At 68.7% G+C, this 55815-nt stretch carries 54 protein-coding genes (2 of these 54 cut by a window edge); 12 read left to right on the top strand and 42 right to left on the bottom strand.

Annotated features, from left to right (window positions below; translation table 11 throughout):
* From gyrA to mtnA, 3 genes are all read right to left on the bottom strand, one after another.
* Window positions 1–1046 carry the 5' end (the start) of a DNA gyrase subunit A gene (gene gyrA, locus BM272_RS03630; protein ID WP_093427359.1) on the bottom strand. Its footprint begins 1522 nt before the window's first position, so the window shows 1046 of its 2568 coding nt (coding positions 1–1046); its start codon is at window positions 1044–1046; the stop codon falls past the left edge of the window.
* Window positions 1047–1441: 395 nt separating this feature from the next.
* Window positions 1442–1771: a DUF1244 domain-containing protein gene (locus BM272_RS03635; protein WP_317622783.1), complete on the bottom strand. Its 330-nt coding sequence runs from the start codon at window positions 1769–1771 to the stop codon at window positions 1442–1444.
* Window positions 1768–2820: an S-methyl-5-thioribose-1-phosphate isomerase gene (gene mtnA, locus BM272_RS03640; RefSeq protein WP_093427360.1), complete on the bottom strand. Its 1053-nt coding sequence runs from the start codon at window positions 2818–2820 to the stop codon at window positions 1768–1770. Before mtnA ends, BM272_RS03635 begins: the two co-directional genes overlap by 4 nt.
* Before the next feature lie 148 nt (window positions 2821–2968).
* Here mtnA and BM272_RS03645 point away from each other — a divergent pair, with 148 nt between their 5' ends.
* The 3 genes from BM272_RS03645 to gph are packed head-to-tail and all read left to right on the top strand — an operon-like array spanning window position 2969 to window position 5689.
* The gene (locus BM272_RS03645; protein WP_093427361.1) at window positions 2969–4288 is read left to right on the top strand and encodes a TRZ/ATZ family hydrolase; all 1320 of its coding nucleotides are present in this window, start codon (window positions 2969–2971) and stop codon (window positions 4286–4288) included.
* Between the two features lie 22 nt (window positions 4289–4310).
* Window positions 4311–5015, top strand: a complete 705-nt coding sequence (gene ubiG, locus BM272_RS03650; protein WP_093427362.1) for a bifunctional 2-polyprenyl-6-hydroxyphenol methylase/3-demethylubiquinol 3-O-methyltransferase UbiG — start codon at window positions 4311–4313, stop codon at window positions 5013–5015.
* Entirely contained in the window at window positions 5015–5689 is a 675-nt protein-coding gene (gene gph, locus BM272_RS03655; RefSeq protein WP_093427363.1) for a phosphoglycolate phosphatase, read from the top strand. The genes ubiG and gph overlap by 1 nt, the downstream gene beginning before the upstream one ends.
* 4 nt (window positions 5690–5693) lie before the next feature.
* On the opposite strand, the gene BM272_RS03660 is transcribed toward gph, so the two are convergent.
* Together BM272_RS03660 and uvrB are read right to left on the bottom strand one after the other, a co-directional pair.
* The gene (locus tag BM272_RS03660; RefSeq protein WP_093427364.1) at window positions 5694–6305 is read right to left on the bottom strand and encodes a cation efflux transmembrane domain-containing protein; all 612 of its coding nucleotides are present in this window, start codon (window positions 6303–6305) and stop codon (window positions 5694–5696) included.
* Entirely contained in the window at window positions 6305–8326 is a 2022-nt protein-coding gene (gene uvrB, locus BM272_RS03665) for an excinuclease ABC subunit UvrB (protein WP_093427365.1), read from the bottom strand. The genes BM272_RS03660 and uvrB overlap by 1 nt, the downstream gene beginning before the upstream one ends.
* Before the next feature lie 465 nt (window positions 8327–8791).
* On the opposite strand from uvrB, the gene BM272_RS03670 reads away from it, so the two are divergent.
* Window positions 8792–9979, top strand: a complete 1188-nt coding sequence (locus BM272_RS03670) for a pyridoxal phosphate-dependent aminotransferase (RefSeq protein ID WP_093427366.1) — start codon at window positions 8792–8794, stop codon at window positions 9977–9979.
* Window positions 9980–10023: 44 nt separating this feature from the next.
* A complete protein-coding gene (locus BM272_RS03675) occupies window positions 10024–10554 on the top strand; it encodes a GspH/FimT family pseudopilin (RefSeq protein ID WP_093427463.1) in 531 nt (176 codons plus the stop codon).
* Between the two features lie 17 nt (window positions 10555–10571).
* On the opposite strand, the gene BM272_RS03680 is transcribed toward BM272_RS03675, so the two are convergent.
* Entirely contained in the window at window positions 10572–10949 is a 378-nt protein-coding gene (locus BM272_RS03680; RefSeq protein ID WP_093427367.1) for a homoserine dehydrogenase, read from the bottom strand.
* Window positions 10950–11131: 182 nt separating this feature from the next.
* Between BM272_RS03680 and BM272_RS03685 the strand changes: the two genes are divergently transcribed.
* From BM272_RS03685 to BM272_RS03695, 3 genes are all read left to right on the top strand, one after another.
* Window positions 11132–12751, top strand: a complete 1620-nt coding sequence (locus BM272_RS03685) for a methyl-accepting chemotaxis protein (RefSeq protein ID WP_093427368.1) — start codon at window positions 11132–11134, stop codon at window positions 12749–12751.
* Between the two features lie 27 nt (window positions 12752–12778).
* Entirely contained in the window at window positions 12779–13558 is a 780-nt protein-coding gene (zupT, locus tag BM272_RS03690) for a zinc transporter ZupT (protein WP_093427369.1), read from the top strand.
* A gap of 94 nt (window positions 13559–13652) precedes the next feature.
* A complete protein-coding gene (locus BM272_RS03695) occupies window positions 13653–15011 on the top strand; it encodes a UDP-glucose dehydrogenase family protein (protein WP_093427370.1) in 1359 nt (452 codons plus the stop codon).
* A gap of 30 nt (window positions 15012–15041) precedes the next feature.
* On the opposite strand, the gene pseI is transcribed toward BM272_RS03695, so the two are convergent.
* Entirely contained in the window at window positions 15042–16079 is a 1038-nt protein-coding gene (pseI, locus tag BM272_RS03700) for a pseudaminic acid synthase (protein ID WP_093427371.1), read from the bottom strand.
* 199 nt (window positions 16080–16278) lie between these two features.
* On the opposite strand from pseI, the gene BM272_RS03705 reads away from it, so the two are divergent.
* Window positions 16279–17286: an NAD-dependent epimerase gene (locus BM272_RS03705; RefSeq protein WP_093427372.1), complete on the top strand. Its 1008-nt coding sequence runs from the start codon at window positions 16279–16281 to the stop codon at window positions 17284–17286.
* Window positions 17287–17437: 151 nt separating this feature from the next.
* Here BM272_RS03705 and cysQ read toward each other — a convergent pair whose 3' ends face one another.
* Genes cysQ through aroC form a run of 3 tightly spaced genes read right to left on the bottom strand, consistent with a single transcriptional unit; the run spans window position 17438 to window position 20541 of the window.
* Complete coding sequence (gene cysQ, locus BM272_RS03710) at window positions 17438–18247, bottom strand: 3'(2'),5'-bisphosphate nucleotidase CysQ (protein WP_093427373.1); 810 nt, start codon at window positions 18245–18247, stop codon at window positions 17438–17440.
* 28 nt (window positions 18248–18275) lie between these two features.
* Entirely contained in the window at window positions 18276–19448 is a 1173-nt protein-coding gene (locus tag BM272_RS03715; RefSeq protein WP_205407737.1) for an MFS transporter, read from the bottom strand.
* Between the two features lie 13 nt (window positions 19449–19461).
* On the bottom strand, window positions 19462–20541 hold the full coding sequence (gene aroC, locus BM272_RS03720; protein ID WP_093427374.1) for a chorismate synthase: 1080 nt from the start codon (window positions 20539–20541) through the stop codon (window positions 19462–19464).
* A gap of 136 nt (window positions 20542–20677) precedes the next feature.
* Between aroC and BM272_RS03725 the strand changes: the two genes are divergently transcribed.
* Window positions 20678–23044, top strand: coding sequence for an EAL domain-containing protein (locus BM272_RS03725; RefSeq protein WP_159433012.1), 2367 nt, complete (start codon window positions 20678–20680; stop codon window positions 23042–23044).
* A 13-nt stretch (window positions 23045–23057) separates the two neighbouring features.
* Here the strand turns inward: BM272_RS03725 and BM272_RS03730 are convergent, their stop codons facing one another.
* A complete protein-coding gene (locus BM272_RS03730) occupies window positions 23058–23909 on the bottom strand; it encodes a pentapeptide repeat-containing protein (RefSeq protein ID WP_093427376.1) in 852 nt (283 codons plus the stop codon).
* 119 nt (window positions 23910–24028) lie between these two features.
* On the opposite strand from BM272_RS03730, the gene fliK reads away from it, so the two are divergent.
* Both fliK and BM272_RS03740 read left to right on the top strand, forming a co-directional pair.
* Complete coding sequence (gene fliK / locus BM272_RS03735) at window positions 24029–25348, top strand: flagellar hook-length control protein FliK (RefSeq protein WP_093427377.1); 1320 nt, start codon at window positions 24029–24031, stop codon at window positions 25346–25348.
* The gene (locus tag BM272_RS03740; RefSeq protein ID WP_093427378.1) at window positions 25348–25665 is read left to right on the top strand and encodes an EscU/YscU/HrcU family type III secretion system export apparatus switch protein; all 318 of its coding nucleotides are present in this window, start codon (window positions 25348–25350) and stop codon (window positions 25663–25665) included. The genes fliK and BM272_RS03740 overlap by 1 nt, the downstream gene beginning before the upstream one ends.
* 7 nt (window positions 25666–25672) lie before the next feature.
* Here the strand turns inward: BM272_RS03740 and BM272_RS03745 are convergent, their stop codons facing one another.
* From BM272_RS03745 to BM272_RS03895, 31 genes are all read right to left on the bottom strand, one after another.
* Window positions 25673–26071: a DUF2802 domain-containing protein gene (locus BM272_RS03745; RefSeq protein WP_093427379.1), complete on the bottom strand. Its 399-nt coding sequence runs from the start codon at window positions 26069–26071 to the stop codon at window positions 25673–25675.
* A 4-nt stretch (window positions 26072–26075) separates the two neighbouring features.
* Window positions 26076–26567 carry a chemotaxis protein CheW gene (locus tag BM272_RS03750; protein ID WP_093427380.1) on the bottom strand — a complete coding sequence of 164 codons (492 nt, stop codon included), beginning with the start codon at window positions 26565–26567 and terminating at the stop codon, window positions 26076–26078.
* An 81-nt stretch (window positions 26568–26648) separates the two neighbouring features.
* Window positions 26649–27392: a chemotaxis protein CheW gene (locus BM272_RS03755; RefSeq protein ID WP_093427381.1), complete on the bottom strand. Its 744-nt coding sequence runs from the start codon at window positions 27390–27392 to the stop codon at window positions 26649–26651.
* Window positions 27389–28183, bottom strand: a complete 795-nt coding sequence (locus BM272_RS03760; protein WP_093427382.1) for a ParA family protein — start codon at window positions 28181–28183, stop codon at window positions 27389–27391. Before BM272_RS03760 ends, BM272_RS03755 begins: the two co-directional genes overlap by 4 nt.
* Window positions 28183–29103 (bottom strand): flagellar motor protein MotD, encoded by a 921-nt coding sequence (gene motD / locus BM272_RS03765; RefSeq protein WP_093427383.1) that lies wholly within the window; start codon window positions 29101–29103, stop codon window positions 28183–28185. The genes BM272_RS03760 and motD overlap by 1 nt, the downstream gene beginning before the upstream one ends.
* Window positions 29104–29115: 12 nt before the next feature.
* Window positions 29116–29859: a flagellar motor protein gene (locus tag BM272_RS03770; protein WP_093427384.1), complete on the bottom strand. Its 744-nt coding sequence runs from the start codon at window positions 29857–29859 to the stop codon at window positions 29116–29118.
* Window positions 29859–30947 carry a protein-glutamate methylesterase/protein-glutamine glutaminase gene (locus tag BM272_RS03775; RefSeq protein ID WP_093427385.1) on the bottom strand — a complete coding sequence of 363 codons (1089 nt, stop codon included), beginning with the start codon at window positions 30945–30947 and terminating at the stop codon, window positions 29859–29861. Before BM272_RS03775 ends, BM272_RS03770 begins: the two co-directional genes overlap by 1 nt.
* 67 nt (window positions 30948–31014) lie before the next feature.
* Window positions 31015–33294 (bottom strand): chemotaxis protein CheA, encoded by a 2280-nt coding sequence (locus tag BM272_RS03780; RefSeq protein ID WP_093427386.1) that lies wholly within the window; start codon window positions 33292–33294, stop codon window positions 31015–31017.
* 12 nt (window positions 33295–33306) lie between these two features.
* A complete protein-coding gene (locus tag BM272_RS03785) occupies window positions 33307–34080 on the bottom strand; it encodes a protein phosphatase CheZ (protein ID WP_240307992.1) in 774 nt (257 codons plus the stop codon).
* 17 nt (window positions 34081–34097) lie between these two features.
* Window positions 34098–34487, bottom strand: a complete 390-nt coding sequence (cheY, locus tag BM272_RS03790; protein ID WP_093427387.1) for a chemotaxis response regulator CheY — start codon at window positions 34485–34487, stop codon at window positions 34098–34100.
* A 168-nt stretch (window positions 34488–34655) separates the two neighbouring features.
* On the bottom strand, window positions 34656–35552 hold the full coding sequence (locus tag BM272_RS03795; RefSeq protein ID WP_093427388.1) for a MinD/ParA family protein: 897 nt from the start codon (window positions 35550–35552) through the stop codon (window positions 34656–34658).
* Window positions 35552–37018: a flagellar biosynthesis GTPase FlhF gene (gene flhF / locus BM272_RS03800; RefSeq protein ID WP_093427389.1), complete on the bottom strand. Its 1467-nt coding sequence runs from the start codon at window positions 37016–37018 to the stop codon at window positions 35552–35554. Before flhF ends, BM272_RS03795 begins: the two co-directional genes overlap by 1 nt.
* Window positions 37019–37034: 16 nt before the next feature.
* On the bottom strand, window positions 37035–39149 hold the full coding sequence (gene flhA, locus BM272_RS03805; RefSeq protein WP_093427390.1) for a flagellar biosynthesis protein FlhA: 2115 nt from the start codon (window positions 39147–39149) through the stop codon (window positions 37035–37037).
* A 47-nt stretch (window positions 39150–39196) separates the two neighbouring features.
* Entirely contained in the window at window positions 39197–40324 is a 1128-nt protein-coding gene (gene flhB / locus BM272_RS03810; RefSeq protein ID WP_093427391.1) for a flagellar biosynthesis protein FlhB, read from the bottom strand.
* A 6-nt stretch (window positions 40325–40330) separates the two neighbouring features.
* Window positions 40331–41113, bottom strand: a complete 783-nt coding sequence (gene fliR / locus BM272_RS03815) for a flagellar biosynthetic protein FliR (RefSeq protein ID WP_093427392.1) — start codon at window positions 41111–41113, stop codon at window positions 40331–40333.
* Window positions 41114–41123: 10 nt separating this feature from the next.
* Complete coding sequence (gene fliQ / locus BM272_RS03820; protein WP_093427393.1) at window positions 41124–41393, bottom strand: flagellar biosynthesis protein FliQ; 270 nt, start codon at window positions 41391–41393, stop codon at window positions 41124–41126.
* Entirely contained in the window at window positions 41390–42157 is a 768-nt protein-coding gene (fliP, locus tag BM272_RS03825; protein ID WP_093427394.1) for a flagellar type III secretion system pore protein FliP, read from the bottom strand. The genes fliQ and fliP overlap by 4 nt, the downstream gene beginning before the upstream one ends.
* Window positions 42157–42576: a flagellar biosynthetic protein FliO gene (gene fliO / locus BM272_RS03830; RefSeq protein ID WP_093427395.1), complete on the bottom strand. Its 420-nt coding sequence runs from the start codon at window positions 42574–42576 to the stop codon at window positions 42157–42159. The genes fliP and fliO overlap by 1 nt, the downstream gene beginning before the upstream one ends.
* Window positions 42576–43163, bottom strand: coding sequence for a flagellar motor switch protein FliN (gene fliN / locus BM272_RS03835; RefSeq protein WP_093427396.1), 588 nt, complete (start codon window positions 43161–43163; stop codon window positions 42576–42578). The genes fliO and fliN overlap by 1 nt, the downstream gene beginning before the upstream one ends.
* A 30-nt stretch (window positions 43164–43193) precedes the next feature.
* A complete protein-coding gene (gene fliM / locus BM272_RS03840) occupies window positions 43194–44189 on the bottom strand; it encodes a flagellar motor switch protein FliM (RefSeq protein WP_093427397.1) in 996 nt (331 codons plus the stop codon).
* 8 nt (window positions 44190–44197) lie between these two features.
* Window positions 44198–44713: a flagellar basal body-associated FliL family protein gene (locus BM272_RS03845; protein WP_093427398.1), complete on the bottom strand. Its 516-nt coding sequence runs from the start codon at window positions 44711–44713 to the stop codon at window positions 44198–44200.
* A gap of 104 nt (window positions 44714–44817) precedes the next feature.
* Window positions 44818–46212 carry a flagellar hook-length control protein FliK gene (locus BM272_RS03850; protein WP_240308009.1) on the bottom strand — a complete coding sequence of 465 codons (1395 nt, stop codon included), beginning with the start codon at window positions 46210–46212 and terminating at the stop codon, window positions 44818–44820.
* Between the two features lie 183 nt (window positions 46213–46395).
* Window positions 46396–46842, bottom strand: a complete 447-nt coding sequence (gene fliJ, locus BM272_RS03855; protein ID WP_093427400.1) for a flagellar export protein FliJ — start codon at window positions 46840–46842, stop codon at window positions 46396–46398.
* 9 nt (window positions 46843–46851) lie between these two features.
* The gene (gene fliI, locus BM272_RS03860) at window positions 46852–48219 is read right to left on the bottom strand and encodes a flagellar protein export ATPase FliI (RefSeq protein WP_093427401.1); all 1368 of its coding nucleotides are present in this window, start codon (window positions 48217–48219) and stop codon (window positions 46852–46854) included.
* Entirely contained in the window at window positions 48194–48997 is an 804-nt protein-coding gene (locus tag BM272_RS03865) for a flagellar assembly protein FliH (RefSeq protein ID WP_143613144.1), read from the bottom strand. The genes fliI and BM272_RS03865 overlap by 26 nt, the downstream gene beginning before the upstream one ends.
* Window positions 48990–50048 carry a flagellar motor switch protein FliG gene (gene fliG / locus BM272_RS03870; protein WP_093427403.1) on the bottom strand — a complete coding sequence of 353 codons (1059 nt, stop codon included), beginning with the start codon at window positions 50046–50048 and terminating at the stop codon, window positions 48990–48992. Before fliG ends, BM272_RS03865 begins: the two co-directional genes overlap by 8 nt.
* Window positions 50049–50066: 18 nt before the next feature.
* Entirely contained in the window at window positions 50067–51689 is a 1623-nt protein-coding gene (gene fliF / locus BM272_RS03875; RefSeq protein ID WP_093427404.1) for a flagellar basal-body MS-ring/collar protein FliF, read from the bottom strand.
* Between the two features lie 23 nt (window positions 51690–51712).
* Window positions 51713–52084 carry a flagellar hook-basal body complex protein FliE gene (fliE, locus tag BM272_RS03880; RefSeq protein WP_093427405.1) on the bottom strand — a complete coding sequence of 124 codons (372 nt, stop codon included), beginning with the start codon at window positions 52082–52084 and terminating at the stop codon, window positions 51713–51715.
* A 61-nt stretch (window positions 52085–52145) separates the two neighbouring features.
* Entirely contained in the window at window positions 52146–53513 is a 1368-nt protein-coding gene (locus BM272_RS03885; RefSeq protein WP_093427406.1) for a sigma-54-dependent transcriptional regulator, read from the bottom strand.
* Window positions 53510–54739, bottom strand: a complete 1230-nt coding sequence (locus BM272_RS03890) for a sensor histidine kinase (RefSeq protein WP_093427407.1) — start codon at window positions 54737–54739, stop codon at window positions 53510–53512. The genes BM272_RS03885 and BM272_RS03890 overlap by 4 nt, the downstream gene beginning before the upstream one ends.
* Window positions 54736–55815, bottom strand: the 3' portion of a protein-coding gene (locus BM272_RS03895; protein WP_093427408.1) for a sigma-54 interaction domain-containing protein. Its footprint extends 234 nt past the window's final position; the window shows 1080 of its 1314 coding nt (coding positions 235–1314); the start codon falls outside the window, past its right edge — the gene reads right to left on this strand; its stop codon occupies window positions 54736–54738. The genes BM272_RS03890 and BM272_RS03895 overlap by 4 nt, the downstream gene beginning before the upstream one ends.

A 55815-nucleotide genomic window follows, 5' to 3' on the forward strand; every position in this document is an offset into this window, starting at 1 on the left:
ACCTGCTTGAGGTTGAGGACCCGGGGCTCGCCCTCCACCAGCGCCACCATGTTGATGCCGAAGACCGACTGCATGGCGGTGTGCTGGTAGAGGTTGTTGAGGACGACGTCGCCGGAGGCGTCGCGCTTGATCTCGATGACCACGCGCAGGCCTTCCTTGTCCGACTCGTCGCGCAGCTCGCTGATCCCCTCCAGGCGGCGCTCCTTGACCATCTCGGCCATCTTCTCGATGAGCCGGGCCTTGTTCACCTGGTAGGGGAGCTCGCTGACGATGATCCGCTCGCGGCCCTGGTTGTCGGTCTCCACCTCGGCGGCCGCGCGGATGTGCATGCGGCCGCGGCCGGTCTCGTAGGCCTCGCGGATCCCGCGGGTGCCGTTGATGACACCGGCGGTGGGCAGGTCCGGGCCGGGGACGTACTCCATGAGGTCGGCGACGGTGGCCTCGGGGTCGTCGATGAGCGCCAGGGCGGCGTTGGTGATCTCGCCCAGGTTGTGGGGCGGGATGTTGGTCGCCATGCCCACGGCGATGCCGGCGGCGCCGTTGACCAGCAGGTTGGGCACCCGCGTGGGGAGCAGGGCCGGCTCGTGCTCCGACTCGTCGTAGTTGGGGATGAAGTCGACGGTTTCCTTGTCGATGTCCGCCAGCAGCTCGTGGGCGATGCGCGCCATGCGCACCTCGGTGTACCGCATGGCCGCGGCGTTGTCGCCGTCGATGGAGCCGAAGTTGCCCTGGCCGTCCACCAGCGGGTAGCGCAGGGAGAAGGGCTGCGCCATGCGGACGATGGTGTCGTAGACGGCGGAGTCGCCATGGGGGTGGTATTTACCAATGACGTCGCCGACGACACGGGCGGACTTCTTGTAGGGCTTGTTCCAGTCGTTGCCCAGCTCGTGCATGGCGTAGAGCACGCGCCGGTGGACCGGCTTGAGGCCGTCGCGAACATCCGGCAGGGCCCGTCCTACGATGACGCTCATGGCGTATTCCATGTAGGACGATTTCATCTCCTCCTCGATGTTGATCGGGAGGATCTCGCGGGCGAACTCTTCCATCTGGCCTCGCTCTACGGTCCGTTACCGCTGGTTCGGGTGGGTCATACCAATTCGCGTGATTCTACCATGCGGGCGCGGCGTTCGGCACATCGCATCGGGGGCTGCAACGGGTATGCACCCCCGAGTACGGGGCTCCGACATGGGCGGCAGCGGTGGGCGGGGAACGCCTGCGCGGGGACGCGAGGACCGTCCATGGCGCTCCACGTCGGCCGTTGTCCGGGGGCGCCACCATCCCTCGGGGCGAAGGGGGCTGCGCGGGGACGCGAGAACCATCCCTGGCGCTCCACGGCGGCCGTCCATGGCCGCCGAGGCCCCGCGCAGCCCCCTTCGCCCCGAGGGATGGTGCCTGAGCGGCAGCATCCATTGCCGTGCCACCTTCCACCCTGCCCGAACCCTTAGTTATGCCCGCTGATCTTCGCGTGCCAGGGCTTGGTCTCCTCGAAGCGCTCCTGCTGCTCCGGGGAGGCCTCGGCCTGGTACTTCTCCTTCCATTCGCTGTAGGGCATACCGTAGATGGCCTCGCGGGCGGTCTCGTAGTCCATCTCGACCCCGCGCGCCTCGGCCTCCGCCTGGTACCACTTGGCCAGGCAGTTGCGGCAGAAGCCGGCGAGGTTCATCAGGTCGATGTTCTGGACGTCGGTCCGCTCCTGGAGGTGGCGCACCAGCCCGCGGAAGGCGGCAGCCTCCATCTCGGTGCGGGTCTGGTCGTCGATGCTGTCGGTCATGGGGACTTCTCCTCGCTTGCGGGGGCCGCCAGGATCCGGGCGATCCCCTCGTTGTCGGGTCGTTCCACGGCCCCAGCCTCGGTGACCAGGACGTCCACCAGGGAGGCCGGGGTGATGTCGAAGACGGGGTTCCAGGCGCCGGCCCCCTCGGCCGCGATGCGATGGCCGCCGCAGGCCAGCAGCTCCTCGGGGTCGCGGCCCTCCACCGGGATATCGGCGCCGGAGGGGGTGGCGGCGTCCAGGGTGGAGCGTGGGGCCACCACCATGAGACCGACGCCGTGGTGGCGAGCGGCCACGGCCAGGGAGTAGGTCCCGATCTTGTTGGCCACATCACCGTTGGCGGCCACCCGGTCGGCGCCGACGATGACCCAGTTCACCGCCCCCGAGGCCATGAGGAAGGCGGCGGCGCCGTCGGCGATGAGTTCCACCGGGATGCCGTCGGCCACCAGCTCCCAGGCGGTAAGTCGCGCCCCCTGGAGCCAGGGCCGGGTCTCGCCGGCGTGGATGGAGCGCAGGCGACCAGCGGCGTGGGCGGTGCGGATGACGCCCAGGGCGGTGCCGAAGCCGCCGGTGGCCAGGGACCCGGTGTTGCAGTGGGTGAGGACACCACTGCCCGGCTGGATGTATTCGGCGCCGATGGCGCCCATGCGGCGGTTGGCGGCCACGTCCTCGGCGTGGATGGCCTCGGCCTCGGCGGCCAGGCGCTCCGGGTCGGGCTGCTCCTCCCCGGCCACCCGGCGCATGCGCGCCGTGGCCCAGGCCAGGTTCACCGCCGTGGGGCGGGCCGCCTCCAGGTGGGCGAGGTGGGCCTCCCAGCCGGTCCGATCGGAAGCCTCCCGGGCGGCGAGGACTGCGCCCCAGGCGGCGGTGATGCCGATGGCCGGCGCTCCGCGGACCACCATGGCGGCGATGGCGTCGGCCACGGCGGCGCTGTCGGCGCAGGTCAGCGTGGTCTCCCGCGCCGGCAACTCGCGCTGGTCCAGCAGCTCCAGGGCCTCGCCGCTCCAGCGGATGGCGCGGACGGTATCGTGGTCGTCGGTCGCGGCCATGGTGGCCTCCCGTGGGAATGGCCCGCCAGTATACCGCCGGGGTCCCGGGGCCGGCCAATGACCTCACCTACATGCCCTGCCCGCCCTCTCCGCCCGGGCGACGGGCTGGTATACTCCGACCAGCGACGAACGGCAGCGAGGAGGCGGCATGCAGCGAGTGGATACCCTCATCCACGCCGGTTGGGTGATCCCGGTGGAGCCCCGGGAGTCGGTCCTGGAGGGCCACTCGGTGGTCGTCCACAACGGGCGTATCGAGGCGGTCCTGCCGCGGGACCAGGCCGAGGCGGCCTACACCGCTGATGCCGTCCACGAGCTGGGGGGCCACGCCGTAATCCCGGGCCTGGTGAATGCCCACACCCACGCCGCCATGAGCCTCATGCGCGGCCTGGCCGACGACCTGCCGCTGATGACCTGGCTCAAGGAGCACATCTGGCCGGCGGAGGGGGCCAACGTCAGCCACGCCTTCGTGGACGACGGCACCCGGCTGGCGGCGGCGGAGATGCTGCGCTCCGGGACCACCTGCTTCAACGACATGTACCTCTTCCCCGACGCCGCCGGCGCTGCCGCCGAGGCGGCGGGGATCCGGGCCAACCTGGGGATGATCGTCTTCGGCTTCCCCACGCCCTGGGCGAACACGGCGGACGAGTATTTCGAGCGCGGCATCGCCGTCCACGACCGCTTCCGCGACCATCCCCTCATCACCACGGCCTTCAGCCCCCACGCGCCCTACACCGTCCCCGACGAGTCGCTGTCGCGCATCGCCACCCTGGCCGAGGAGCTGGACGTACCCGTGCACATCCACGTCCACGAGACGGCCCACGAGGTGGACGAGGCGGTGGAGCAGGACGGCCGCCGGCCGCTGGAACGGCTGGACTCCCTGGGACTGGTGGGGCCGCGCCTCCAGGCGGTCCACGCCACCCAGCTCACGGACGACGAGATCGGTCGGCTGGCGGAGAACGGCGCCTCGGTGGTCCACTGCCCCCAGTCCAACCTCAAGCTGGCCAGCGGCTTCTGCCCCGTGGCGGCGCTGGCCGGGGCCGGGGTGAATCTCGCCCTGGGCACCGACGGTGCGGCCAGCAACAACGACCTGGACATGCTCGCCGAGATGCAGAGCGCCGCCCTGCTGGGCAAGGCGGTGGCCGGCGAACCCGCCGCCCTGCCGGCGGAGGCGGCGCTGGAGATGGCGACCCTGGGCGGCGCCCGCGCCCTGGGCCTGGAGGCGGATATCGGCTCGGTGGTGGCGGGCAAGGCGGCGGACCTGGTCGCCATCGACCTGAATCGCGTGGCCACCCGGCCGCTCTACCACCCGGTCTCCCAGATCGTCTATGCCGCCGGCCGGGACCAGGTCACCGATGTCTGGGTGGCCGGCCGGCACACGGTGAGCAACGGCCACCTGACCACCCTGGACGAGACCGAACTGCTGGAACGCGCCGACGGCTGGCGCGACAAGCTGGCCGCCAACGCCTGAACCGGACGACCCCGGAGGAATCATGGACACGACCAACGCCGACCCCACCGAACTCGCCAAGTTCGACGAGATGGCCAGCCGCTGGTGGGACCCCAACGGGGAGTGCGGCCCCCTCCACGCCATCAATCCCCTGCGGCTGGAGTACATCGACGAGCGCGCCGATCTCGCCGGCAAGCGCGCCGTGGACGTGGGCTGCGGCGGCGGCCTGCTGGCCGAGGCCATGGCCCTGCGCGGGGCGAAGGTGGTCGGCATGGACATGGGCGAGGCGGCCATCAAGGTCGCCCGCCTCCACCGCCACGAATCCGGCGTGGAGGTGGACTACCGCCACACCGCCGCCGAGGACCTGGCCGCGGAGGAGCCGGAGGGGTTCGACGTGGTCGCCTGCATGGAGATGCTGGAACACGTCCCCCACCCGGAGTCGGTGATCGCGGCCTGCGCCCGGATGGTGAAGCCCGGGGGGCGGGTCTTCTTCTCCACCATCAACCGCAACCCCAAGAGCTACCTCTTCGCCATCCTCGGCGCGGAGTACCTGCTGAAGATGCTGCCGCGGGGCACCCACGACTACCAGCGCTTCATCACCCCGGCGGAGCTGGACGGCTGGGCGCGGGGCGCCGGCCTGGTGGCGGAGGACTTCACCGGCCTCAGCTACAATCCGCTGAGCAAGCAGTACAGCCTGGGGCGGGACATCGACGTCAACTACATGGCTACCTACCGCCGGGAGGAGTAATGGCCGGCCTCCGCCCCGCCGCCCTCTTCCTGGATCTGGACGGGACTCTGGTGGACACCGCCCCGGACCTGGCCGCGGCCCTGAACCGGGTCCGCCAGGAGGAGGGACTCCCCGCCGTGGACGAGGCGGAGGTGCGACCGGTGGTCTCCCACGGGGGCGGTGCGGTGGTCACCGCCGGGCTGGGCGTGCCGCCGGAGGATCCGGCCCACGCCGTCCTGCTGCAGCGGCTGCTGGACCACTACCGCGCCGACCTGGCCACCCACAGCCGGCTCTTCCCCGGCCTGGCCGAGGTCCTGGAGGCCTGGGAGTCCAGCGGCCGCCCCTGGGGCGTGGTGACCAACAAGCCGGCCCGCTTCACCGAACCGCTACTGGAGGCGCTGGGTCTCTCCGGACGGATGGCAGCGGTGGTCAGCGGCGATACCCTGCCCCGGGCCAAGCCCCACCCGGACCCCCTGCTCCACGCCTGCACCGCCGCCGGCTGCGAGCCGATGGCAGCGATCTACGTGGGGGATGCCGAGCGCGACATCGCCGCCGGGATGGCCGCCGGCCTGCGCACCGCCGTGGCCGGCTGGGGCTATCTGGACGCCGCCGACCGCCCCGACGACTGGGGCGCCGAGATCCGACTGGCCACCCCCGCCGACCTGGGCCGCTGGCTGGCCAAGCCGGCCGCCTGAGCCCTCAGGCGGCGGCCAGCTCCCGCCGCGCCTGACCGATGACCCGCAGGGCGGAGCGCAGGAGGAAGGCGCCCAGGGCGAGCCCCACCACCAGGTCCGGCCACCCCCGGCCGGTGAGCCAGACCCCGCCGGCGGCGGCGAAGACCGAGAGGTTGACCACGATGTCGTTGCGCGAGCACTCCCACACGGAGGACATGTTCACGTCCTCGTGGCGGTGGCGGCTGAGCAGATAGAGGCAGAGGCCGTTGGCGGCCAGGGCCAGGAGGCTGAAGAGGCCCATGACCTCGAACAGCGGCGTAGCCGGGACCGCCAGGCGGTAACCGACCTGCCCCAGTACCACCAGCGCGCCCACCAGGATCAGTACCCCCTTGACCAGCGCCACCCGCGCCTTGGCGGTGGTCCCCCGGGCCACCGCCCACAGGCTCAGGGCATAGGTCAGGGCATCACCCAGGTTGTCCAGGCTGTCGGCCAGCAGGGCGGTGGAGCCGGCATAGAGGGCGGCGGCCAGCACGGCCGCGAACATGACGGCGTTGATGAGCAGCACCGCCACCAGGGTCCGGCGCTGGCGCTGGGCCCCGGCGTCCAGGCTGCAGCCGTCGTCGCAGCAACCCGCCATCAGCCCGCCTCCGCGATGCCCAGGCTGTTCTCCCGGATCTCCCGAATCTGGTCGCGCAGCTTCGCCGCCTCCTCGAATTCCATGTTCTGCGCCTTCTGCATCATCTCCTCCTCCAGCTCGGCCAGCTTCTTCTTGAGCTGGGCGGGGCTCAGGGACTGATACTCGGCGACCTCCTCGGCCACCCGCGCATAGCGCTTGGCATCCGCATTCTGGGCGCCGGGGTAACCGGTCTCCATGACATCGGCTACCCGTTTCTCGATGGTCCGCGGGGTGATCCCGTGGGCCTCGTTGTGGGCGATCTGCTTCTCCCGGCGGCGCTCGGTCTCGTCCATGGCCCGCTGCATGGAGCCGGTGATCTTGTCGGCGTAGAGGATGGCCTTGCCGTGGGCATTCCGGGCCGCCCGGCCGATGGTCTGGATGAGGGAGCGCTCGGCGCGCAGGAAGCCCTCCTTGTCGGCATCCAGGATGGCCACCAGGGAGACCTCCGGTATATCCAGCCCCTCGCGCAGGAGGTTGATGCCCACCAGGACGTCGAACTCTCCCAGGCGCAGGTCGCGGATGATCTCCATGCGCTCCACGGTGTCGATGTCGGAGTGCATGTAGCGGACCCTGACCCCGTGCTCGGACAGGTAGTCGGTGAGGTCCTCGGCCATCTTCTTGGTCAGCGTGGTCACCAGCACTCGCTCCCCCGCCTCGCTGCGGATGCGCGCCTCGGAGAGCAGGTCGTCCACCTGCGGCCCCACCGGCCGCACCTCGACCTCCGGGTCCACCAGCCCCGTGGGCCGGACCACCTGCTCCACCGTCTGGCCGCTGTGCTCGCCCTCGTAGGGGCCGGGCGTGGCGGAGACGAAGATGCTCTGGGGCGAGAGCCGCTCGAACTCGTCGAACTTCAGGGGGCGGTTATCCAGGGCCGACGGCAGGCGAAAGCCGTACTCCACCAGGGTCTCCTTGCGCGCCCGGTCGCCCTTGTACATCCCCCCGATCTGGGGAATGGTCACGTGGGACTCGTCCAGGATCATGAGGGCATCCGGCGGCAGGTAGTCCAGCAGGGTCGGCGGCGGCTCGCCGGGACCGCGCCCGGAGAGGTAGCGGGAGTAGTTCTCGATCCCGGAGCAGTAGCCCAGCTCCAGCATCATCTCGATATCGAACTTGGTCCGCTGCTCCAGGCGCTGGGCCTCCACCAGCTTGTTGGCGGAGTAGAGCTCTTCCAGCCGGTTGGCCAGCTCCTCCTTGATGTGCTCGATGGCGTCCAGGAGCTGCTCCCGGGGCGTGACGTAGTGGGTCTTGGGATAGATGGTCAGCCGCGGCACCTTGCGCAGGACCTCCCCGGTGAGGGGATCGAACCAGGCGAGGCTGTCCACCTCCTCGTCGAAGAGCTCGATGCGCGCCGCCTCGCCATCGGCATCCGCCGGGTAGATGTCGATGACGTCGCCGCGGACGCGATAGGTCGCCCGCCGCAGCTCGGTATCGTTGCGGCTGTACTGCAGCTCCGCCAGGCGGCGCAGGATGCCGTCGCGGTCGACGATGTCGCCGCGCTCCATGTGCAGGAGCATCTGCATGTAGGACTGCGGGTCGCCCAGGCCGTAGATGGCGGAGACAGTGGCCACGATAACCGTGTCCCGGCGCTCGAACAGCGCCTTGGTGGCCGAAAGCCGCATCTGCTCGATATGGTCGTTGATGGAGGCATCCTTCTCGATGAAGGTATCCGTGGAGGGGACGTAGGCCTCCGGCTGGTAGTAGTCGTAGTAGGAGACGAAGTACTCCACCGCGTTCTTCGGAAAGAACTCCTTGAACTCGCCGTAGAGCTGGGCGGCCAGGGTCTTGTTGGGCGCCATGATGATGGTCGGCCGCTGGGTCCGGGCGATGACGTTGGCCATGGTGTAGGTCTTGCCCGAGCCGGTGACCCCCAGCAGGGTCTGGTACATCTCGCCGGCCTCGATGCCGTTGGTCAGCGCCTCGATGGCCTCCGGCTGATCGCCGGCGGGGTCGTACTCGGTGGCTAGCTGGAAGTCGCGCTGCATGGGTATTCGCTCGCCCGTTGGTGGTACTGGATGGGTTCGCCCTGTCACGGGCCGCCAGGATTTAGTCCCGGCAGGGGCTGCGGGGAGACGGCGTGAATACCTCCCTGTAGCCTCCACGGCGACATCCCTGTCGCCGAGGCTCCCCGCAACCCCTGCCGGGACCAGATCCTGGCTTCGAGTCATACCAAAGAGACCGGTTGCTCCGAAGAACGAAGCCGATGTACTGCGACGGCTGCGGGAGGGGAAATACCACGGGAACCTCGGCGGCATGGATGCCGCCGTGGAGGCTACAGGGACGTATGTACGCCGTTTCCCGTGGTATCTCCCTCCCGCAGCCGCCCCCAGCCAATCAGCAGCATGCGGTCGAGCCCCCTCGCATACAACCCCGGGGGATTCTGCCATCGGCCCGATTCCAGTATATTACGGAACGCTGACAGCACACTCCCGGACGAGACGAGGACAAGGGTGGACATCGAGCTTGCGGAACGGGCGCGACGGGTCAAGCCGTCGCCCACACTGGCGGTTACCGCGCGCGCCAAGGCGCTGCGCGCGGCGGGTCAGGACATCATCGGCCTCGGCGCCGGTGAGCCCGACTTCGATACGCCGGAGACCATCAAGGAGGCGGCCATCGCCGCCATTCGGGCCGGGGATACCAAGTATACCGCCGTGGATGGCACACCAGCACTCAAGGAGGCCGTGGCCGCCAAGTTCCGGCGCGACAACAACCTCGACTACGACCTCGACCAGATCCTGGTCTCGGCCGGCGGCAAGCAGAGCTTCTTCAACCTCTGCCAGGCCCTGCTGAATCCCGGCGACGAGGTGGTCATCCCGGCCCCCTACTGGGTCTCCTACCCCGACATCGTCCGCCTGGCGGAGGGCGAGGCGCGCTTCGTGGAGACCTCCCTGGATGCGGGCTTCAAGATGACCCCCGACCAGCTGGAGGCGGCCATCACCGACCGTACTCGCCTGGTCATCATCAACAGCCCCTCCAACCCCACCGGCGTGGCCTACTCCCGGGAGGAGCTGGCCGCCCTGGGCGCGGTTCTGGAGCGCCACCCCGGGGTGCTGGTGGCTACCGACGACATCTACGAGCACATCCGCTGGGAGGCCGGGGCCTTCATTAATATCGTCAACGCCGCCCCCGCCCTCAAGGATCGGGCGGTGGTTCTCAACGGCGTCTCCAAGGCCTATTCCATGACCGGCTGGCGCATCGGCTACGCCGCCGGCCCGGCGGATCTCATCGCCGCCATGAAGACCATCCAGTCCCAGAGCACCTCCAACCCCGCCTCCATCTCCCAGGCGGCGGCGGTGGAGGCGCTCACCGGCGACCAGTCCTGCATCGAGACCATGGTCACCGCCTTCAAGCAGCGCCACGACTTCGTGGTGGACGCCCTGGGCCAGCTACCCGGTGTCCGGCCACTCCCCGGCCAGGGCGCCTTCTACTGCTTCCCGGACATGAGCGAGGCCATCCAGCGGCTGGGCCTGGCTGACGATGTCGCCTTCGCCGAACACCTGCTCACCGAGGCGGGGGTCGCCCTGGTGCCCGGCTCCGCCTTCGGTGCCCCGGGCTGCATGCGGCTCTCCTTCGCCACCAGCCTGAGCAACCTGGAACAGGCCATGGAGCGGCTCGCCGGCGTGCTGGGGAAGGGCTAGGCTCCGGAACGGACAGACCCGTACAGACAGAGGGAGAGGGGATCATGGAAGAGCCCCGGCAGCGCAGTCACCCCGTGCACGGCTTCACCCTGGTGGAACTCATGGTGGTGCTGGCCGTCTTCACCATTCTGGCCAGTGCCGGCATACCGGCCCTCCAGTCCATGGTGGCGGACCACCGCCACGCGGCCTACGTGAACACCCTGGTCGGCCACATCCAGCGAGCCCGCACCGAGGCAGTTCGCCGCGGCCATCCCGCGACGCTCTGCCCATCGGCGGATGCGTCCACCTGCGACAACGGAGGATGGCAGGACGGCTGGCTCCTGTTTGCCGATGAAGACGGTGACGGCAGCGTGGACACTGGCGAAGACCTGCTGGCCATCGGAGAGGACCTTCCCGGCTCCCGGACGGCCTACAATCGCAACCGCCTGACCTTCCTCTACGATGGGACGACCCCCTTCAATGGCACCTTCACCTTGACCCTCTGCGATGCTTCGCAGGCCCGGGTGACCCGCCTGGTGATCAGCCGCGGGGGGCGGCTGCGCAAGGTGAACGGCACGCCGAGTAACTGCCCCTGAGGCGGGCAGTCTCCCGCCTAGTAACCCCCGGCGGCGTGGACCTCCGGCAAGTCTTCCCCTGTTTCCATCAGCGTCCACATCAGCCGGGCGATGCTCTCGGGCGCGATCACCGTATGCCGATTGCCGGCGGCGGCGAGCTTCTCCCTGAGCTGCTGGCGCACATCAGGGCTGCCGGTGAGATCGAAGATGACGTCCACTCCGCTGCCCTCGGCAACGATGTCGTCGATGGTCCCCGTGGGCAACCCGGCCTCCTCGGCCATCTTCAGACCGTCGGTCTTCGAGAGCTGGGCCACCCGGACGATGTTCACGCCCTCTTCCCGCCGGGCCAGCATCCGTTGCAGGAAGACCGTACCGACCCGCCCCAGACCGACAATGGCGATGTTGTGTTCCGTCATGACTCCTCCTTTTTGGTTTACTTCCCGGCCGAGTCTGTTCACAAATTGCACGACTTTCCATGACTCCAGACAACTTTTAACTGGTGTCACACCCTGCCGGGCTTTGGCATAAGCGGTTGCCGCGGTACCAAGGTCCGGACTACCCTGTCACCAATCACTGACCGACCAAAGGGAATTAACCCGTGCTCATCAAACCCACGATTGGCCGCAAACTCGCCCTGGCCTTCGGCTCCATCACCCTCGTGCTCATCCTGGTCGGTATCGTCGCCTGGGCCACCCTGGGGACCATGGACCGGAAGCAGGGACACGCCAATGAACTCCTGGACCAGACCCTCTTCCAGGCGGAGAAGGAGATCGACCACCTGGCCTGGAGCAATGAGCTGGCGAATTCCCTGATCCGCCGCGAACCCTTCTCCGGCGAACTGGACCCGGAACAGTGCGCATTCGGCCAGTGGTACCAGGATTTCGCAGAATCCGACCTCTACGCGCGGCTGCCGGATGCCTACCACGGGCACTTCGAGGCACTGAACGCCCCCCACCGCGCTCTCCACAACTCGGCGCGGGAGATCAGGGACCTCGAACAGGCCGGGCGTTACGTGGAGGCGGAATCGGTCTATACCGAGGAAACCCAGAAGCATCTGGGCGAGCTCCGCGGCACCTTCGGCGAACTGCAGAAAGTCCTCCTGGAAGAGGAGAAGGCTGCGGTCGCCTCGGCCAACGAGCAGGCGAACACCGCGCGCCAGGTCATCCTCGGCGGGATCCTGCTGGCCGCCCTCCTGGCCGCCGGCCTCACGGTCCTCATGACCCGCCAGGTCACTACCCCCGTGTACGCCCTGCGCACCAAGCTCGACCACCTGGCCGACGGCCACCTGGACACCGACCCGGTGGAGGTCAAGACCCACGACGAGATGGCCGAGGCGGCCCGGGCGGTTAACACCATGGAGGCGAGCTTCCGCCAGCTGGTGGGCAGCGTGCTGGAATCGGTCCAGCAGCTGGTCCAGTCCACCCGCCGACTGTCCGATCTCTCCCACGAAACGCTGGAGAGCGTGGAGGAACAGCGTAACGAGACCGATCAGGTGGCCACGGCCACCAACGAGATGGCCTCCACCGCCGAGGAGATCGCCCGCAACGCCAACCAGGCCTCGGATGCCGGCCAGGAGGTCACCCAGAGTGCCCGCAATGGGGCCTCCCAGGCGGGGGATACGCGCCAGGCCATCGAGGAGCTCAACCGCGCCATTGGCGATGCCGCGGAGCGAATCCGGAACGTGGAGAGCGAGAGCGAGGCCATCGGGTCGGTCATCGACACCATCAACGAGATCGCCGGCCAGACCAATCTCCTGGCCCTGAATGCCGCCATCGAGGCCGCCCGCGCCGGGGAATCCGGTCGCGGCTTCTCGGTCGTGGCCGAAGAGGTCCGCAACCTCGCCAACCGTACCCAGGAATCCACCGGCGACATCCAGCAGAAGATCGAGGGGCTCCAGCAGGGCGTCCAGTCGGCCGTCTCCACCATGGAGAACGCCACCGAGCAGGCCACCCGCGGGCGCGACCTCACCGGCGAGACCACCGAGGCCCTGCAGTCCATCGCCTCGCGCATCGACGAGATCGAGGCGATGTTCTCCCAGATCGCCACGGCCACCGAGGAGCAGACCAGCGTGGCCGAAGAGATGAACCAGAACGTCACCCGGATCAACGACCGCGCCAGCACCAACGACAACAAGGCGCGGGAGGTGGAGGAGGTCAGCAAGCGGCTCGCCGAACTCACCCACTCGGTGCAGGAGCAGCTCAACCACTTCCGGTTCTAGCCGGGACGGGACAGCCGGGAACGCGGGATGGAATCCGCAGCGGTCACCGCCCTCGCCCTCACCACCGTGGCCGGCCTTGCGACCGGCCTGGGCGGGGTGGCCGCCCTCTTCATCCGCCGGGATCAGCACGCCTTCCTGGCGGTGAGTCTGGGCCTCTCGGCCGGCGTAATGATCTACATCTCCTTCGTGGAACTCTACGCCGATGCGGTGGAGTACATCGGTGGTGAGAACGGCGAATGGATCGCGACAACCGCCTTCCTGCTGGGCATGGTGGCCACCGCGATCATCGACGGCCTGGTCCCCGAGGGCGAGAATCCCCACCAGGCACGCAGCCTGGAGAGCATCCGCGAGGATCCGCGACTCCTCCGGCTGGGCACACTGGCCGCCCTGGCCATCACCCTGCACAACTTCCCCGAAGGGATGGCCACCTTCATCGCCGCCCTGACCGATCCGGTAGTAGGCAGTTCAGTCGCCCTGGCAGTAGGCCTGCACAACATCCCGGAGGGGATCGCCGTCGCCATTCCCCTCTTCTACGCCACAGCCCGGCGGGGTCGGGCCGTGGGGCTCGCCTTCCTCTCCGGCCTCGCCGAGCCTCTGGGCGCCCTGGCCGCCTTCCTGGTCCTGCGCCCCTTCCTGGATGACGCCCTGATGGGGATCGTCTTTGCGGCCGTGGCCGGGATCATGGTCTTCGTCTCCCTGGACCAGCTGGTACCCAATGCCAAGCTCTACGGCCGGGGCCATCAGTCGGTCTACGGACTCGTGGGCGGCATGGCCCTCATGGCGACACTGCTCAACCTGGCAGGCTGAGCTTCCCCGAATGAGCCGGGCCCGCCTATACCGGCCCCCGGCCCTGACGTACAATGCGCCCCTTTGAAACGGGGTCTTCCAGGGAGCGAACGGCATGAACGTGACGATCTTCGGCTCGGGCTACGTGGGGCTGGTTACCGGTACCTGTCTCGCCGAGATGGGCAACGACGTGGTCTGCGTGGATGTGGACCAGCGCAAGATCGAGATGCTCGAGCGCGGCGAGATCCCCATCTACGAGCCGGGCCTGGAGTCCATGGTCCACGAGAACACCGCCGCCGGTCGCCTGCGCTTCACCACCGACATCGCCGACGGCGTGGCCCACGGCCTGTTCCAGTTCATCGCCGTGGGGACCCCGCCGGACGAGGACGGCTCCGCCGACCTCCAGTACGTCCTAGCCGTCGCCCGCTCCGTGGGTGAGCACATGGACGACTACAAGGTCATCATCGACAAGTCCACGGTGCCGGTGGGCACCGCCGACCGGGTGCGCGAGGCGGTCTCGGAGACCCTGACCCGCCGCGGCGCCGAGCTGGAGTTCGACGTGGTCTCCAACCCCGAATTCCTCAAGGAGGGGGCGGCCATCGACGACTTCATGAAGCCGGACCGGGTCATCGTCGGCACCGACAACCCCCGGACCACCGAGCTCCTGCGCGCCCTCTACGCCCCCTTCAACCGCAACCACGACCGGCTCATCGCCATGGACATCCGCTCGGCGGAGCTGACCAAGTACGCCGCCAACGCCATGCTGGCGACCAAGATCAGCTTCATGAACGAGCTCTCCAACCTGGCGGACCGGCTGGGCGCCGACATCGAGGCGGTGCGCAACGGCATCGGCTCCGACCCGCGCATCGGCTACTCCTTCATCTATCCCGGGGCCGGCTACGGCGGCTCCTGCTTCCCCAAGGACGTCAAGGCGCTGGAGCGCACTGCCCGGGACGTGGGCTACGAGGCCGAGCTGCTGAGCGCCGTGGAGGCGGTGAACGACCGCCAGAAGTCGGTCCTCTTCAACAAGCTCCACGCCCACTTCGGCGGCGCGCTGGCCGGCAGGACCATCGCCCTCTGGGGGCTGGCCTTCAAGCCCAACACTGATGACATGCGGGAGGCCCCGGCGCGGGTCCTGATGGAGTCGCTGTGGCAGGCCGGCGCCCGGGTGCGGGCCTTCGACCCCGAGGCCATGGAGGAGACCCACCGGATCTACGGCGAGCGCGACGACCTGGCACTGGTGGAGGGGCCGGAGGCGGCCCTGGAGGGGGCCGATGCCCTGGTGGTCATCACCGAGTGGCACCCCTTCCGCAGCCCCGACTTCGCCCTGGTGAAGGAGCGGCTGAAGCAGCCGGTGGTCTTCGACGGCCGCAACATCTACGACCCCGCCTACATGGCCGGCCAGGGCTTCACCTACTACGCCATCGGCCGGCCGCCGGTGGGGGACGCCGTGGCCGACCGGCGCGCCGACTGAGGCCCGTCGGGCCGGGAGTCTCCCGAGTCGCTACTCCACCAACTCCCAGCTCGCGGGCGTCCCGCGGGCGATGGCCTGGCGGGCCCGCCGGCCCAGGAAGGCCTGGCGCTCCGACGGCGGCGCCCCGTAGCCCGGGCGGATGGCCCGGATGTGGTCCTCGGTGATGGTCTCACCGGCGGCGATGTCGGCCACGAAGTAGAGCGACCGGCGAAAGGCCATGCTCCCCTGCTCCGAGGGACTGCGCTCATAGCTCACCTTCCCCAGCGCCTGCCACGCCGTCCAGGCATCCCGGCACAGGGCGGCCAGCTCCGCCGGCTCCAGTGAGAAGTCGTCGTCCGGCCCGCCACCGGCCCGATCCAGGGTGAAGTGCTTCTCCACGATGGTCGCCCCCAGCGCCACGGCCGCAATGGCGGTGGTATTGTCCCGGGTATGATCGGAGAGCCCGGCCACCACGGAGAATCGCCGGGCCAGGTCCGGTAGCGTTCGCAGGTTGTACTCCGCGGGTTCCGCCGGATAGGCACTGACGCAATGGAGCAGTGCCAGGTCGTTACACCCCGCCTCCCGCGCTGTCGCCACCGCCGTGGCAATCTCCTCGGCGTCGGCCATCCCGGTGGAGAGGATCACCGGCTTGCCGGTGGCCGCCACGCGCTGGATGAGCTCCAGGTCCACCGCCTCGAAGGAGGCGATCTTGTAGGCGGGACAGTCCAGCCCCTCCAGGAAGTCCACCGCCGTCGCGTCGAAGGGCGAGGAGAAGGCGATGAGCCCCCGCTCCCGGGCCCGCTGGAAGAGCGCCTCGTGCCACTCCCAGGGGGTGTGGGCGCGCTCGTAGAGCTGGTAGAGGCTCTCCCCCGCCCAGCGCCCCGCCTCGATGAAGAACTCCGGCCGATCGACGTCCAGGGTCATGGTATCCGGCCGATAGGTCTGGAGCTTGATGGCATCGGCGCCCGCCTCGGCGGCCGCATCCACGATGGCCAGCGCGCGCTCCAGGCTGCCGTCATGGTTCGCCGAGAGTTCCGCCACCATCAGGGGCGGGTGGCCGTTCCCGATGGGGCGGCCCGCGATGCTCATGGCGGTATGGGTTCGCAAGGGGGCTCCTCCCGGCTTCCTTGGCCGGCGTGGGGACTGGCGCGCAGTATCCGGACCGCGCCGGCGATGTCAAATCAAGGAGCCCGCAAGCCGGTCCATCTGCTCGGAAATCCGGCTCCATGAACCAGCGCTCTGCGCTACAATGCGGGCCCCATACGAACAGCGGCAAGGGAGCCCACCAATGCGCGTCCTGGTTACCGGCACCGCCGGCTTCATCGGCAATGCCCTCGCCCTGCGCCTGCTCGAGCGCGGCGACGAGGTCGTCGGCGTGGACAACGTCAACGCCTACTACGACCCGGTCCTCAAGGAGAACCGTCTCAACCGCGTCCGCGATTACGACGGCTTCACCGAGGAGCGGGTGAGCCTGGAGGACCGGCCGGCGGTGGAGCGGGTCTTCCGCGAGCACCAGCCCCAGCGGGTGGTGAATCTCGCCGCCCAGGCCGGGGTGCGCTACTCCCTGGAGAATCCCCACGCCTACGTGGACGCCAACATCGTCGGCTTCACCCATATCCTGGAGGGCTGCCGCCACAACGGGGTGGAGCACCTGGTCTTCGCCAGCTCCTCCTCCGTCTACGGCGCCAACACCGAGATGCCCTTCTCGGTCCACCACAACGTGGACCACCCCCTGAGCCTCTACGCCGCGAGCAAGAAGGCCAACGAGCTCATGGCCCACACCTATTCCCATCTCTACCGGCTACCCACCACCGGCCTGCGGTTTTTTACCGTCTACGGCCCCTGGGGCCGGCCGGACATGGCGCTGTTCCTGTTCACCAGGAAGATCCTGGCGGGCGAGCCCATCGACGTCTTTAACTACGGCAACCACCGGCGGGACTTCACCTACATCGACGACATCGTCGAGGGGGTGCTGCGGAGCCTGGACCACCCGGCCGAGCCCAACCCCGACTGGGACGGCGCCGCCCCGGACCCGGGCACCAGCGCGGCCCCCTACCGGATCTACAACATCGGCGCCCACCAACCGGTGGAGCTCATGCGCTACATCGAGGTGCTCGAGGAGAACCTGGGCAAGAAGGCGGAGAAGAACCTGCTGCCGCTGCAGCCCGGGGATGTCCCGGACACCTACGCCGATGTCGCCGACCTCAAGGCCGACGTGGGCTACGAGCCCACCACGCCGGTGGAGACCGGCGTGGCGAACTTCGTGGCCTGGTACCGGGACTACTACCAGGTCTAGGGGCGAAGATACCCGACGAGTGGTGCCGGCCCCTGATGCCAGGTCGTCGGCAGCAGGGATGCTGCCGTCGAGCCGACAGGGAGGTCTTTACGGCGTACCTGGCAGCAGGGGCCGGCACCACCCGCCCCGGGGGTACGCGAAGCCCTGAGGGCTACGCCTTGCCCAGGACCCGCGGCAGCGGCCCGGTCCAGGCTGGATCCAGCCGGCTGGCGGTGATGAAGTAGGGGTTGAGGATGGTCTCGCGCCAGTTGTAGGTGAGCGGCTCGAGATCGGTGTCCACCACCACGCCGCCGGCGGCGCGGACCACGGCGTGGGCGGCGGCGGTATCCCACTCCGAGGTGGGGCCCAGGCGGGGATAGAGGTCGGCGGCCCCCTCGGCCACCAGGCAGAGCTTCAGGGAACTCCCCATGCTCACCAGCTCCGCCTCGCCCAGGGCGTCCACCAGGGCCTGCACCTCCGGGGTGGCGTGGGAGCGGCTCCCCACCACCCGCCAGGGCCGGCCGGCCACCGGATCCGCCACGCGGATGGCCATGGGCGGCCGCGCCCCGTCCCGGCGGCTGGCGCCGTTGCCGTCGCCCAGGTAGGTCCGGCCCAGGGCCGGGGCGTGGACCACGCCGGCCACCGGCTCCCCCTCCTCCACTAGCGCGATATTCACGGTGAACTCGCCGTTCTTGTGGAGGAACTCCTTGGTCCCGTCCAGGGGGTCCACCACGAACAGGCGGGACCAGTGTGCGCGCTCGGCGTAGGGGATCTCCGCCCCCTCCTCGGAGAGCACCGGAATATCCGGGTAGGCCTCCGCCAGGGCCTCGGCGATGATCCGGTGGGCGGCGCGATCCGCCTCGGTGAGCGGGGAATCGTCGGCCTTGGTCTCCACCCCCTGATCCGCCCGGTGGTAGACGTCCAGGATGGCCTCGCCGGCACGGTGGGCGATGGCGTCCAGGGTTTCCAGTAGCTCGGCCATGGATGCTCCTATCGACAATGGTTTCGGTTCATTCTACGGCAGCCGGCGCCCGTTGGCCCATCAGCCGGGGGACCGCGAGGAGGGCGAGTATCCCCCCCAGTGCGGCCATCCCGGCAGCGCCGGCAAAGGTGACTGCCGCCCCGGCGCCATCCCAGAGCAGGCCGCCGTAGAGGCTGCCCAGCGCCCCGCCGGCGCCGAAGCCCAGGCTGGAGTAGAGCGCCTGCCCCCGGCCCTGGAGGCGGCCCCGGAAGATGCGGTGGACCAGGGCAATGGCCACGGCGTGGTAGAGGCCGAAACTCGCGGCGTGGAGGAGCTGGGCGCCCACCACCAGGGAGACGCTACCGGGAAAGAGCGCCAGGACCAGCCAGCGCAGGGTCGCCAGGGAAAAGGCGAGGACCAGCAGTGGGGTCAGGCGGAAGCGGCCCATGATCCGGTGCATCACCAGGAACATGACCACCTCCGCGGCCACGCCCAGCCCCCAGAGCAGGCCGGTGGACCAGCCACGGTAGCCGACGTCGGCCATGTAGAGGCTGAAGAAGGTGTAGTAGGGGCCGTGGCTGGCCTGCATGAGCAGGCAGGCGGCCAGGAAGGCGATGACCGCCGGTTGGCGCAGGACGCGTCCCAGTCCCTCTTCTCCCTCCCCGGTCGCGTGGGCCGGCGGCGCCTCGGGCGCGGTGAGGCTGGTCACCCAGATGGCCGCCAGCCCCAGGCCCACGGCCCAGGGGACCAGGGCGGCACCGACACTGTCCATCAGGGGCCCCAGCCCGGTGGCGGTGAGGATGAAGCCCACCGAGCCCCACAGCCGGATGTGGCTGTAGCGCGCCTCCTCCCCCCGGAGGTGGTTGAAGGTGTTGGCCTCGAACTGGGCCAGTACGGCGTTCCAGAAGAAGGAGAAGGCGAGCATCACCGCCGCCAGCGACCAGAAATCGTGAGCTGTGGGTACGAAGGCAAAGGCGGCCAGCCCCAGCAGGCTCCCGCTGCGCACCCACGGCATGCGCCGGCCGCTGCGATCGGCCAGCCAGCCCCAGAAGTTGGGGGCGACGATCTTGGTCCCCATGACCAGGGCCATGAGGCCGCCGATCTCCGCCGAGGAGAAGGCGAGGTGGTCCAGGTAGACCGGCCAGTAGGGGACCAGCGTCCCCAGCACGGCGAAGTAGAAGAGGTAGAAGGCCGAAAGGCGGCCGTAGGGGATCCCGCTCATGGGTCGCCCCCGTTCAGGAGCGGCGCGGGTCGCGTTCCGGGTTCTGGGCCCGGTGGCGCAGGGCGTGGTCGGCCAGGACCAGGGCGACCATGGCCTCGGCGATGGGAGCCGCCCGGATCCCGACACAGGGGTCGTGGCGCCCCTTGGTGACCACCTCCACCGGCTGGCCGTCGGCATCCACGCTCTGGCCCGGGATCAGGATGCTGGAGGTGGGCTTCAGGGCGATGTCCGCGGTAAGCGGCTGCCCCGAGGAGATCCCGCCGAGGACCCCGCCGGCATTGTTGGAGAGGAAGCCCTCGGGGGTCCGCTCGTCCCGGTGCTCGCTGCCGCGCTGCTCGACGCTGGCGAAGCCGGCGCCGATCTCCACCCCCTTCACGGCGTTGATGCTCATCAGCGCACGGGCCAGGTCGGCATCCAGGCGGTCGAAGACCGGCTCACCCCACCCCGCCGGCAGACCGTGGGCCTCCACGTGGACCCGGGCCCCGATGGAATCGCCCGACTTGCGCAGGGACTGAAGGTACTCCTCGATCTCCTCGACCCGGTCGGGGTCCGGGAAGAAGAAGGGGTTCTCCGGCACCGCCGACCAGTCCATCTGCCCGGCGGTGATCCCGCCGATCTGGGTGAGGCAGCCCTGGAGGGTGACGCCGTAGTCCCGGGCCAGCATCTGCCGCGCGACGGCCCCGGCAGCTACCCGGGTGGCCGTTTCCCGAGCCGAGGAACGCCCCCCGCCGCGATAGTCGCGGATCCCGTACTTGGCGTCATAGGAGGCATCGGCATGGCCCGGCCGATAGCGCCGGGCGATGTCCGAGTAGTCCCTGGAACGGGCATCGGTATTGCGGATGAGCAGGCCGATGGGCGTCCCGGTGGTCACCCCCTCGAAGACGCCGGAGAGAATCTCCACCTCGTCCGTTTCCCGGCGCTGGGTGACATAGCGCGACGTTCCCGGCCGGCGCCGATCCAGGTCGGCCTGGATGGTCGCCGCGTCCAGGGGGACCCCCGGGGGGCAGCCGTCGATGGTGCAGCCGATGGCCGGGCCATGGCTCTCGCCGAAGGTGGAGACGACGAAGAGTCGCCCTGTGTGATTTCCGGACATGCCCCCATTCTAGCGCGAAGGCGCCGCGCCGTCTCGCCGGTTTGACACCCCCCGGGCGGTGTGCGAAAACCGACCAGTCTGGATGGTTTTGGAGTCTCTCCAGCCCCTCGAAGGGCTGGAGGTTATAACAAATACAATGTCCGTCAATCGCACACAACTCGCCCTCGGCCTGGGGTTCGTGGGTGTCCTCACCCTCATGGCCGTCCTGGTCCTGGTCGCAACCCTCCGGATGGGGGAGATCCACCAGCGGCTGGAGACCATCGTCGAGCACCACAACACCAAGAAGGAGCTGGTGCGGACGATGTACACCACGGCCCGGGAGCGGGTCGTCACCCTGCAGAGCCTCATCAACCAGGCCGACCCCTTTGAACGGGAGGAACTCCACCGGGAGTTCCTGGAACTGGCCTCGCACTTCATCCAGGCACGCAGCCGCTTCCGGACCATGGCACTGGATGCCACCGAGCGCCGCCTCCTGGAGGCTCAGGGGGAGGCCACCAGTCGGGTCCGCCCCCTCCATCTGCAGGCCGTGGAGCTGGCACTGTCGGGCCAGCGGGATGCCGCGCGCCGGCTCACCTTCAATCGTGGTCTGCCCGGACAGGACCAGGTACTGGGCACCCTGGAACGGCTCTCCGAACACCAGGACTCCGAGAGCGAGCGCGCCCTGGACAGCGCCTCCGCGGCCTATGCCGAGGCATGGTGGCTCCTGCTGGGTGGCGGCGGAGCTGCTCTGCTCCTCGGGGGGGTCATCGCCGCCGGGGCCCTGTTCGGGGTCAGCCGCTCCCAGCGAGAGCTGGAGCGCGAGAAGGAGCGGGTACAGACCACTCTCCACTCCATTGGCGATGGCGTCATCACCACCGATGCCGGCGGCGTCATCGACTACCTCAACCCGACGGCGGAAGAACTCCTGGGGATCCAGGCGCAAGAGACCCTCTCCCGTCCGCTGGAGGCCATCTTCGCGCTGGAGGATGAATCCACGGGCCGGCGCCTGGAACATCCGGTGCGCGAGGCCATGCGCGAGAACAGCACCCTCTGCTCGGCCCTGCCGTCGGCCCTGGTCCGCCCCGATGGTGAGCATCACCCCATCGAGCACACGGCCGCACCCATCCGCGGGGATGCCGAACACGTGGTAGGGGCCGTCCTCATCTTCCGCGACGTGAGCGAGATGCGGCGCCTCTCCCGCCAGCTCTCCTATCAGGCCAGCCACGACGCCCTCACCGGCCTCATCAACCGCCGCGAATTCGAGAGCCGCCTCCAGGGCGTCCTGGAGAGCGCCCATAACGACGGTGCCGAGCATGCCCTCTGCTACCTGGATCTGGACCAGTTCAAGCTGGTCAACGACACCTGCGGCCACGCGGCCGGTGATGAACTCCTCAAGCAGCTGGCCGAGCGCATTCGCAGTCGAGTGCGCTCCTCCGATACCGTGGCGCGCCTGGGCGGGGACGAGTTCGGCATCCTCCTGGAGAGCTGCCCCCTGGACCGGGCGCGGACCATCGCCGAGGAGCTCCGGGAGACGGTGCGGGTCTTTCGCTTCGTCTGGGACAACCAGTCCTTCGAGGTGGGCGTGAGCATCGGCCTGGTCCCCATCGATAGCGACAGTGGTGGCCTGGTGGGGCTGCTGGCGGCGGCCGACGCGGCCTGCTACGTCGCCAAGGATCGGGGTCGGGGGCGCATCCATGTCTATCAGAGCGACGACGCCGACCTGGAGCGCCACCACGGGGAAATGGAGTGGGCTCAGCGCCTGCGCCTGGCGCTGGACGAAGATCGCTTCTGCCTCTACTGCCAGCCCTTCCGTACCCTGAATCCGGCGCTCGACGACGGATTCAGCGAGGTCCTTCTCCGTCTGCGCCAGGAGAACGGGGAGATCGTCCCGCCCATGGCCTTCATCCCGGCCGCGGAGCGCTACAGCCTCATGCCGGCCATCGACTACTGGGTGGTGGACCGCGTGATCCGGCTCCTGGAGAGCAGCGCCACCCCCTTTGGCGCCAAGGAACGGCTCTCCGTGAATCTCTCCGGCCAGAGCCTCTCCGATCCCGCCACGCTTCAGCAGTTGCTGGAGCGGCTGGACGAGAGCGCAGTCGATCCACGCCGACTCTGCTTCGAGATCACCGAAACCGCTGCGGTAGCCAACCTCAGCGCCGCCAGCGAGTTCATCGGTGAGCTTCACGATCGGGGATGCTGCATCGCCCTGGACGACTTCGGTAGCGGCCTCTCCTCCTTCGCCTACCTGAAGCACATGCCGGTGGACCTGCTGAAGATCGACGGCGCCTTCATCCGGGACATGCTGGAGGACCCCACCGACCGCGCCTTTGTGGAGTCCATCAACCAGATCGGCCACATCATGGGGATCCAGACGGTGGCGGAATTCGTGGAGAACGACGCCCTCATCGAGGCCCTGGAGGAGATGGGCATCGATTACGGCCAGGGCTTCGCCATCGGCCACCCCACGCCACTCCCGGCCGCAGAGCCGCCGCTGGAGGCGGGGGCAGACACCGCCCGGGCCTAGGCGGACCCGGCGCTCAGTCGCACTCCCCCACGGACTCCGGCGCGCAGGTACGACCGTCCACCCAGATGGCATTCCCCAACGGGACCCCGCTCAGGTCCACCCGCTCCAGGCGGGCGCCGCGCAGATTCGCGTAGGCCATATTGGCCCCGGCCACTCGCGCCCGGTTCAGTCGCACGCCCCGGAGATCGGTACCGAACAGACGCGCGCCCCGAAGGTTGGCACCGGCGAGGTCAGCACCCCCCATCAGGGCGAAGGAAAGATCGGCCCCTTCCAGATTGGCCCCGCGCAGATCCGCCCGCTGCAGACCGGTCTCGCGCATGCGCGAACCGCTGAGGTCCTTGCCGATGAGTTCGGCCCCGGCCCGATCGCAGTAGCTCCAGTCCACTCCCGGCGCCGGCGCCGCAGCGCAGTCCGGTGTCGGCGGCTCATCGCGAGGGGAGGCCCACCAGGCAAGACCGATGATGCCGGCCACCACGGCGGCTGCCACGCCGATGCGCCAGACACCGCGGTTTCCCTTCTCGCCGAAGGCCTGACGGTGCAGCGCCCGCATGCGTTGTCGCGCGGGGCCGACCTCCTCCCGCCGTTCCACCTCGAAGGAAGCCGGGTCGTGTTCGACCCGTTCATCCGCCCAGCGCCGGGCCGCCTCCAGCCGCTGGAGGTTGTAGGGGTCGGAGAGATCGGCCTGCAGGACCTCCGGGACCAGCTCGTCGGCCCAGTCGTCCACTCGGCCCCATTCCTCACCGTCGGGGCTGACCGAATCCTCCCGGCGGACCCGCCCCAGGAGGATCCAGCGCTGGATCTGCCCCGCCGGGAAGGGCCCCTCGGCCACACCGTCCCGCCATAGATACCAGATGGGATGTTCCATCACCTGCCCTTGAGTTTTACGCCTGGACGCCGCCAATATGCGGGAATCACTTCCTACCACGCAGCATAGGTCCCCGCGGCGCCGGAAACCAGCACCCGGGACCCTACGCGGGAGTTGCCATGGAGATCCAGCGTCCCGATACCCGACCGGGGACGGGACAGACCCTGACCCTGCGCCAGGCCAGTTCCGAGACCGGACGCAGCAACTGGCAGACCGGCCAGCTCCTCCGGGCCACGGTGACCTCCTTCACCGCGGACGGCCGGGTCAATCTGCGTGTGGACAATACGCCCATGCAGTCCAACCAGCCGGCCGGCGGCCTGCGCGCCCAGCCCGGCCAGAGCCTGCAGATGCAGGTGGTCCAGGGCGGGAAACAGCCGGTCCTCCAGGTACTCCAGGGGCCCGCCCAGCCGGATCAGATCGCCCGCGCCGCTGCCCGGGAGGCTCTGCCCCGACAGCAGCCTCTGGACCAGGCCCTGCAGCGGGTGGCCGGCCAGCTCCGCTCCCTGGCGGAGCAGTCCGGCCAGACCGAGACCGGCCGGGCGGCGCGGCAGGTCCTCAACAGCCTCCCCGGGGGCGAGCGGCTGTCCAGCTCCGAGGGCTTCCGCCAGGCCCTGGCCAACTCCGGCCAGTTCCTGGAGAACAAGCTGGGACGCCAGGCCGCCGGGGGTGGTACCGATGGCACCGCCCTGAGCCGCGATCTCAAGGGGGCGCTGCTGCGCCTTCTGACCAACCTCCGCAGCGCCGGGACCCAGACGGGGTCTGCGCCCGCCCGTGGCGGTCCGCCTGCGGGTGGCGGCAACCCCTCTGCCGCGAATCCCACTCCGGCCAACCCGCCAGCCACCGGCTATACCGCTCGGGGCCAGGCCGTGGGCGGGGGCAATCCGGCCACCGCTAGCGGGGCCGCCCCTGCGGGTGGCACGACGGCAGCGGCTGCCGCGAGCAGTCTGGCCGGAGAGGCCGCCGCGCGGGGAGCAGACCTGGCTCGCAACCTGGAGGCGGGCCTGGCTCGCATCCAGCTCAACCAGGTGGGGTCCACCGCCGGCTCGGAGAGCCAGCGGCCCACCTGGCAGCTGGAACTCCCCTTCCGGGGACCGGACGGCGAGGTCCAGTCTCTGGCCGTGCGCATCGAGAACGAACGCCAGGGCGACGGCGAGTCCGTTGCCCCCTTGTGGACGGTGAACCTGCGCTTCGAACTGGAGCGGCTGGGAGCCATCCGGGCCGGCATCACCCTGGTTGGCGGCGCCCATGTCTCCGTCGGCCTCTGGGCGGAGGAGCCGGAGACGGTGGCCCTGTTCGAGGAGCATCTGGAGGAGCTCCGGACGCGCATGGCGGAGGCGGGGCTCACCGTGGGCCACGTCGGCGTCCGCCAGGGTGAGGCGCCGGCCCCCGGGCCCGGTACCGACGACCTGGATGGCCCTCTGGTGGACGAGGAGGCGTAATGGCCGAGGATGGCGAGGAACAGCGCCCGCCGCGCGCCGTAGCCCTGCGCTACGACGGCCAGAGCGCTCCCCGGATCACGGCCAAGGGGGCCGGCGAGACCGCCGAGGCGATCCTCCGCCTGGCGGAAGAGAACGGGATCCCGCTCCACGAGGACCCCGACCTGGTCACGCTCCTGGCCCAGCTGGAGCTGGGCCAGGAGATCCCCACCAACCTCTACCAGGCGGTGGCCGAGGTCATCGCCTTCGCCTACCTGATGTCGGGGAAGGAGCCGCCCCTCCCCGGGGCGGGGCGGGACGAGGAGGAAACCGGGGAATAGCGGCCGGCTACTCCTCCAGCCGGTGGAGCATGGTTACCAGCTCGGCCTCGCCGCGGGTCAGGCCGCAGACCTCGATGAGTTCGTTCATGTCGGAGCCGCGGCGCGCCATGCGGATGGCCTGCTGGTAGGACTGGTGGGCGGGGTCGTTGAGATCGAGCTGGTCCTGGCGCTCGGCCAGCTGGGTGAGCTGGCGCTCCAGCCGCATGACCCGCTCCCCGACCCCCACGGCGGCGGAGACCAGCGCCCGCATGTCCCCCCGGACCACCTCGGCCTCCCGGGCCAGCCGGGTCCGCTCTCGGCGCATGGCCAGCAGTGCCACTACCGCCATCACCAGAGCGACGAGGGAGAGGGCGAGCGCACCGCCAAGGATCACGCTGCTGGGGACGGCAAACGGCAGGCCTGACATGGGGTCAGACGTTGGCCACGTCCTGCCACTCACTATCGGAGAGGAGCTTGTCCAGGTCCACCAGGATCAGGAGATGGCTGTCGCGGCTGGCGACCCCCTGGATATACTTGGAGGACTCGTCGTTGCCGACGTTGGGGGCGGTCTCGATCTCCGAGGCGCGCAGACGCATGACCTCGGAGACGCTGTCCACCAGGATACCGACGGTCTGCTCGGCCACCTCGAGGATGAGGATCCGGGTGTCGTCGTCCACCTCCCGGGGCGGCAGCGCAAAGCGCTTGCGGGTGTCCAGGATGGTCACCACGTTACCGCGCAGGTTGATGATCCCGAGGACGTAGTCGGGGGCACCAGGGACCGGCGTGATCTCGCTGTAGCGCAGGACCTCTTTCACCTGCTGGACCGGCACGCCGTACTTTTCATCTTCCAGATGGAAGGTCACCCACTGGGTAACCGGATCGTCGGCGTCCGATACGTGCGCTTCGGCGTCGATGGTCTCCATGGCGCTCCCTCGAAGGTCGGTTTTTCGCCCATTGTAATCATATTACCCCGGCAGCCACAGCCCTCTTACCGGGGTGACCGGTCAACCGGCGGCTTCTTCCTGACCATGGACCAGCAGATGGGCCAGGCCGCAGGCATCGAGCAGGGCGCACTTGCGCTCGATGACCGTCCCGGCCAGCCATTTCCGCTTGGTCCGGGAGGTCCGCCAGCGCACGTTGTCCGGCTCCAGGGTGATGACCTCGTCCACGCCGTCGCAGGCAAGGCCGTAACGGCCATCGTCGATGAGAATGATCCGGCGCTGCTGGCACTCGTCCGGCTGATAGCGCTCCCGGATCCGTTCCGGGACCACCAGCTGCGCCAGTTCGATCACCGGGACATTCTGCCCCAGGTGGTGCACCAGTCCGAGATACCAGGGCGAATGGTTGGGAAGCGCCGTAATGCTCTCGGGCCACTCCAGCACGCCGGACAGTTCCGCCAGCGGGATGGCCATGGTCAACCCCGAGAGATTGAAAAGGAGCGCCTGAAAGGGCTGCTCGCCCCACTCCGGCATTCCCTCCCAGGGGTCGGATTCGGTCTCCGACGGGATGACTGCCGGCAGATTGGGCGTCTCCGCCTCCATGGCCGGGGCGGGTGCCGGGGCCGCCTCGGCCTCCGGCGCGGGAGTCTGCCGGGCCTCGGCCATTCCCTGGGTCGGCTCCGGCGCATTTTCCAGGGCGGGTGCCGGTGCGGCCTCCTCCTCCCCCCGAACCTGCAGCAGCGACTCGAGATAGACACCCAGGGCATCCTTCTCCGCGCTCAGGGTGCGACGGCTGTCGCGGCGACTCATTTCTCCTCCTGCCTCGGCGTATCGTCCTGGCGCATGAGGAATTCCAGCAGCCCGTCATACGCCCGCACTCCGCGGGAGCTGGGGGCGATGGTCGGCAGCGGCAGCCCTCGCTTGCTCGCCTCCCGGAAGCGGTTGTCCACCGGGATCACGCCCTCCCAGAGGGTGTCGGGATAGGCCTCGCGCAGGACGTCGAGGCTGTCCCGGGCGGCGCGCGTCCGCCGGTCGAAGAGGGTCGGCACAATGGTATAGGGCACCGGCTTGCGCGACGCGCGCTGAATGAGTTCCAGGGTATGCACCATGCGCTCCAGCCCCTTCCGGGCCAGGTACTCGGTCTGGACGGGCACCAGGAGCCGATCACAGGCGGCCAGGGCGTTGACCATGAGGACGCCGAGGACCGGGGGGCAGTCGATGACCACGTACTCGAACATCCCCTCCAGCTGGCGCAGGGAGCGATTCATCACCAGCCCCATCCCCTCCTGGGCCCCCAGCTGGCGGTCCAGGGTAGCCAGGGCCGTGGAGGCCGGCATGAGCTGCAGTCCGTCGACACCGGTGGACCGGAGGACGGCCTCCGGTTCCAGCTCGTGGCCGATGCTCTCCTGCTGGAAGAGGGAGTAGATGCTGTGCTCCAGGGTATCCGGGTCATAACCGAAGTAGGCGGAGAGGGAGCCGTGGGGATCCATGTCCACCAGCAGGGCCGACTTGCCGCGTCGCGCCAGGCTCCCTGCCAGGGTCACGGCCGTAGTGGTCTTGCCCACGCCCCCCTTCTGATTCGCCACCGCCCAGACTTGCATCACTCCCCCCGACCCTGCTGCCCAGAGTTGTTGTCCGATGTCCGGAAGCGGACATCGGAACCATCCGTCCCCGTGGGTGCGTTCCCTGCGCCCGACGCGCCTGATGAGGAGGTACCGGACGGGGCATCGCCCTCCTCCGCTGCCTCGTCCAGATCTTTCCGGAGCGGCCGTTTCTCCAGTACCAGGACGACCCGGCGATTCTTCTCCCGGCCCTCAGCAGTATCATTGTCCGCAACCGGGCGTTCGGCGCCGTATCCCACGGCCGACAGGCGTTCGGACCCTACACCCCCGCTGGAGAGCAACCGGACCACGGCCGCCGCCCTTGCCGCCGACAGTTCCCAGTTGGAGGGGTAGCGGTCGGTCTCGATGGGCCGGCTGTCCGTGTGCCCCTCCACCTTCACCGGGAAGGGGAGCGGTTCCAGGATGTTTCCCATGGCCTCCAGGATGGGCACGGCGGCCTCGGTGGGCGTCGCCCCGGCCGAGTCGAAAAGGGCGCTGGTATCGATCTCGATCTCGACGAAGTTCCGATCCTCGGAGACCGATAACAGCCCCTCGTCCACCAGCGGCTTCATCTCCTCGGAGACCTCCTCCTTCATCCGGTCTACCGACTGCTCTGCCGGGCTGGTCATGTTGTTCTCGTTCATCGCACTGGTGGTCCGTCCGATGCGTTCGGTCTGCTGCATCTCCGGGGAATTGGCCGCCATGCCCGGGTCGCCCATCTGGATGGGGCTCAGGGTCCGGGCATCGGTCTGAAAGGCGGAGTTCAGGGTATCCGAGAGGATACGGTATTTCCCCTCGTTGACCTGCGAGATGGAGTACATCACGACGAAGAAGGCGAACAACAGCGTAATGAAGTCCGCGTAGGAGACCAGCCAGCGTTCCAGGTTCTCCGGCTCTTCGGGTGGTTTCTTCCGCGCCATGTCCGGCTCCCCCTACTGGGCGGTGTACCCCTGCAGCTTGACCTCGATATTGCGCGGGTTCTCGCCCTCGGCAATGGAGACGATCCCCTCCAGCACCATCTCCCGGAAGCGCGTCCGTTCATGCACCACGGCCTTGATCTTGTTGGCCATGGGGAGGAGGACGATGTTGGCAATGCCGACCCCGTAGATGGTCGCCACGAAGGCCGTCGCGATCCCGGCCCCGAGCTTCTCCGGGTCGCCCAGATTCTCCATGACGTGGATAAGCCCCATGACCGCGCCCAGGATACCGATGGTGGGCGCATACCCACCCATGGCCTCGAAGGTCTTGGCGCCCGCCAGTTCGAACTGCTCCTTGGAGGTCACTTCGGTCTCCAGGATGGTCCGGATGCTCTCCGGCTCACTGCCGTCCACCAGGAGCTGGAGGCCCTTGCTGGCGAAGGGATCGCTCTCGGTCTCCTCCACCGCCTCCAGCCCCAGGAGGCCCTCCTTGCGGGCGACGTTGCTCCACTCGATGATCTTGTCGATGGCCTCCTGGGGGTCGTGCTGGGGCGGCACGAAGATCCAGCTACTCGAACGCAGGGCCTGGATGTAGACCGGCAGCGGGCTCTGGATCAGCGAGGCACCGAAGGTCCCGCCGAAGACGATAAGGGCCGCCGGTGCGTTGAGCAGGCTTCCCACATGGCCCCCCTCCAGGGCCTGCCCCACCAGCATGGTCACCAGCGCCAGTATCAGCCCGATGGGGGTCAGGAGATCCATCAGCGCACTTCCTCCGAGATCGCCGGGCCCACGTCGTCCAGCGAGAGGACACGGCTGGTGATCCCGGCCTCGGCCACGGCCGCCGGCATGCCGTAGACCACGGAGGAGGCCTCGTCCTGGGACCAGATGGTCGAGCCGGCATCCTTGAGCATGCGCGCCCCTTCGCGCCCGTCGGCGCCCATGCCGGTGAGGACCACCCCGAGTACGCTACCACCGAAGGCGCGGGCGGCCGAGCCGAAGGTGATATCCACCGACGGCTTGTAGGTCATGTTCGGGTCGGCCTCCTCGATGCGGACCCGCGCGGGCCCGCCCGGGCGGCGGCGCTCCACCAGCATCTGCTGGCCACCGGGTGCCAGCAGCGCCAGTCCCGGCTCCAGGGCATCCCCGTCCGCGGCCTGGCGGACCCGTATCCGGCAGCTATTGTCCAGGCGCTGGGCGAAGGCCGGCGTGAAACTCCCCGGCATGTGCTGAACCACGACCAGAGGCACGGGGAAATCCGCGGGCAGCGCAGTCAGGACGCGCTGGAGGGCCACGGGCCCCCCGGTGGAGGTCCCGATGGCCACCAGCTCCACCTTGCCTGACGAGGGAGCCGGTCGAGCCGGCGGGGGTTTCGGCGCCGGACTGCTGGGCCGGACCGGCGCCGGAGGCGGCCCTTTGCTCGCCGACTCTTCCTCGCGCCGGGCCGTTCGGCCCTTGGCGCCGACGGTAAAGACCCGGGAGCGGAGCTGGCGAACCGCCTCCTCCCGATTGCCGGAGAGGTCATCCAGCCGCTTGGGCAGGAAGTCGAGCGCGCCGGCCTCCAGCGCCTCCAGAGTCGGTTTCGCACCCTCCGTAGTGAGGGAGGAGAACATCAGAACCGGGGTGGGGTTCTTCTCCATGATCCGCCGAACGGCGGTGATGCCGTCCATGACCGGCATCTCGATGTCCATGGTGATGACATCGGGCTTGAGTTCGGCGGTCCGATCCAGCGCTTCCTGGCCATTGCCGGCCTCCCCCACGACCTCGATGCGCGGGTCGGCGTCCAGGATCTCGACGATCCGTCGCCGGAAGAAGCGGGAGTCATCGACCACCAGCGTGCGAACGGGCATCAGCGTCTTACTCCCAGCCTGCGGGGATGGCGCTCACGGCCCCGCCGAGCACACCATCCGTCCTTGTTCAGTGCTGAAACCGGACGCGCCGGGCGTAACGCTTGAGCAGCCCCGGCACGTCGAGAATCAGGGCGATGCGGCCATCACCGGTAATGGTGGCGCCAGCGAGCCCGTCCACGTGCTCCAGCAGCGCCCCCAGGGGTTTGATGACCACCTCTTCCTGGCCGATCAGGGAATCGACCACGAAACCGAGCTTCTGACTTCCCACCTGGACGACCACGACGTGGGACTCGCCATCCCCCTCCTCGCTCTTCGCCTTCCGGCCGCTCTCATCGACCAGCCACTCGGAGAGGTAGAAGAGCGGCATGGCGTGCTCGCGCACCATGACCACCTGCTGGCCGTCGACGACGTTGGTCTCTTCCAGGTTCAGGTCGAAGATCTCGGAGACGTTGACCAGCGGCAGCGCGAAGGTCTGGTTGCCCACCACGATCATCAGGGTCGGGATGATGGCGAGGGTCAACGGCACCTTGACGTTGATCCGCGTCCCCTCGCCCAGCGCCGAATCGATATCCACCGAACCGTTGAGCTGGGCGATCTTGGTCTTGACCACGTCCATCCCGACCCCGCGACCGGAGACGTCGGATATCTCGGTCTTGGTGGAGAAACCGGGATGGAAGATCAGGTTGTAGGCCTCCTTGTCGTCCAGCCGGTTGGCAGCCTCGGTATCCATGAGTTCCTTCTCCACCGCCTTGCGCCGGAGCTTGTCGGCATCCATCCCGGCGCCGTCGTCGGTGATGGAGAGCAGGATGTGATCCCCCTCCTGCTGGGCCGAGAGCTTCACCGTCCCCGCGCGCGGCTTGCCGATGCGCTCGCGCTCGTCCGGCGGCTCGATGCCGTGGTCCACGGAATTGCGGACCAGATGGACCAGGGGATCCGACAGCGCCTCCACGAGGTTCTTGTCGAGATCGGTCTCCTCGCCCTCCATCTCGAGGTTGATCTCCTTCTCGAGACTCCGGGAGAGGTCCCGGATGACGCGGGGGAAGCGGCCGAAGACCTTCTTCACCGGCTGCATGCGCGTCTTCATGACCGACTGCTGGAGGTCACCGGTAACGACGTCGAGATTGCTCACCACGGAGGTGATCTCGCCGTTGCCCAGCTTGGCCTCGAGATTCACCAGGCGGTTCCGGACCAGGACGAGCTCCCCGACCATGTTCATGATCTCGTCGAGACGCTGGGTATCCACGCGGACCGTGGTCTCGCCCTGCTGCTGGTGGCCGTCGCCGCCGGCCTTCTTGCCGGCGTCACCACCCTTGCCCCCGTCTCCACCACCGTGGTCTCCGCCCTTGCCGCCCTGGGCGGGCTTGGCGGCACCCTCGGATTTGCTTGTCTCGGCCGGCTGCCCGGACTCGGCGCTGCCGGCGGCCGGGCCCGATTGCTCGGCAGCGGGTGCCGCGCTCTCGGCCTCTCCGGAGGCGCCTTCCGCCCCCTCGACGGCGGGCGGAGCCCCGTCCACACCGGGTGCCTTGCCGTCGCCGTAGAGCTGGTCGAGGAGCTCTTCGAACTCCTCTTCGTCGATCTCTTCGTCGCTTCCGCTGGAGGACTCGCCGGCCCCGGCCTCCTCTTGCGTCTTCTCCTCGGCCTCCGGCACCCCTTGGTGTTTGCCCTGACCGTGGAGCTGGTCCAGGAGGGCCTCGAATTCTTCCTCGCTGATATCCTCGTCGGAGCCACTGCTCCCGGACTGGCTCGTGCCGCCCTCATCGATGGCATCCAGCAGGGTCTCGAACTCGGCGTCGGTGATGTCCTCACCGCCCCCGGCCTGCTTGCCTCCCTCGGCGGCAGCCGCCTCCGAGGAGTCCGCCCCGGCGGCGGATGCCGCAGTCTCCGCCCCGCCGGAGCCGGCCTCATCGGAGGAGGAGGCCTCACCGGAGGAGGAGGCGGCCTCGCCTCCGCCGCTGCCCGCCGGCTGCGCCAGCTCCTCGAGCTTGCTGAGCAGCTCCGGGTCGGCGGATTCGGGCATCTCTCCGCCACGGACCGTCTCGAACATGTCGTTGAGGATGTCCAGCGCCCGCAGGATGACGTCCATGAGCTCGGAATCCACCGGCCGCTCATGGTTGCGCACGATATTGAAGACATCCTCGGAGCGGTGGCAGAGCTCCACCAGCGGGGTCAGACCGACGAAGCTGGCCCCGCCCTTGATGGTGTGGAATCCGCGGAAGACCGAATGGAGCAGGTCATCGTCATCCGGCCGCTGTTCCAGCTCCACCAGCTGTTCCTGGAGCGATTCCAGGATTTCGCCTGCCTCAACCAGGAAGTCCTGGAGGATTTCGTCATCCGCGTCGAAAGCCATACAACCCCAATCCTAGAAACCGAGACTCGACAGGAGTTCGTCCACTTCGTCCTGACCGCTGACGGCCTCATCGGCATCCACGCCGGGGACCTGGGGCCCCTGGGCCTCGATGCCCGACCGCTGCTGTTCTTCGTCACTGGCCTGTCTGGCCCCCTGGGAACCGCTGGAAGACTCGGAGGAGCCGGAGATCCGGATAAGTTCCACCAGGTTGCCTTCGACCTCTTCCACCAGGCTGATCACGCGGTGGATGATCTGACCGGTGAGGTCCTGGTAGTCCTGAGCCATCAGGATCTCGTTGAGATTCGACTTGAGCTTGACCAGCTCATCCCCGGAGCTGGCCAGATGGCTCCGGATGGCGCGGCTCAGGGCGCGGAACTCCTCGGCGGAGAGCTCGCGGCGGAGGAAGCGCTGCCACTCCCGGTCGATCTCGGAGACGTTGTTCTGGAGCTCGTCACACAGCGGAATGGACTCCTCGACGGCGTTGAGGGTCCGGGTTGCTGCCTGGTCGGTCATGGAGACGACGTAGCGCAACCGGTCCCGGGCGTCGGGGATCTCCTCCTCCGCCAGCGTGGAGATCCGGGTATCCAGCTGGAAGCTGTTGAGCGAGTCGTGCAGGTCCCGGGTCAAGCGCCCGATCTGCTGGAACATCTCGCTCTCGCGCATGCGGGTGAGGCCGTCCACCGTGGCATTGGCGGCTTCCTCGTCGCCGGCTTCCAGCTGGGCCACCAACTGACGAGCCAGCTCGAGATATTCGGCGTTGTTCCCCATCCCTGCTTCGTTATCCATGGTGATCTCCCCGACGACTAGCCGTTATCCACACGCTCGAAGATCTTGCCGATCTTCTCGTCGAGGGTATGGGCCGTGAACGGCTTGACGATGTAACCGTTCACGCCCGCCTTCGCCGCTTCCACGATCTGGTCCTTCTTCTGCTCGGCGGTCACCATCAACACGGGCAGGGACTGCAGCTTGGGGTCGGCACGGACCTCCTTGAGGAGATCCAGGCCGTTCATCCCCGGCATGTTCCAGTCGGTCACCAGGAAGTCGAAATCCCCCTTCTGGAGCTTGGGCAGCGCCGTCTGACCGTCGTCCGCCTCATCGGTGTTATTGAAACCGAGGTCCCGCAGAAGGTTCTTGATAATCCGTCGCATCGTGGAGAAGTCGTCCACGATGAGGATTTTCATGTTCTTGTCCAAGATTTCCCTCCAGTACCGCTACCTTGGCGCGCCGACTGCGGCGGATTCGCCGTGGGACATGCCCGGCGTTATATCATGCCCCCGGCCGCTCGTCACCGAGAAGCCCCACCCGGATCACGGTTGGCAGTGTAACAGACGCTTCCAGTTTCGCGCCCGTCAGGTTGATTTTCAGGCAGGGGCCCGGACACCCGCGTCCGCCAGTGCCGCGTCTCGATGGCCCAGCAGACGCTCGGCGAAGAATTCCAGCTGGCCCGCGCTCTCCGGCTGGGGCCAGGCATCCACCTTGCCGACCAGGTGGCCGAAGGCCTGTGCGGATGAGCTGTTGGGAATGGCGTCCACCACCGGCCGACGCTGGTGGATGGCCCGTCGCAGGGCATCGTCTTCCGGGATGACACCCATGAAGTCCAGCTCCACCTGCAGATAGCGGTCGGTGACCCGGGCGATCTTTTCGTAGAGGCGCTGACCCTGCTCCATGTCCGCCGCCATGTTGGCCAGCACCCGCACCCGCTCGACCCCGTGATCCTGGCTGAGCACCTTGATGAGGGCGTAGGCATCGGTAATCGAGGCCGGCTCGTCGCAGACCACGACGACAACCTCCTGGGAGGCCTTGCTGAAGGTGACCACGCTATCGGAGATCCCGGCCGCGGTATCCACCAGGAGGAAATCCAGCTCCAGCGACAGATCGCTGAAGGCCCGGACGATCCCGGCGTGCTGCAGGGTGCTCAGTTCCGCCATGCGCTGGCGCCCCGACGCGGCCGGCACTACGCGGACGCCGCCGGGGGTGGTGGTCACGACCTCGGCCAGGCTCCGCTCGCCACTGACCACGTGGGCCAGGTTGTAGTCCGGATTGAGACCGAGCAGGACATCGACATTGGCCAGGCCCAGGTCGGCGTCCATGATCATGACCTCGTTGCCGTGCCGCGCCAGGGCGGCGGCGAGGTTCACCGTGATGCTGGTCTTCCCGACCCCGCCCTTGCCACTGGCCACACTGACGACCCGGGTCGGGCGCTGACGGGCCAGACGGCGAAGGCCGCTGGCCTGATCGTCCACGCTGCCGCCCCACATCACCCGTGCGCTCCCTGCATGAGGGCCGGCTCGGGCATCGCGGCGATCTCGGTAAGCCGCTCGGCCAGCAGAGCCGGCCCCACGTCGTGGAGATCCTCCGGCACCCGCTGGCCATCGGAGAGGAAGGCCAGCGGCAGGGACTGTTCGACGATGGTGGAGAGGGCCGGCCCCAGGCTGGTGGACTCGTCGATCTTGGTCAGGACACAGCCGTCCAGCTCGGCGCCGCGGAAGGCATGGACGGTCTCGTCCAGCCCCCCCGGCTGGGTATTGGCCGCCAGCACGGCGTAGGTCTGGACCGTCGGCGCTCCCGTCACCAGGGTATGGAACTGCTCCGCCAGCCGCCGATCCCGCTGGCTCATGCCGGCGGTATCGATGAGCACCAGCGAGCGATCGGCGAGATTGTCCAGGGTGGTCCGCAGCTCGTCGGCATCGTTGGCCACGCGCACCGGTACGCCGAGGATCCGGGCATAGGTGCGCAGCTGCTCGTGAGCGGCGATACGGTAGCTGTCCGTCGTGACCAGGGCGACCTGATCGTAGCCGTGACGCATGGCATAGCGCGCCGCGATCTTGGCGACACTGGTGGTCTTGCCTACGCCCGTGGGTCCCACCAGGGCCACCACACCACCCTGGGCCATGACGTCGCGATCCGGCCGGCGCACGAGCTCTGCCAGTCCATGGCGAAGGCCCTCGGTGCCTCCTCCGTAGGTCGCCGAGGCCTGGCGCAGCTGGTCACGCACCCCGCCACGAACATCGGCCAGGGGATCGACACCTTCGGCCCCGCGTCTCAAGGAGGCAACCCGGTTGTCGCTTCCCCCCGCCCGGGCGTCCCGCGCCGCCGGCACCTGTTCCAGAATCCCCTTGAGGGAGGCCAGTTCATCCCGCACCACGGCCAGCTCGGCCGGTGGCGGCGGGGCGCCAGTGGTCAGGTCGGCGCCCTCCTGCCGGGCCGGCCCCGCCCCCTCCCGGAAAACCGACTCCAGGTCGCGAGCCGCCTCGAGGACCGCGCTTCGAAAGGCACCGCCATCTCCCTCGGGCTCCGGTTCGGGTTCGGGTTCGGGTTCGGGCTCCGGCTTGCTGGCAGGGGGCTCCGTGGACCCACTGGTCGACGCCGTGGGCGTCTGCTTCGACCCGGTTCGGGAGCGGGCCGGCCGCGGACGGCCGTAGGTCAGCCCCCCCGTTGCCTCGTCGGACTCCGCCGAGGCTCCCAGGAGGCTCGAGAAGCTCTCCCCGCCTCCGGGCGACTGGTCGGGACCGGGGGTCGTTTCCGAGGGAGTATCGGCACCGGAACCGGTCTGAGCGGCGGCCAGGGCCGCGGTATCGCCATCCTCCACCTCCACGGCGGCCACCAGCTCCACACCGCCCTCGCTGCGGTTGCTGGAGAGGATCACCGCCTCCGGCCCCAGTTCGTCCTTCACCTGGCGCATGGCGGTGCGCATGTCGTCGGCTGAGATGCGTCGAATCTTCATGGCCCGTCCCTACCTCCTAGCCTTCCGCGCCCACGGTGGCGACCACGCGGAGCTGTTTGTTGTCGGGAACCTCGTTGTACGAGAGCACATTCAGGCCCGGGATGGTCGGTCTGACGAAGCGCGCCAGCAGCGGCCGCACCGCCGGCGAGACCAGGACCACGGCGGGCTCGCCGGCCAGCTCCCGCTCCTGGGTCTTCTCCGCCAGCGCCCCGTGCAGCCGCTCCGCCATGCCGGGCTCCAGGGTCATCTCCTGGCCCTCGGAGACCTGGCCGGACTGCTGCAGGAGCTGTTCCAGCTTGGGATCCAGGGTGATCACCGGCATCTCGTCGCTGGTGCCGTTGATGTGCTGGAAGATGAGCCGGCGCAGGGCCACGCGAACGGCGGCGGTAAGGCTGTCGGCATCCTGGCCGCGCCCCCCCTGCTGGGCCAGGGTCTCGGCAATGGTCCGCATGTCCCGGACGGGGATGCCGTCGGCCAGCAGGTTCTGGAGGACGCGCAGCAGGGTGCCGAGGCTGACCGTATCCGGGACCAGGCTCTCCACCAGCTTGGGGGCGTTCTCCTTGAGCTTGTCCAGGAGGTTCTGGACCTCCTCGTGGCCGATGAGCTCGTGGGCATGGTCCTGCAGGATCTGGGAGAGGTGGGTCGCCACCACGGTATTGGCGTCCACCACCGTATACCCCATGCCCTGGGCCTCGTCCCGCCGAGCGGGGTCGATCCAGATGGCCGGCAGGCCGAAGGCCGGATCCTGACCCTCGATGCCGTCGATCTCGCCGTGGACCTCCCCGGGATTGATGGCCATCTCGCGATCCGGATGGAGGGTCGCCTCCCCGGCGGTGACCCCCATGAGGACCACCCGGTAGCGCGAGGGCTGCAGATCCAGGTTGTCTCGAATATGGACCGGCGGGATGAGGAAGCCCAGGTCCTGGGAGAGCTTCTTGCGCACCCCCTTGATGCGGTCCATGAGCTGACCGCCCTGGTTGCGGTCCACCATGGGGATGAGGCGGTAGCCCACCTCCAGGCCGATGGTATCCACCGGGACGACATCGTCCCAGCCCACCTCCTTGGGTTCCGTGCTGGGCTCGGCCTCCTCGGCCGCGGGTGCGGCGGCCTCCTCCGCGGCGACCGCCTCCGCCTGGGCGCGACGCCCCATACCCCAGGCGATGCCGGCCGTTAGCCCCGCCAGGGAGAGGAAGGCGACATTCGGCATCCCCGGCACCAGGCCCATGACACCGAGAAGGCCGGCCGCCACCCACACCGGGCGCGGATTCCCCAGGAGCTGGCCGATGACCTCCTGGCTCATCTCCTGCGGGGAGGAGACCCGGGTAACCATGATGCCAGCGGCCGTGGAGAGCAGCAGCGACGGGATCTGCGCCACCAGGCCGTCGCCGATGGCCAGCAGGGTGTAATTGGTAGTCGCATCGCCGATGGACATCCCGTGCTGGCCCATGCCCACGGCCAGCCCGCCCAGGATATTGATGGCGGTGATCAGGATGCCGGCAATGGCGTCGCCACGGACGAACTTGGAGGCACCATCCATGGAGCCGTAGAACTCGGCCTCCGAGGCGATCTCCTCGCGGCGCTGCTTGGCCTGCTCCTGGTCGATGATGCCGGCATTGAGGTCGGCGTCGATGGCCATCTGCTTGCCGGGCATGGCATCCAGGGTAAAGCGCGCCGTCACCTCGGAGATCCGGCCGGCGCCCTTGGTCACCACCACGAAGTTGATGATGACCAGGATGACGAAGACCACCAGCCCCACGGCGTAGTTGCCGCCCACCACGAATTCGCCGAAGGACTCGATGACGTGGCCGGCGGCATCGGTCCCGGTGTGCCCCTCCAGGAGCACCACGCGGGTGGAGGCGACATTCAGCGCCAGGCGGAAGAGCGTCGCCACCAGGAGGATGGCGGGGAAGATGGCGAAGTCCACCGGCCGCATGGCGTAGACCGCCACCAGAAGCACCACCAGCGACAGGGCGATGTTGAAGCTGAAGAAGGTATCCAGCAGGAAGGGCGGCAGCGGCAGGACGATCATGGACAGCAGCGCCATGACCAGGATCGGCACCCCCAGCCCGTTGCGGGCGATGTTGCCCACGCTGCCCAGCCAGTTATCGGCCGTGGATGCCGGCTCTGCCATTCACTGCTCCGCGGTGCGGGCGGTCATCCTGCCCTCGGGTGTCAAATTCATGGCGCATCCGCCAATTCCTCGGGGATCGGAAGGTCGTCGAAGCGCTCCGGCCCGGACTGCCCTTCCTCCCGCAGGAAGTAGAGATACGCCAGGATCTGGGCCACCGCCTGGAAGAGTCCGGCGGGGATCGCCTGATCCAGCTCCGCATGGGCATACAAGGCGCGTGCCAACGGCGGGGCCTCGAGGATGGGGACCTCGTTGTCACTGGCCACCGACCGGATCTGATTCGCCATGAGGTCCACCCCCTTGGCTACCACCACCGGGGCGGCCATGCTCTCCTGGTCGTAGCGCAGGGCCACGGCGAAGTGGGTCGGGTTGGTCACCACCACATCGGCGGAGGGGACCTCCTCCATCATCCGCTTCTGCGCCATCTCCTGCTGCAGGGAGCGGATGCGCTGCTTGACCTGCGGGTCCCCTTCCGTCTGTTTGTTCTCGTCCTGGACCTCCTTTCGCGTCATCTTGAGCTGGCGCTGGTTGTCCCAGAGCTGGAAGGGGATATCCACCACCGCCAGCAGGATGAGGGAGAGGCTCATGAAGAAGAAGGCGTAGAGGAGAAGCTCCCCCATCTGCGCCATGGCCACTTCCAGGCTGGCCGTTCCCAGGGCCAGGAAGTCGCGCCCCTCCATCCAGAGGAAGAGGATGGCCAGGGCCCCTACCAACGAGAACTTGAAGAAGGCCTTGAGGAATTCCAGCCCGCCGCGAGGCCCGAAGACCCGCCCGAGCCCCTTGACGGGGTCCAGCTTGCTCCACTTGAAGGCCATGGCCTCCAGGGAGATGACCCAGCCTGACAAGGCGATGGAGCTGACAATGGCGATGATCACCATGACGATCAGGAAGGGCGTGATCACCCACAGCCCCTGCAACGCACTGGCAAAGAGCCGTTCGATGAGGATCCCCTCGTCGAAGACGGCCTCCCGTTCCTGGGCGAAGTTGGCCTCCAGGATGTTAAGCAGGCCATCAATCATCATGGGACCGAAGAAGTAGAAGCCCCCGGCCGCCGCCATGACCATGGCCATGGTGGTCAGCTCCCGGGATCGGGGGACCTGCCCCTTGTCCCGGGCATCCTGCATTCGCTTGGGGGTGGGTTCCTCGGTCTTCTCCTGCCCCTCTTCGTTCTCGGCCATGGGGCCCTATCCTGATTGCGGTCCGAACAGGGAGCGGATCGTCTCAAAGGCGTGGGCCACCAGATCGACGAAGCGCTCTTCAAAGGTCGGCAGCGTCAGAATCATGACGCCGAAGCCCACGGTCATGGTGACCGGAAAACCGACGGCGAAGATGTTCAACTGCGGCGAGGCGCGGGTCATGATGCCGAAGGCCAGATTGACCACCATCACGGAGGCCACCACCGGCAATGCAATTAGCACGCCACCGGCGAAGACGTGGGCTCCCTGGCTGGCCAGGGTCCACCACGCCGAACGGTCGAAGCCGGTGGGCCCCACCGGAATCCCCTTGAAGCTCTCCAGGACCACCTGAACGATCATCAGGTGGCCATCCATGACCACGAACAGCAGCGTGGCGACAATGACCCATAACTGGGAGACCACCGGCACCTGGGTCCCCGTCTGCGGATCGACCATGGAGGCGAAGCCCAGTCCCATCTGCAGTGCCATGACCTGCCCCCCCAGGATGACCGTGGCAAAGGTAAGCTGGACCACGAAGCCCATGGCCACCCCGATGAGGATCTGGTGGAGAGCGACCAGGAAGGCCGCTGGAGAGGTGGGGTCGATGACCGGCATGGGCCCGAGCTGGGGGGCAATCATCACCGTCAGGACCACCGCCACGAAGATCCGCACGCGCGTGGGAGTATAGGCATTTCCGAATACCGGCGCGGCGAAGAGCATGGCGCTGATGCGCATGAAGGGCCAGAGGAAGCTGCCGATCCAGGCCGTGATCTCGGCAGTGGTCAGCTCCACGGCGGCCTGCTCACCCGATGAGGTTGGGGATGTTGCCGTACAGGCTCTGGGTATAGTCCAGCAGCGTCTGCAACAGGAAGGAGCCGGCAAAGATCAGGACGAGCACCGTAATCAGAAGCTTCGGTATGAAGGAGAGCGTCATCTCGTTGATCTGGGTCGCCGCCTGGAACATGCTCACCAACAGGCCCGTCAACAGGGCCGGCATCAGGATAACCATCATCATTATCAGCAACACCTCCAGGGCCTGCTGGATGACCGTAAGTACGACCTCCGGCGTCATGGTATCGGCGCCCCATTAACGTAGAAGCTGTTGGCCAGGGTACTCGTGATGAGCATCCAGCCGTCCACCAGCACAAAGAGCATGATCTTGAAGGGCAGCGAGATGATCATGGGCGAGAGCATCATCATGCCCATGGACATCAACACACTGGCTACCACCAGGTCGACGATGAGGAAGGGGATAAAGACCAGGAAGCCGATCTGGAAGGCCGTCTTCAGCTCACTGGTAACGAAGGCCGGCACCAGTGCCCAGAAGGGGACATCGTCCGGGCTCTCCACCCCGTCCTCGCCGGCGATGCGCAGGAAGACGCCGAGGTCGTTCTCCCGCGTCTGGCCCATCATGAAGGTCCGCAAGGGCTCCGAGGCGGCCACCATGGCCTCCTGGAAGGCCATCTCCTCCTCCAGGTAGGGCTGCAGGGCATCGGCATTGATCTGCGTGAAGACCGGCATCATCACGAAGAAGGTCAGGAAGAGGGCCAGCCCCACCAGGGTCTGGTTGGAGGGCGTGGTCGGCAGGCCCATGGCCTGACGCAGGATGGCGAGGACGACGATGATCCGCGTGAAGGCGGTCATCATGATGAGCGCCGCCGGGAGGAAGGTCAGCGACGTCATCAGGGCGAGGAGCTGGAGGGAGAGTCCCCAGGTCTCCTCGCCCTCGCCACCCTCGGTGACGGTCAGGGCCGGCAGCCCCTCCTGTGCCCCTGCCGGCATCACCGGCAGGAGCAGGCCCACGAGCAGCCAGAGCCAGCGCAACCGGTTACCCATCACTGCTGCCCCCGCAGCCTCTGAAGCCGTTCGTGCAGCCGGCGGGCGAAGTCGCTGCCCGCGCCCTCCTGAGGAGTCGACGACGAAACCGGCTCCTGCAGATGGTGGAGGAGTTCCACCCGACCCGGCGCCACGCCGACCACCAGCTGTTCATCGCCCACTTCCACGAGGAGGATACGCTCGCGTTGCCCCACGGGAATGCCGGCGATCACGCGCATGCTCCCGTCCGCGCTGCGCGTGAGCCCCGGCATGCGGCGGACAACCCAGGCGATCACCCCGATGAGGAGGAGAACGGCGAACAGCCCCAGGAAGATCTCCACCACGCGGCCGCCCGCCAGGGGCTCCATGAGTTCTCCCCCGGCCTCCTCGGCGAGGACAGCGGATGGCAGGAGGGCGGCGAGGGCCAGAAGCAGTCGCATCACTTGAGCTTCTTGATGCGTTCCTGGGCGCTGATGACGTCGGTAAGCCGGATCCCGAACTTCTCGTTGACCACCACCACCTCGCCGTGGGCGATCAGGGTCCCGTTGACTATCACGTCCAGCGGTTCGCCGGCGAAGCGATCCAGCTCCACCACCGAGCCCTGGTTGAGCTGCAGGAGATTGCGGATATTGATCTTGGTCCGGCCGATCTCCATGGCGATGGTCACCGGGATATCCAGGATCATGTCCAGATTCACGGCGGCATTCTCGTCCTGCCCCGCGCCGGGGTCCTCCTCCAGGTTCGGCATGGAGGCCGGCTTGGCCTGGTCACCGCCACCGCCGGTCATCTGGCCGACGCCGAAGTCGAAATCGCCCCCCTCGTCATCACCACTCGGAGGCCCCTCTTCACCGAACTCCTCGGCGAAGGCCTCGGCCCAGGGATCCTCTTCCCCTTCACCGCCGGCGGCCGCCTCGCCGTCATCACCGCCTTCCATGGAATTGATGATCTCTTCGGGATCCGGCGCGTTCTCGCCGCCGCCGTTCTCCCCGGCCCCGTTCTCGTTATTGCCCTGCTCGTCGTCGGCCATGGCCTTGCTCTGCCTCCTGTCGGGACGTCCCTAGCGCGTGGTTCCGCCCTGGGTCGGCCGTTCCACGAATTCGGAAATCTTGATCGCCCAGCGGCCCTCACGGGTCCCGTACTGCCCGCGCAGGACGGGCACGCCCTCCGCCCGCATGGTGACCTCCTCGGGGAGTTCCACGGGGATGATATCCCCCGGCGCGAGATTCATCACCTCGCGCAGGGTCAGCTCGGTCTCGGCGAGCTCCACGCTCGCTTCCACGTCCATGCCCTCCACCTCTTCGCGCATGGTGGAGAGCCAGCGCTCGTCCACCTCCAGCCGCTCGCTCTGGATCCCGGCGTCCAGCAGGTCGCGGATGGGCTCGAGCATGGAGTAGGGCATGGTGATGTGCAGGTCGCCGCCACCGCCGTCCATCTCCACGTGGAAGCTGCAGACGACCACGATCTCGGTGGGCGAGACGATGTTGGCGAACTGCGGGTTCACCTCGGCGTTGAGGAACTCGTACTCCAGGGAGAGCACCGGCGCCCAGGCCTCCTGCAGGTCCTTGAAGGCCTGACGCAGGAGGATCTGGATGATCCGCTGCTCGGTCTGGGTGAACTCCCGCCCCTCGATCTTGGTGTGGAAGCGCCCGCCACCGCCGAAGAAATTGTCCACCACGGAGAAGACCAGCTTGGGATCCAGCACCATGAGCGCCGTCCCGCGCAGGGGCTTCATGCGCACGATGTTGAGGCTGGTGGGGACGAAGAGGGTGTGGACGTACTCCCCGAACTTCATCATCCGGATCCCGCCCACGGAGATCTCGGCACTGCGGCGGAGCATGTTGAAGAGGCTGATCCGGAACGAACGGCCGAAGCGCTCGTTGATCATCTCCAGCGTGGGCATTCGCCCACGGACGATCCGATCCTGGCTGGCGAAATCGAAGGAGACCGGACCTTCGGCGCCGGTCTCCTCCTGCTCCTCTCCCCCCTCCTCATCGCCAACGCCGTGGAGGAGGGCGTCGATCTCGTCCTGGGAGAGTAGTTCGCTGCTGGCCATGGGCTCGCCTACTGGATCACGAACTTGGTGAAGTAGACCTCTTCAATGGCGGGCTTGCCATAGCGTTCCTCCAGCACCTTGCGCATATCCTCGAGGATGGCCTTGCGCAACTGCTGCTTGCCCTCCGTGGTGCGGACCTGCTCGGCATTCTGGGACCCCAGGATGGTATTGATGCGATCCCGGATCACCGGCATGTGGGTCTCCACCGCGTCCCCCGCCTTGGGATCCCGGCTCATGACCTGGATCCCCACCTGCATGAACCGGGCGCCTCCGCCGTTCACGTTCACGGTGAAGGGATCCCCCATCTCGATGTAGTGGGTCTCCTGCGACTCCTGGGCCTGCTCGGCCTCTCCACCGCCCCCGCTGCTGCCGCCGCCACCAAAGACGCCGGCAAACCAGAGGGCGGCCACCAACCCGCCGATGAGGACGACCTGGGCGGCCACCAGGATGATGACGAGCTTGCCGGTGGACATCCCACCGCCGCCGCCATTACCTACATCGACGTCGACTTCCTTCTTCGCCATTCCGGTCTTCCCGTTCGCTGCGGCTGGAGGCCGGGGCCGCCGTTATGGCGGCCGACCGTCGTGCCGCCATTGTTTCCCAAGGTGCCGCCATAGGCAAGCCGCGGTCAGGCGTAGTAGTCCACGCCACCCCGCGCGGCCACCTCGTCGGGAGTCATGCTCACGACGGTCCCGTCGGCCTCTTCATTGGCGGCAACCTCCCCGTGGCCGGGGTGTTCACCACTACCCGGGCGGCCGTCGCCCTCCTCGGCAAACTGCTGTTGCTGGTCGGAGACATCCACGTCCACCAGGTCCATGCCCTGCTGCTCGAAGAGCTCCCGCAGCCGGGGCAGGGCCTGCTCCACCGCATCGCGGGTGGTGGCGTTCTGGACGTTGAAGGTCACGCTGGCCTGCTCGTTCTGCACCGAGACGCGGATATCCAGCGGGCCGAGGTTCTGGGGATGGAGGCGGACATCGGCCCGCTGGATGCCGTTGCGGGCCATGAAGACCACCCGCTCGCCCACGGCCTGGTTCCAGCCCTGGCCGTTCACCGAGGCCCCCAGGGGCGAGTTGGCGATGGTCCCCGCAGTGGAGGTCCCGGCGAAGGCGGAGCCGAATCCGCCGGTGGAGGCGCCGAAGCCGCCGCCGAAGCCACTCCCGAAGCCGCCGCCACTGCCGGCCTGGGTGCCGAGCCCCATGGCCGCAACCCGCTGGGCCGCCGTCTCCCCGCTGCGGCCGGCCTCACTACCGGTGCCGGTCGAGGTGCCGAGCAACGAGCCCTGGCGGCCCATCAGGCCCTCACCATCCATCGCCTTGAGGGCGAGGTTGCGCTCCCCCTCGCCCTGTCCGTTACTGCCCAGGGACTGGAGGCCGGCGCGCAGGAAGGCCTGGAGACGGCTCTCACCCCGACCGGTATCGAGCCCCTCGGTGGTGGCGGCCCGGCCCTCAGTGCCCTGCAGGGCGGCCTCCAGCCGCTGGCGGGTCGACTGCGGCAGGTCGAGCCCCTCCAGGCGCTGGCGCAGCGCCTCCAGGCCGCCCCTGCTCCCGCCCTGCCCACCGCCCTCGCCGGCACTGGCCAGCAGGGCGGCGGCGGTCTGCCGGATGGAGGCGGCATCATTGCCGCCGTCGATGCCGCGCAGGGCCGCGGCCAGCCCCTCATCGGAGCCGGCGATCTCCTGCAGCAGCCCCTGCAGGGAGCGTTCCCCTTCCCCGCCACCCGACTGCAGTAGATTCGCCAGGGCCTCGGCGTCCTTCCCACCCCCCGACTGGAGCAGTTGCGCGAGCTGCTCGCCCAGGCCACCGCCGCCCTTGAGGTCCAGCTCCCCGAGCATCTCCTGGAGCCGGGCCAGCAGGGCCTGGCCCTCTTCGGCGGAGAGCTCCGTCAGCGCCTCGGCCCCCTCCTTGCCGATCCCGAACAGCGCCTTGAGCAGATCGGTATCGGCGTCGGCGAAGGGGTTGCCGTCCTCCGGCAGCTCGGAGCCGTCCGCCGGCAATCCCTTGCCGCTTCCCTCCGCCCCGCGCACGGCCTGCAACAGTTTCGAGAATCCATCTCCCCCCCCGTCCGACGACCCCTGTGTGGCGGCCGGACGCCCCGTTCCCTGGGCAGCGATGGTGTTCTGCGCCGCGATGGCTGACATGGTTGTTGTGTCCTCGCTGATGTGCCCGCGAGAGACTTTGCAACGGCTGTGCCAGAGAGGTACGAGCGGCTAGCGGACGGGGCCGCCCCGCGGTCGACCGGCGCGTTCGTCGGTCTCCTTCTGCTCCTGGCGCTGTTCGCGCTGGACCTCTTCCTCGGCATACCAGGACTGGAGGGTCTCGATCCGACGGGTCTCGGTGCGCGCGGCCAGCCACTTCCGGCGCGCCTGTTCCACCTCCGCCTCGGCCCGCTCCACTACCTGCTGCTGGCCGGCGATAGCCTGATCGACCTGGATGAGGAAGCGGTGGAAATCGCGGACCTGCTGGCCGCGCAGCCCCTGCCGGCCGGCGGTCTGCAGGGCCTGCTCGTATTCCTGCTTGTAGCCGTGGAGGTTGGTGAGCTGCTGATGCTGCTGCTCCAGCCGCTGCTGCGCCTCGGCCAGCTCCTTGGCGGCACGGGACTCCCGGTTATCGGCCAGCCGGGCCACCGGCTGGATGCGTTCGCTGCGGTCCGCCATATCGGCCTATCAGCCTCCCTGGGCCGGCAGGACCTGGTGCAGGGCCTGGACGCTCTGCTCCAGGGCCTCGCCGTGGCGCATGTCCTGCTGCAGGAACTGCATCAACCGCGGCTGCCACTCGATGGCCTGGTCGATAGCCGGATCGGAGCCGCGGGTGTAGGCGCCGATGCTGATGAGGTCGCGATTCTGCTCGTAGGTGGACCAGATCTGCTTGAAGCGGCGCGCCGACTGCTGGTGCTCCGGGCTGGTGATATCCGGCATCACCCGGCTGATGGAGGCCTCGATGTCGATGGCCGGGTAGTGGCCGCTCTCGGCCAGACGGCGGGAGAGGACCACGTGGCCGTCCAGGATGGCGCGGGCGGCATCGGCGATGGGATCCTGCTGGTCGTCGCCCTCGGTGAGGACGGTGTAGAAGGCCGTGATGGTGCCGCTACCTGGCGGACCGTTGCCGGCGCGCTCCACCAGGGCGGGGAGCTTGGCGAAGACCGAGGGCGGGTAGCCCTTGGTCGCCGGCGGCTCCCCCACCGCCAGGGCGATCTCGCGCTGGGCCTGGGCGTAGCGGGTGATGGAGTCCATGAGCAGGAGGACATCCCGCCCCTGGTCGCGGAAGTATTCCGCGATGGCGTGGGCCTCGGCGGCGCCGTGGAGCCGCATCACCGGCGTCGTATCGGCGGGGGCCGCGACCACCACGGCCCGTTCCAGCCCCTCTTCGCCGAGGATGTTGTCGATGAAGTCCTTGACCTCGCGCCCGCGCTCGCCGATGAGCCCCACCACCACCACGTCGGCGCTGGTGAAGCGGGTCATCATCCCCAGCAGGACGCTCTTGCCGACACCGGAGCCGGCGAAGAGCCCCATGCGCTGGCCGCGGCCCACGGTGAGCATGGAATTGATGGCCCGGACCCCGGTATCCAGGGGATCGCGCACCGGTGCCCGGGCCATGGGATTGACCCCCCGGCTGGTCAGCGGCACCCGGTCGTGGACCTCCAGACGGCCCCGTCCGTCCAGCGGCTGGCCGCCGCCATCCACCACGCGGCCGAGCATGCCCTCCCCCACCGGCGCCTCCTGGACGCGGCCGGTGGGCACCACCCGGGCATTGGGGACCACGGCCCCCAGCTCCGTGGTGGGCATGAGGTAGAGCCGATCCCCGTGGAAACCGACCACCTCGGCCTCCACCTCGGTGCCATCGGGGTTCTCGATGAGGCAGCGGGCACCAGTGGGGGCCTGCAGGCCCACGGCCTCCAGGGTGAGGCCGACCATGCGGGTGAGCGTGCCGGCCACCCGTGGCCGCAGCGGGGTGGCCTCCAGCCGTTCGGTGGCGCGCTGCAGCCGGTCCTTGAGGGCCTCGCGGCGATCAGCCGTCGGCGTGCTGGTCGTCATCGCCCCGCTCCCCGCCCAGCAGGCGCGCCGAGAGCGCCGCCAGGCGCCGTTCCAGGGTGGCATCCACGCGGGTGTACTCGCTCTCCACGCGGCAGCCGCCGCGGGTCAGGCCGGGGTCTTCCACCAGCTCCCACTGGCGCTCGGCGTCATCCTCGCGGACCCCCAGCGCCTCGCGCACCAGGGACGCATCCTCGGGATGGAGGTGGAGTTCGTAGGCCTGGGCCTGGGACGGGAGCTCGGCCAGGGCCTCGCGGACGACGGCCACCACCTCGTCCGGGTGGTGGCGGAGCTCCCGGCGGACCAACTGGCGCGCGGCGGCATTCACCACCGCCAGCAGCTGCTCCTCCACGGACTCATCGAGCTGTTCCAGGGGGCGCGCGAAGGCGGCAGTGATGGCCTCCAGCTGGGCGGCGGCATCCGCGTACTGCTGGCGCTCCGCCTCGGCGGCCTCGCGACCCTCGGCCAGCCCCGCCTCGTAGCCGGCGGCGTGGCCCTCCTGGTGCCCGGCCTCCTTCCCCGCGGCGGTACCGGCCTCTTCGCCCGCGGCGTGGCCGGCCTCGTAACCGGCGTTGTAGCCCTGGGTGCGCGCCTCCTCGCGGATGGCGGCCAGCTCTTCCTCGGTGGGCCAGGGATCGGCCTCCGGCTCCTCCTCGGCGGCCTCTTCCGCCTCCGCGGCGGCCTCGGCCTCCTTCTGTCGGCGGCCCTCCGGGTCGTCCATGTCCGGTGCATACCAGCGCGATACGGCCTCCGCCTCGGCGGCGGGGATCACGCTAGACATACTGATCGCCCTTGCCGCCCAGGGTTATGTCGCCGGCCTCGGCCATGCGCCGGGCGATACCGAGGATCTCCTTCTGCGCCTCCTCCACGTCGGAGAGGCGGACCGGGCCCTTGGCCTCCAGGTCGTCCTTGAGCATCTCGCCGGCCCGCTTGGACATGTTCTTGAAGACCTTGTCCTTGACCGCATCCTCCGACCCCTTGAGGGCAGTAATGAGGGTGTCCGAGGGGACCTCGCGCAGCAGCGCCTGGATGGAGCGATCGTCGATGTCGGCGAGGTTGTCGAAGACGAACATCAGGTCCTGGATGTTCTGGGAGAGCTCCGGATCGACGTCATTGATGTTGTCGAGAACCCCGGTCTCCACGTTGGAGTCCACGAAGTTGAGGATGTCCGCCGCCTTCTTGATGCCGCCCATGTTGGCCGACTTGAGGTTGGAGGTGTTGCCGCCGGCGAACTGGCGCTCGAAGATCTCGTCGAGCTCGTGCAGGGCATTGGGCTGGATGCCATCCAGGGTGGCGATGCGCAGGGTGACGTCGGTCCGGACCTGTTCGGGGAGCATGGAGAGGACCTCCGCCGACTGGTCGTCCTCCAGGAAGGAGAGGACGATGGCGATGATCTGCGGATGCTCCACGCGGATCATCTCGGCCACGGCGCGCGGCTCCATCCAGCGCAGGGACTCCAGCCCCTTGGAGCCCTTGCCGAGCAGTATGCGGTCCACCAGGCTGTCGGCCTTGTCCTCGCCCAGCGCCTTGGTAAGCACATTGCGGATATAGTCGTCCGCCTCGACACCCAGAGCGGTCTGGCTGTCCACGGTTTCGACGAACTCCGAGAGGACATCGCTGACCTGCTCGCGGGTAATGCCCCCGAGCTGGGCCATGGTCTGACCCAGGCCCTGGACCTCCTTGGGGCCGAGGTGCTTCATGACCTCGGCGGCGTCCTGCTCTCCCAGGGAGAGCAGGAGGACGGCAGCCCGTTCGACCCCCGAAAGCGCCTTCTTCTTGTTCGGGAGCTCGGCCTTGGCCTCTTGCTGCTGGTCCGCTGCCGCCTCTGCCATGTTCCACCTCCGCGGGCGTTATTCCTCGGATCCGATCCAGGACTTTACCACCTGCGCCACGCGCTTGGGATCCTGTTGGGCAAGGGTCTTGGCGGTCTGCAGGTTGGTCTCGTAGTCGGCCACCTGGATCTCGCGCTCGAGCTCCTCCTGCATCTGCGCCTTCTGGCGCTCCAGCTCGGCCATGGCCTCGTCCTCTTCCTCCTCGCTGGGCTCGTGGCTCGGGGGCTGCGCCAGGTTGCGCAACACCGGTCGCAGCACGCCGAGGATGAGGAAGATGACCAGCGCCGCACCGACGACCTGCTTGGCGATATCCCAGACCCAGGGCTGCTCCCACCACGGGACCCTGGTGGGATCGTCGCCGGGGGCGAAGGAGGCACTGACCACGTTGACGCTGTCACCGCGCCCGGGGTCGAAGCCCACGGCGTCGCGCACCAGGGACTCGATGCGCTGTACCTCCGCCTCGTCGCGGGGAACGGTAACCTCCTCGCCGGCCTCGTTGGTGGTCTGCTCGTGGTCCACCACCACCGCCACCGAGAGCCGTTTCAGCGCCCCCGCCGGCGTGCTGGAGTGGGTGATGGTCCGATCCAGCTCGTAGTTGACCGTGGAGTCCTCGCGCACGACCTGGCCGGAATCGCCGTTCCCGTTGCCCCCTTCCCCCGGGTTGACCTCCTCCGGCGCCGTGGCCGCCCCCGGCGGCTCGTTGGAGAGCGACCCCGGGACTCCGGCAGCGTCGCCATCCCGCTGGGTGGAGCGGCTCTCCTGGCGGGAGCGCACGGCGGCGGTATCCGGATTGAAGAGTTCCTGGGTCCGCTCGGTCTCGGTGAAGTCCACCTCGGCGGTCACCTGGGCGCGGACGCCGTCCCGACCCACCACCGGCTGCAGGATGTTCTCGATCCGGCTGGCGTAGGCCCGCTCCAGCCGGCGCACGTAGTTGAACTGGCGCTCGTCCTCGGCGGCCTCGGGGTCGCGTTCGCGGCCACTCAGCAGCTCGCCGCTCTGATTGACCACGGAAACCTTGTCGGCCTCCAGGGCCGGGATGGCCGACGCAACCAGGTTGGTGACCGCTTGCACCTGCTCGTCGCTGAAGCTGCCACCGGAGCCGACATGGACCACGATGGAGGCCTTGGGCTCCTTGCGGTCCCGGATGAAGACGGAATCCTTGGGCATGGCCAGGTGGACCCGCGCCTGTTCCACCGTACCCATGCTCATGATGGACCGGGCCAGCTCCCCCTCCAGGGCGCGCTGGTAGCGGGCCTGCTCCATGAACTGGCTGACCCCGAAGCCCTCGTTCTGCTTCATGATCTCGAAGCCGTCGTAGCCCCCACTGGGCAGGCCCTGGGCGGCCAGCTTGATCCGGGTCTGGTGGACGTCGCTGGCGGGGATGTCGATGCGGCCGGCGCCGCTGTCCACCTCGTAGGGGATGCCCTCCTGCTCCAGCACCTGGGCGACCTCGCCGGCCTCCTTGGATTCCAGGCCGGTGAACAGCGGCGCATAGCTGGGCTGCTGCGACCAGAGCAGGACCGCGATGATGATCCCGAGGATGGCCGCCGCACCCACGACAAGGCCCGCCTGCCGGGAACGCGGCAGGCGGGTGAAGCCCTCGAGCTGGGCGCTGAGATTGGGCGCTCTGGCCATTTCCATGATTCGTCAGTACCGCCCGCGCGTCAGACCGACATGTTCTGGATGGACCGGTAGGCCTCCAGGAGCTTGCTGCGCGCCTCGGAGAGGGTCTGGAAGGCGAGGCCGGCCTTCTCGCCGGCGATCATCACATCCCCCAGGCTGGTATTCGGGTCGCCCGCCTGGAAGGCCTCCTTCACGTCGCCGGAGGCCTTCTGAAGCTCGTCCACCTGGTCGATGGACTGCTTGAGCAGCTCGGTGAAGCTCGGCGCCTCCGCCTCCTCACTGCCCTGCGCAGCGCCCGGGCCCTCGCCGTGACCGGATACAGCGGGCGCCTCGGGACGATCCACGCCCCCCTGCGCCTGCGCCGACAGGCGCTGCATCTCAGCCATCATCGAAGACGGGTCGATATTGTTCATCGCTCTCTACTCCCGGTCCCGGTCTGCTCGACTTCGGGATCCATGCAGTTTTTGCGCCAGCCTAGCCGGGGAGTTCCACCCCGTCCTCGCGCAGGCGCGCCAGCTTGTAGCGCAGCGTCCGCTCACTCACCCCGAGACGGGCGGCGGCCTCCTTGCGGCTGGGCGCATTGCGCAGCGCCTCGAGGATGCTCGCCTGCTCGCGCTGGCGCAGCTCCGATTCCAGGTCGCCCTCGTCGGCCGGCCCTTCCGTCGGCGCCGGCGCCGCGGCCGATGCGGCGGACGGCCGCGTCGAGGCAGTGGCGGTCCCCGGCTCGAAGTGGACATCCTGCGTCAGGATCTCGTCACCCGGCTGGAGGATCAATGCCCGCTGGAGGACGTTATCGAGCTCGCGCACATTGCCCGGCCAGTCGTGCCGGTGGAGCTGCTCGGCCGCCCCCTCGCTGATCCCCGGGATGGCGCGACCGAGCTGGCGGGCGTGGCGCTCCAGCAGATGCTCCGCCAGGGGGAGGATATCACGGGGACGGTCCCGCAGCGGTGCGATGGGCAGCGGGAAGACGTTGAGGCGGTAGTAGAGGTCCTCGCGGAAGCGGCCGGCGGCGACCTCCGCCTTCATGTCCCGGTTGGAGGTCGCCAGTACGCGGACGTCCAGCTCGATGACCTTGCGCCCACCGAGGCGCTCCACCTCGCGCTCCTGCAGCACGCGCAGGAGCTTGGCCTGGAGCCCCAGGTCCATCTCGGAGATCTCGTCCAGGAGCAGGGTACCGCCCTGGGCCTGTTCGAACTTGCCCGGCGAGGCCTGGTGGGCGCCGGTGAAGGCCCCCTTCTCGTAGCCGAAGAGCGTGGCCTCCAGCATGGTCTCGGGGATGGCGGCACAGTTCACCGCCACGAAGGGGCCCTCGGCGCGCGGCGAACAGCCGTGGAGGTAGCGGGCCACCACCTCCTTGCCGGTGCCGGACTCGCCGGTGATGAGGATGGTGGCGTCGCTGGCCGCCACCCGGCGGGCGAGGTCCGCCAGCTCGGTGGTTTTGGGGTCATCGCCGACCATCTCCGTGGTCCCGGAGCCGTAGCGGCCGGCGTAGCGCGCCACGGTATTGACCAGGACCTCCGCCTCGAAGGGCTTGACCAGGTAGTCGGCCGCTCCCTCCCGCATGGCGGCCACCGCCTTCTCGATGGTGCCGTAGGCGGTCATCATCAGCACCGGGAGGTCCGGCCGCTCGGCCTTCACCCGGCGCAGGAGCTCATCGCCGTCCATGGGCTTCATCCAGACGTCGGTGAGCACCAGATCCACCGGCTCGGTCTTGAGCTGCTCCAGGGCCGCACTGCCGTCGGCGGCGTGCAGCGGCCGGTACCCCGAGAGCTCCAGGGTGTCCACCACCGCCTCGGCCAGGGACTCGTCGTCCTCCACTACCAGGATGACCGGTTCACTCATGCCCCGTCGTTCTCCTCTTGTTCGTGCTCGCCCAGCCCCAGTGGCAGGCGCAGGCGGAAGGTAGAACCCACACCCGGCTCGCTCTCCACAAGGACCTCGCCGTGGTGCGCCCGGGCCACCGCCTGGACCACGGCCAGCCCCAGGCCGGTGCCGCCGGAGCGGGTCGTGAAGAAGGGCTCGAAGAGGCGCTGGCGCACCTCGTCGTCGATCCCGGGGCCGGTGTCGGCCACTTCCAAGTCCACGTAGTCGCTGTCCGGACTGACCAGGGAGAGGCGCAGCCGACCACCCTCCCCCATGCTCTGGACGGCGTTGTTCGCCAGGTTCAGGGCCGCGCTGGTGAGCAGCTCGCGATTGCAGCGCAGCTCGGCCTCCTCCAGGCCATGGGTCTCGGTAACCAGTTCCACGCCCGCCTGCTCGGCCTCGCCGGCGACCCCGCCGGCCACCGCCCCCAGGAACTCCCCGGCCGGCAGGCGCTCGGCCCCGCCGATGCCGCCCCGGGCGAAGATGAGCATGTCGTTGACCAGCTTCTCCAGGCGCTGCAGGCGGCTGGTAATCTTCTCCGCGGCCGCCTGGCGGCGTTGCTCGTCGAGGTCGGTCCGACGCAGGTGGCCGGCGTAGAGCAGCGCCGAGGAGAGCGGGGTGCGAACCTGATGGGCCAGGCTGGCCGCCATCTCGCCCATGGCCAGCAGCCGCTTCTGGTGGTGGTCGCGCTCCTGCTGGGCGCGATCGGCGGTGACATCGGTGAGCAGCAGGATCTGGCCCGGCTCGTTGCCCAGAGGGCAGGTGGCCAGGTTCACGAGCCGGCCATCGCGCAGGCGCAGGTCGTAGCCGGAGCCCTGGGGATCGAAGGCGCGGGCGATGACCGCCGCCCAGGGCTGGCCCTCCAGGGGCTCACCCAGCAGCTCCCGGGCGGCCGGGTTGGCCTCCTCCACGGCACCGAAGCCGCCCACGACCACGACGCCGGCGGGCAGCGCCCGGACCAGCCGCTCCAGCCGCTCGGCCAGGCGCTCCTTCTCCGCCAGCTCCTCGGAGTGGGCGGCGCGGGAGCGCTCCAGTTCGCTGGTCAGGGCGGCGACCTGCTGCTCCAGGTCGCGATAGGACTCGGTAAGCTGCTCGGAGAGGCGATTGAAGGCCTGGAAGGCCGCCTCCAGCTCCTTCTGCTGTTCGACCTGTGGGTCACCCTGTGGATCCGGGTCGCCCTCGGCCGTCATCTCCGCCCCGCTCATGCCGAGGTGGACTCCCGCTGAAGACCGTACTTGCGCAGCTTCTCCACCAGGGTGGTCCGGCGCAGCTGCAGCAGCTTGGCGGCCTGGGCCACCACGCCGTCACTGGCCTCCAGGGCCTGGCTGATGAGCGCCTGCTCCACCTCGCCGAGGTGGCCACGCAGGTCGAGACCCTCGGGGGGTAGCGTGGCCGTACCGGCCATCGCCGGGGCGCCGTGGGCGGCCTCGTCGCGATAGCGCTCCGGCAGGTCGGCCACATCCACCTCCTCGTAGGGGTGCATGATCACCAGCCGCTCCATGAGGTTGGAGAGTTCGCGGACATTGCCCGGCCAGTCGTGGGCGGCCAGGGCCTGGCGGGCCGCCGGGGTGAGCCGAACCCAGCCGCGGCCGGCGCGGTGGATGCGCTCGGCGATGGCGTCGATGAGCAGCGGGATGTCCTCGCGCCGGTGGCGCAGGGGCGGCATCTCGATGGGGAAGACGTTGAGCCGGTAGTAGAGGTCCTCGCGGAAGGCGCCGTCGGCGAGCTGGACCTCCAGGTCCCGGTGGGTAGCCGCCACCACGCGGACATCCGCCGGGAGGCTGCGGGTACCGCCTACCCGCTCGAAGCTGTGTTCCTGGAGGACGCGCAGGAGCTTGACCTGCATGGCCACGGACATGTCGCCGATCTCGTCCAGGAAAAGGGTACCGCCGCCGGCGAGCTCAAAGCGGCCCTGGCGACTGGAGACGGCGCCGGTAAAGGCGCCCTTCTCGTGGCCGAAGAGCTCCGACTCCATGAGCTCCCCGGGGATGGCGCCGCAATTCACCGGCACGAAGGGGCCGTCGCCACGCGGGGAGAGGCGGTGGAGGCTGCGCGCCACCAGCTCCTTGCCGGTACCGGACTCGCCGAGGATGAGAACGCTGGCATCGGAACCGGCGACCTGGTGGATCATCCGGCGCACGCGGCGGACGGCCTCGCTGTTGCCCACGAGGTCGCGGCCCGGATCGGGACCCGTGGCCGCGGCGTGGACACCGGCCCGGTTGAGTATCGCCTCCAGCTCCGCCTGCTCCAGCGGATAGCGGACGGCGAGCCCTTCCGGGTC

It is taken from the genome of Thiohalospira halophila DSM 15071 (genome assembly GCF_900112605.1).
In the GTDB taxonomy this organism is placed as follows: Bacteria; Pseudomonadota; Gammaproteobacteria; order Thiohalospirales; family Thiohalospiraceae; genus Thiohalospira; species Thiohalospira halophila.

Coding starts and splice junctions, on each gene's coding strand:
- BM272_RS03885 (WP_093427406.1), bottom strand. CDS start 53,513: ATGAGTGAACCGGTCATCCTGGTAGTGGAGGACGACGAGTCCCTGGCC.
- BM272_RS03635 (WP_317622783.1), bottom strand. CDS start 1,771: ATGACCGACAGCATCGACGACCAGACCCGCACCGAGATGGAGGCTGCC.
- BM272_RS03770 (WP_093427384.1), bottom strand. CDS start 29,859: ATGGATCTCCTGACCCCCATCGGGCTGATACTGGCGCTGGTGACCATG.
- BM272_RS03705 (WP_093427372.1), top strand. CDS start 16,279: ATGCGCGTCCTGGTTACCGGCACCGCCGGCTTCATCGGCAATGCCCTC.
- BM272_RS03795 (WP_093427388.1), bottom strand. CDS start 35,552: ATGTGGGGCGGCAGCGTGGACGATCAGGCCAGCGGCCTTCGCCGTCTG.
- BM272_RS03645 (WP_093427361.1), top strand. CDS start 2,969: ATGCAGCGAGTGGATACCCTCATCCACGCCGGTTGGGTGATCCCGGTG.
- fliE (WP_093427405.1), bottom strand. CDS start 52,084: ATGAACAATATCGACCCGTCTTCGATGATGGCTGAGATGCAGCGCCTG.
- BM272_RS03865 (WP_143613144.1), bottom strand. CDS start 48,997: ATGTCTAGCGTGATCCCCGCCGCCGAGGCGGAGGCCGTATCGCGCTGG.
- mtnA (WP_093427360.1), bottom strand. CDS start 2,820: ATGGCCGCGACCGACGACCACGATACCGTCCGCGCCATCCGCTGGAGC.
- fliI (WP_093427401.1), bottom strand. CDS start 48,219: ATGACGACCAGCACGCCGACGGCTGATCGCCGCGAGGCCCTCAAGGAC.
- BM272_RS03755 (WP_093427381.1), bottom strand. CDS start 27,392: ATGAGTCGCCGCGACAGCCGTCGCACCCTGAGCGCGGAGAAGGATGCC.
- BM272_RS03675 (WP_093427463.1), top strand. CDS start 10,024: ATGGAAGAGCCCCGGCAGCGCAGTCACCCCGTGCACGGCTTCACCCTG.
- BM272_RS03780 (WP_093427386.1), bottom strand. CDS start 33,294: ATGGCTTTCGACGCGGATGACGAAATCCTCCAGGACTTCCTGGTTGAG.
- gph (WP_093427363.1), top strand. CDS start 5,015: ATGGCCGGCCTCCGCCCCGCCGCCCTCTTCCTGGATCTGGACGGGACT.
- motD (WP_093427383.1), bottom strand. CDS start 29,103: ATGGCGCGGAAGAAACCACCCGAAGAGCCGGAGAACCTGGAACGCTGG.
- fliO (WP_093427395.1), bottom strand. CDS start 42,576: ATGCGACTGCTTCTGGCCCTCGCCGCCCTCCTGCCATCCGCTGTCCTC.
- BM272_RS03715 (WP_205407737.1), bottom strand. CDS start 19,448: ATGAGCGGGATCCCCTACGGCCGCCTTTCGGCCTTCTACCTCTTCTAC.
- BM272_RS03725 (WP_159433012.1), top strand. CDS start 20,678: ATGTCCGTCAATCGCACACAACTCGCCCTCGGCCTGGGGTTCGTGGGT.
- ubiG (WP_093427362.1), top strand. CDS start 4,311: ATGGACACGACCAACGCCGACCCCACCGAACTCGCCAAGTTCGACGAG.
- BM272_RS03695 (WP_093427370.1), top strand. CDS start 13,653: ATGAACGTGACGATCTTCGGCTCGGGCTACGTGGGGCTGGTTACCGGT.
- flhA (WP_093427390.1), bottom strand. CDS start 39,149: ATGGCAGAGCCGGCATCCACGGCCGATAACTGGCTGGGCAGCGTGGGC.
- BM272_RS03745 (WP_093427379.1), bottom strand. CDS start 26,071: ATGTCAGGCCTGCCGTTTGCCGTCCCCAGCAGCGTGATCCTTGGCGGT.
- cysQ (WP_093427373.1), bottom strand. CDS start 18,247: ATGGCCGAGCTACTGGAAACCCTGGACGCCATCGCCCACCGTGCCGGC.
- BM272_RS03680 (WP_093427367.1), bottom strand. CDS start 10,949: ATGACGGAACACAACATCGCCATTGTCGGTCTGGGGCGGGTCGGTACG.
- BM272_RS03660 (WP_093427364.1), bottom strand. CDS start 6,305: ATGGCGGGTTGCTGCGACGACGGCTGCAGCCTGGACGCCGGGGCCCAG.
- BM272_RS03775 (WP_093427385.1), bottom strand. CDS start 30,947: ATGCCCGTTCGCACGCTGGTGGTCGATGACTCCCGCTTCTTCCGGCGA.
- fliN (WP_093427396.1), bottom strand. CDS start 43,163: ATGGCCGACGACGAGCAGGGCAATAACGAGAACGGGGCCGGGGAGAAC.
- BM272_RS03750 (WP_093427380.1), bottom strand. CDS start 26,567: ATGGAGACCATCGACGCCGAAGCGCACGTATCGGACGCCGACGATCCG.
- BM272_RS03845 (WP_093427398.1), bottom strand. CDS start 44,713: ATGGCGAAGAAGGAAGTCGACGTCGATGTAGGTAATGGCGGCGGCGGT.
- zupT (WP_093427369.1), top strand. CDS start 12,779: ATGGAATCCGCAGCGGTCACCGCCCTCGCCCTCACCACCGTGGCCGGC.
- aroC (WP_093427374.1), bottom strand. CDS start 20,541: ATGTCCGGAAATCACACAGGGCGACTCTTCGTCGTCTCCACCTTCGGC.
- fliQ (WP_093427393.1), bottom strand. CDS start 41,393: ATGACGCCGGAGGTCGTACTTACGGTCATCCAGCAGGCCCTGGAGGTG.
- fliP (WP_093427394.1), bottom strand. CDS start 42,157: ATGGGTAACCGGTTGCGCTGGCTCTGGCTGCTCGTGGGCCTGCTCCTG.
- BM272_RS03730 (WP_093427376.1), bottom strand. CDS start 23,909: ATGGAACATCCCATCTGGTATCTATGGCGGGACGGTGTGGCCGAGGGG.
- uvrB (WP_093427365.1), bottom strand. CDS start 8,326: ATGCAGCGCGACTTCCAGCTAGCCACCGAGTACGACCCCGCCGGCGAT.
- fliJ (WP_093427400.1), bottom strand. CDS start 46,842: ATGGCGGACCGCAGCGAACGCATCCAGCCGGTGGCCCGGCTGGCCGAT.
- fliG (WP_093427403.1), bottom strand. CDS start 50,048: ATGGCAGAGGCGGCAGCGGACCAGCAGCAAGAGGCCAAGGCCGAGCTC.
- flhB (WP_093427391.1), bottom strand. CDS start 40,324: ATGGCCGAGAACGAAGAGGGGCAGGAGAAGACCGAGGAACCCACCCCC.
- BM272_RS03740 (WP_093427378.1), top strand. CDS start 25,348: ATGGCCGAGGATGGCGAGGAACAGCGCCCGCCGCGCGCCGTAGCCCTG.
- BM272_RS03760 (WP_093427382.1), bottom strand. CDS start 28,183: ATGCAAGTCTGGGCGGTGGCGAATCAGAAGGGGGGCGTGGGCAAGACC.
- fliM (WP_093427397.1), bottom strand. CDS start 44,189: ATGGCCAGCAGCGAACTACTCTCCCAGGACGAGATCGACGCCCTCCTC.
- fliK (WP_093427377.1), top strand. CDS start 24,029: ATGGAGATCCAGCGTCCCGATACCCGACCGGGGACGGGACAGACCCTG.
- BM272_RS03785 (WP_240307992.1), bottom strand. CDS start 34,080: ATGGATAACGAAGCAGGGATGGGGAACAACGCCGAATATCTCGAGCTG.
- flhF (WP_093427389.1), bottom strand. CDS start 37,018: ATGAAGATTCGACGCATCTCAGCCGACGACATGCGCACCGCCATGCGC.
- pseI (WP_093427371.1), bottom strand. CDS start 16,079: ATGAGCATCGCGGGCCGCCCCATCGGGAACGGCCACCCGCCCCTGATG.
- BM272_RS03890 (WP_093427407.1), bottom strand. CDS start 54,739: ATGAGCGGGGCGGAGATGACGGCCGAGGGCGACCCGGATCCACAGGGT.
- fliF (WP_093427404.1), bottom strand. CDS start 51,689: ATGGAAATGGCCAGAGCGCCCAATCTCAGCGCCCAGCTCGAGGGCTTC.